Origin of the sequence: Klebsiella sp. CN_Kp066, from assembly GCF_040065135.1 — a bacterium.
Lineage (GTDB): Bacteria > Pseudomonadota > Gammaproteobacteria > Enterobacterales > Enterobacteriaceae > Klebsiella > Klebsiella oxytoca.
In genome coordinates, this window is the sequence record NZ_JBEAIU010000026.1 from 1 (window position 1) to 57671 (window position 57671).

The 57671-nt window shown below is 49.8% G+C and carries 44 protein-coding genes and 1 pseudogene (1 of these 45 running past the window's edge); 14 read left to right on the forward strand and 31 right to left on the reverse strand.

All coding sequences use genetic code 11. From position 1 onward, the window contains the following. The 20 genes and pseudogenes from rfbK to galF form a co-directional block, all read right to left on the reverse strand. Positions 1-622 (reverse strand): annotated as a pseudogene (rfbK, locus tag ABLV75_RS07570) (O9 family phosphomannomutase RfbK); the annotation flags it as partial. A 22-nt stretch (positions 623-644) separates the two neighbouring features. Then, a complete protein-coding gene (locus ABLV75_RS07575; protein ID WP_024274448.1) occupies positions 645-2060 on the reverse strand; it encodes a mannose-1-phosphate guanylyltransferase/mannose-6-phosphate isomerase in 1416 nt (471 codons plus the stop codon). A gap of 213 nt (positions 2061-2273) precedes the next feature. After that, positions 2274-3680 carry an NADP-dependent phosphogluconate dehydrogenase gene (gndA, locus tag ABLV75_RS07580; RefSeq protein ID WP_023321280.1) on the reverse strand — a complete coding sequence of 469 codons (1407 nt, stop codon included), beginning with the start codon at positions 3678-3680 and terminating at the stop codon, positions 2274-2276. 139 nt (positions 3681-3819) lie between these two features. Next, a complete protein-coding gene (locus ABLV75_RS07585) occupies positions 3820-4788 on the reverse strand; it encodes a polysaccharide pyruvyl transferase family protein (RefSeq protein WP_348854914.1) in 969 nt (322 codons plus the stop codon). A gap of 16 nt (positions 4789-4804) precedes the next feature. Further along, a complete protein-coding gene (locus tag ABLV75_RS07590) occupies positions 4805-6235 on the reverse strand; it encodes an oligosaccharide flippase family protein (protein ID WP_325911979.1) in 1431 nt (476 codons plus the stop codon). 100 nt (positions 6236-6335) lie between these two features. Then, complete coding sequence (locus ABLV75_RS07595; protein ID WP_325911978.1) at positions 6336-7160, reverse strand: glycosyltransferase family 25 protein; 825 nt, start codon at positions 7158-7160, stop codon at positions 6336-6338. A 60-nt stretch (positions 7161-7220) separates the two neighbouring features. Next, positions 7221-7922 carry a glycosyltransferase gene (locus tag ABLV75_RS07600; RefSeq protein WP_224227064.1) on the reverse strand — a complete coding sequence of 234 codons (702 nt, stop codon included), beginning with the start codon at positions 7920-7922 and terminating at the stop codon, positions 7221-7223. A gap of 122 nt (positions 7923-8044) precedes the next feature. Continuing rightward, entirely contained in the window at positions 8045-8974 is a 930-nt protein-coding gene (locus tag ABLV75_RS07605; RefSeq protein ID WP_224227065.1) for a glycosyltransferase family 2 protein, read from the reverse strand. A 61-nt stretch (positions 8975-9035) separates the two neighbouring features. Continuing rightward, positions 9036-10466, reverse strand: coding sequence for an undecaprenyl-phosphate galactose phosphotransferase WbaP (wbaP, locus tag ABLV75_RS07610; RefSeq protein ID WP_224227066.1), 1431 nt, complete (start codon positions 10464-10466; stop codon positions 9036-9038). Between the two features lie 139 nt (positions 10467-10605). Next, positions 10606-11757, reverse strand: a complete 1152-nt coding sequence (locus ABLV75_RS07615; RefSeq protein ID WP_224227067.1) for a glycosyltransferase family 4 protein — start codon at positions 11755-11757, stop codon at positions 10606-10608. Positions 11758-11846: 89 nt separating this feature from the next. Next, a complete protein-coding gene (locus ABLV75_RS07620) occupies positions 11847-12989 on the reverse strand; it encodes a glycosyltransferase family 4 protein (RefSeq protein ID WP_348854915.1) in 1143 nt (380 codons plus the stop codon). A gap of 46 nt (positions 12990-13035) precedes the next feature. Then, positions 13036-14229 carry a cellulase family glycosylhydrolase gene (locus tag ABLV75_RS07625; RefSeq protein ID WP_348854916.1) on the reverse strand — a complete coding sequence of 398 codons (1194 nt, stop codon included), beginning with the start codon at positions 14227-14229 and terminating at the stop codon, positions 13036-13038. A 22-nt stretch (positions 14230-14251) separates the two neighbouring features. Next, positions 14252-15238 carry a glycosyltransferase family 1 protein gene (locus ABLV75_RS07630; RefSeq protein ID WP_348854917.1) on the reverse strand — a complete coding sequence of 329 codons (987 nt, stop codon included), beginning with the start codon at positions 15236-15238 and terminating at the stop codon, positions 14252-14254. Beyond that, positions 15225-16445 (reverse strand): hypothetical protein, encoded by a 1221-nt coding sequence (locus ABLV75_RS07635; protein ID WP_348854918.1) that lies wholly within the window; start codon positions 16443-16445, stop codon positions 15225-15227. Before ABLV75_RS07635 ends, ABLV75_RS07630 begins: the two co-directional genes overlap by 14 nt. Positions 16446-16579: 134 nt before the next feature. Further along, the gene (locus ABLV75_RS07640; RefSeq protein WP_348854919.1) at positions 16580-18739 is read right to left on the reverse strand and encodes a polysaccharide biosynthesis tyrosine autokinase; all 2160 of its coding nucleotides are present in this window, start codon (positions 18737-18739) and stop codon (positions 16580-16582) included. A 19-nt stretch (positions 18740-18758) separates the two neighbouring features. After that, entirely contained in the window at positions 18759-19193 is a 435-nt protein-coding gene (locus ABLV75_RS07645) for a protein tyrosine phosphatase (RefSeq protein WP_142472513.1), read from the reverse strand. Beyond that, entirely contained in the window at positions 19193-20332 is a 1140-nt protein-coding gene (locus ABLV75_RS07650) for a polysaccharide export protein (RefSeq protein WP_196090630.1), read from the reverse strand. The genes ABLV75_RS07645 and ABLV75_RS07650 overlap by 1 nt, the downstream gene beginning before the upstream one ends. Before the next feature lie 73 nt (positions 20333-20405). Further along, complete coding sequence (locus ABLV75_RS07655) at positions 20406-21845, reverse strand: capsule assembly Wzi family protein (protein WP_196090631.1); 1440 nt, start codon at positions 21843-21845, stop codon at positions 20406-20408. A gap of 1004 nt (positions 21846-22849) precedes the next feature. Further along, complete coding sequence (locus ABLV75_RS07660; protein WP_024274461.1) at positions 22850-23479, reverse strand: phosphatase PAP2 family protein; 630 nt, start codon at positions 23477-23479, stop codon at positions 22850-22852. A gap of 460 nt (positions 23480-23939) precedes the next feature. Continuing rightward, entirely contained in the window at positions 23940-24836 is an 897-nt protein-coding gene (galF, locus tag ABLV75_RS07665; protein WP_016809217.1) for a UTP--glucose-1-phosphate uridylyltransferase GalF, read from the reverse strand. 986 nt (positions 24837-25822) lie between these two features. Between galF and ABLV75_RS07670 the strand changes: the two genes are divergently transcribed. Further along, positions 25823-27409, forward strand: coding sequence for a TerC family protein (locus ABLV75_RS07670; RefSeq protein ID WP_004103710.1), 1587 nt, complete (start codon positions 25823-25825; stop codon positions 27407-27409). Between the two features lie 307 nt (positions 27410-27716). Here ABLV75_RS07670 and asmA read toward each other — a convergent pair whose 3' ends face one another. The 4 genes from asmA to alkA form a co-directional block, all read right to left on the reverse strand. Further along, the gene (gene asmA / locus ABLV75_RS07675; protein ID WP_004103712.1) at positions 27717-29564 is read right to left on the reverse strand and encodes an outer membrane assembly protein AsmA; all 1848 of its coding nucleotides are present in this window, start codon (positions 29562-29564) and stop codon (positions 27717-27719) included. Positions 29565-29591: 27 nt separating this feature from the next. Continuing rightward, on the reverse strand, positions 29592-30173 hold the full coding sequence (gene dcd, locus ABLV75_RS07680) for a dCTP deaminase (protein WP_004103714.1): 582 nt from the start codon (positions 30171-30173) through the stop codon (positions 29592-29594). Between the two features lie 90 nt (positions 30174-30263). Continuing rightward, entirely contained in the window at positions 30264-30905 is a 642-nt protein-coding gene (udk, locus tag ABLV75_RS07685; protein WP_004103715.1) for a uridine kinase, read from the reverse strand. A gap of 114 nt (positions 30906-31019) precedes the next feature. Next, positions 31020-31868, reverse strand: a complete 849-nt coding sequence (gene alkA / locus ABLV75_RS07690; RefSeq protein ID WP_004113986.1) for a DNA-3-methyladenine glycosylase 2 — start codon at positions 31866-31868, stop codon at positions 31020-31022. A 135-nt stretch (positions 31869-32003) separates the two neighbouring features. On the opposite strand from alkA, the gene yegD reads away from it, so the two are divergent. Continuing rightward, positions 32004-33356, forward strand: a complete 1353-nt coding sequence (yegD, locus tag ABLV75_RS07695; protein WP_196090511.1) for a molecular chaperone — start codon at positions 32004-32006, stop codon at positions 33354-33356. A gap of 92 nt (positions 33357-33448) precedes the next feature. On the opposite strand, the gene ABLV75_RS07700 is transcribed toward yegD, so the two are convergent. Continuing rightward, on the reverse strand, positions 33449-34735 hold the full coding sequence (locus ABLV75_RS07700) for a citrate synthase (protein WP_004113987.1): 1287 nt from the start codon (positions 34733-34735) through the stop codon (positions 33449-33451). Positions 34736-35625: 890 nt separating this feature from the next. On the opposite strand from ABLV75_RS07700, the gene ABLV75_RS07705 reads away from it, so the two are divergent. From ABLV75_RS07705 to ABLV75_RS07720, 4 genes are all read left to right on the forward strand, one after another. Continuing rightward, the gene (locus ABLV75_RS07705) at positions 35626-37518 is read left to right on the forward strand and encodes a sensor histidine kinase (protein WP_224226976.1); all 1893 of its coding nucleotides are present in this window, start codon (positions 35626-35628) and stop codon (positions 37516-37518) included. Continuing rightward, positions 37515-38213 (forward strand): response regulator transcription factor, encoded by a 699-nt coding sequence (locus tag ABLV75_RS07710; protein ID WP_004103720.1) that lies wholly within the window; start codon positions 37515-37517, stop codon positions 38211-38213. The genes ABLV75_RS07705 and ABLV75_RS07710 overlap by 4 nt, the downstream gene beginning before the upstream one ends. A 356-nt stretch (positions 38214-38569) precedes the next feature. Beyond that, positions 38570-38710 carry a small membrane protein gene (locus ABLV75_RS07715; RefSeq protein WP_004200439.1) on the forward strand — a complete coding sequence of 47 codons (141 nt, stop codon included), beginning with the start codon at positions 38570-38572 and terminating at the stop codon, positions 38708-38710. A gap of 106 nt (positions 38711-38816) precedes the next feature. Continuing rightward, the gene (locus ABLV75_RS07720; RefSeq protein WP_049591789.1) at positions 38817-39434 is read left to right on the forward strand and encodes a transcriptional regulator; all 618 of its coding nucleotides are present in this window, start codon (positions 38817-38819) and stop codon (positions 39432-39434) included. A 298-nt stretch (positions 39435-39732) separates the two neighbouring features. Here the strand turns inward: ABLV75_RS07720 and ABLV75_RS07725 are convergent, their stop codons facing one another. After that, complete coding sequence (locus ABLV75_RS07725) at positions 39733-41007, reverse strand: dicarboxylate/amino acid:cation symporter (protein ID WP_004113990.1); 1275 nt, start codon at positions 41005-41007, stop codon at positions 39733-39735. A 226-nt stretch (positions 41008-41233) separates the two neighbouring features. Then, entirely contained in the window at positions 41234-42352 is a 1119-nt protein-coding gene (locus tag ABLV75_RS07730) for a succinylglutamate desuccinylase/aspartoacylase family protein (RefSeq protein ID WP_126489326.1), read from the reverse strand. A 14-nt stretch (positions 42353-42366) separates the two neighbouring features. Here ABLV75_RS07730 and ABLV75_RS07735 point away from each other — a divergent pair, with 14 nt between their 5' ends. Then, complete coding sequence (locus tag ABLV75_RS07735; RefSeq protein WP_004103726.1) at positions 42367-42822, forward strand: Lrp/AsnC family transcriptional regulator; 456 nt, start codon at positions 42367-42369, stop codon at positions 42820-42822. Here ABLV75_RS07735 and ABLV75_RS07740 read toward each other — a convergent pair whose 3' ends face one another. The 4 genes from ABLV75_RS07740 to ABLV75_RS07755 all read right to left on the reverse strand — a co-directional run bounded on the left by ABLV75_RS07740 (position 42823) and on the right by ABLV75_RS07755 (position 45865). Continuing rightward, positions 42823-43548 carry an ABC transporter permease subunit gene (locus ABLV75_RS07740; protein ID WP_016809225.1) on the reverse strand — a complete coding sequence of 242 codons (726 nt, stop codon included), beginning with the start codon at positions 43546-43548 and terminating at the stop codon, positions 42823-42825. Beyond that, complete coding sequence (locus ABLV75_RS07745) at positions 43545-44237, reverse strand: ABC transporter permease subunit (RefSeq protein ID WP_004103729.1); 693 nt, start codon at positions 44235-44237, stop codon at positions 43545-43547. Before ABLV75_RS07745 ends, ABLV75_RS07740 begins: the two co-directional genes overlap by 4 nt. Positions 44238-44301: 64 nt before the next feature. Continuing rightward, on the reverse strand, positions 44302-45075 hold the full coding sequence (locus ABLV75_RS07750) for an ABC transporter substrate-binding protein (protein ID WP_016809226.1): 774 nt from the start codon (positions 45073-45075) through the stop codon (positions 44302-44304). 28 nt (positions 45076-45103) lie between these two features. Beyond that, a complete protein-coding gene (locus tag ABLV75_RS07755) occupies positions 45104-45865 on the reverse strand; it encodes an amidinotransferase (protein WP_053065039.1) in 762 nt (253 codons plus the stop codon). Between the two features lie 383 nt (positions 45866-46248). Here ABLV75_RS07755 and ABLV75_RS07760 point away from each other — a divergent pair, with 383 nt between their 5' ends. From ABLV75_RS07760 to ABLV75_RS07790, 7 genes are all read left to right on the forward strand, one after another. Then, positions 46249-47502, forward strand: a complete 1254-nt coding sequence (locus ABLV75_RS07760; protein ID WP_196090134.1) for an MdtA/MuxA family multidrug efflux RND transporter periplasmic adaptor subunit — start codon at positions 46249-46251, stop codon at positions 47500-47502. Beyond that, a complete protein-coding gene (locus tag ABLV75_RS07765) occupies positions 47502-50624 on the forward strand; it encodes an MdtB/MuxB family multidrug efflux RND transporter permease subunit (protein ID WP_004103737.1) in 3123 nt (1040 codons plus the stop codon). Before ABLV75_RS07760 ends, ABLV75_RS07765 begins: the two co-directional genes overlap by 1 nt. Continuing rightward, a complete protein-coding gene (gene mdtC, locus ABLV75_RS07770; RefSeq protein ID WP_004103738.1) occupies positions 50625-53702 on the forward strand; it encodes a multidrug efflux RND transporter permease subunit MdtC in 3078 nt (1025 codons plus the stop codon). It abuts the gene before it with no gap. Position 53703: 1 nt separating this feature from the next. Then, the gene (locus tag ABLV75_RS07775) at positions 53704-55119 is read left to right on the forward strand and encodes an MFS transporter (RefSeq protein WP_004103740.1); all 1416 of its coding nucleotides are present in this window, start codon (positions 53704-53706) and stop codon (positions 55117-55119) included. Continuing rightward, positions 55116-56645 (forward strand): two-component system sensor histidine kinase BaeS, encoded by a 1530-nt coding sequence (gene baeS, locus ABLV75_RS07780; protein WP_004103742.1) that lies wholly within the window; start codon positions 55116-55118, stop codon positions 56643-56645. The genes ABLV75_RS07775 and baeS overlap by 4 nt, the downstream gene beginning before the upstream one ends. Beyond that, entirely contained in the window at positions 56642-57364 is a 723-nt protein-coding gene (gene baeR / locus ABLV75_RS07785; protein WP_004103744.1) for a two-component system response regulator BaeR, read from the forward strand. Before baeS ends, baeR begins: the two co-directional genes overlap by 4 nt. Positions 57365-57562: 198 nt before the next feature. Next, positions 57563-57671, forward strand: the 5' portion of a protein-coding gene (locus ABLV75_RS07790; protein WP_196090133.1) for a PcfJ domain-containing protein. 1091 nt of this gene lie beyond the right edge of the window; only the first 109 of its 1200 coding nucleotides appear in the window; the start codon lies at positions 57563-57565; its stop codon lies off the right edge, out of view.

Below are 57671 nucleotides of genomic sequence, written 5' to 3' on the forward strand. Positions count from 1 at the left end.
GATGCACCTTGATAAAGGTCACCGGCACGCCTGCCGCCACAAAACGTTTCTCCACCTCATCAATCACGTGACCGGCTGCGCCGTTGCCGGAGTTCACCACCAGCTTCAGCGGACGGGTGAAGCTGGCCAGGTTCACGTAGCCCATCAGGTGGTCCACGTACTCCTGCAGCACCGATATCTGACGCAGGGTGCCGCGACGGGACGCGTCCACCGGCGCAAACTGGTTCTCTTCCGCCAGGCGCTGGATATCGCGCAGCCCGGTGTCACCGCTGATGGGCTTCGCGTTTTCACGCACCAGCTTCATGCCGTTGTAGTTCATCGGGTTATGGCTGGCCGTCACTTCTATCCCGCCGTCCACGCCCAGGTGGAAGGTGGCGAAGTAAATCTCTTCGGTCCCGCTCAGACCAATATCCAGCACGTCCGTTCCCGCATCCATCAGGCCTCTGGCCAGCGCCAGCTTCAGCGACTCGCTGGTCAGACGCACATCGCCACCCACCACGATCGTTTTCGGCTTCAGAAATTCACCGTAGGCGCGTCCGATACGGTAGGCGATATCTTCGTTTAATTCTTCGCCCAGTTCACCGCGGATATCGTAAGCTTTAAAACAATTTAATTTTGCCATCTATTTAATCCTTAAATACAAATTAGCAACGACCATACTGGTCTTTAATACGGATAATGTCGTCTTCGCCCAGGTAGGAGCCGGACTGGATCTCCAGCACTTCCAGCGGGATACGTCCCGGATTCTCGAGGCAGTGCTCGGCACCAATGGGAATAAAGGTCGACTGATTTTCAGTCAGCAGGAACTGTTTGCCGTTGACCGTTATCTGCCCCGTCCCGGCGAGGATCACCCAGTGCTCGGCGCGGTGGTGGTGCATCTGCATGGAGAACGCCCCGCCCGGCTTGACGGTGATACGGTTAACGTTGAAGCGCGGCGTCTGGACCACCACATCGCTGCGGCCCCACGGACGGTAGATTTCGCGGTGTCGTTTGTATTCGCTGCGCTGGTTGGCCTTCAGGTACTCCACGACCTTTTTCACGTCCTGGGCGCGGTTTTTATTCATCACCAGCACCGCATCCTTGGTGCTGACGATCACCAGGTCCTCAACGCCGATAGCCGCCACCAGCTTTTCGTCGCTGTTGATGTAGCAGTTCTGGCTGTTGTGCACCCAGGCATCGCCGGTCAGTACGTTGCCCAGCTCATCTTTCGGGCTGACGTCCCACAGGGCTGACCATGAGCCGACGTCGCTCCAGTCTGCGTCCAGCCCTACCACCACCGCATCGGCGGTCTTTTCCATCACCGCATAGTCAACGGATTCGTCGGGACAGGTGCTGAACACCTCATGCGGGATGCTGATAAAGTCGCTGCCGCTGTCGGCGGCGCGGACCGCAGCCGTGCAGACTTCGAGAATATCCGGGCGGAATTTTGCCAGTTCGGAGAGATACTTTTTCGCCCGGAACATGAACATGCCGCTGTTCCAGTAATATTCTCCGGAGGCCAGATAGGCCTGCGCACGCTCCAGGTCCGGCTTCTCGACAAAGCGGGCGACCTGATAAGGCGTATGCTCCCCTTCCCCCAGCGCATCACCGCGCTGGATATAGCCGTAGCCGGTTTCGGGGGTGTTCGGAACGATACCGAAGGTGACCAGATGGTCAGCCTGCGCATACTGCTCCGCGACGCGAATGGCGTCGTGGAAGACCTGCTGATTATTGATGATATGGTCCGCTGCCAGGACAAGCATCAGCGGGTCATCGCCATTCTGCGTGGCCTGCAGCGCCGCGAGGGCGATGGCCGGAGCCGTGTTGCGGCCCACCGGCTCAAGGATGATATTTTTTGACAGTTTACCGAGCTGCCTCAGCTGTTCAGCCACCAGAAAGCGGTGCTCTTCATTGCAGATAACCATAGGCTCATGGGTATCCAGACCGGAGAGACGCGAGATGGTTTCCTGCAACATGGAGTTCTGCCCGTACAGTCGGAGAAACTGTTTTGGATAGAGTTCACGGGACATCGGCCACAGGCGGCTACCGGTGCCACCCGCCATAATCACAGGAAGTAACATGATAAAATCCTTAATAAAATGAAATATTAAATATGACGTTATGGAAGTAATGACTTCTTCTTTTGCAAATTTTGACAAAATTGCAAAAGAAGAAAGATTAAAAAAATTTCGGAGGGAATATAAATCTTATATTTTCTAATAAAAACTGAAATTAGATTCCGTGTTATCCCGTTAAAAAACAACCTGGCTCTTGCCAGGCTGTTTTATCACGAATTAATCAAGCCATTCAGTATGGAATACACCTTCTTTATCGGTACGCTTATATGTGTGCGCGCCGAAATAGTCACGCTGCGCCTGAATCAGGTTAGCGGGCAGAACAGCGGAACGATAGCTATCGTAGTAGGCAATAGCCGCAGAGAAGGTTGGAACCGGAATACCATTCTGCACTGCATATGCAACCACATCGCGCAGCGCTTGTTGATAATCATCGGCGATCTGCTTGAAGTAAGGCGCCAACAGCAGGTTGGCAATACCCGCATTCTGCTCATAGGCATCAGTGATCTTTTGCAGGAACTGAGCACGGATGATGCAGCCTGCACGGAAGATTTTTGCAATCTCGCCGTAGTTCAGATCCCAGTGGTATTCATCAGACGCAGCACGGAGCTGGGAGAAACCTTGAGCGTAAGAGACGATTTTGCCCAGATAGAGAGCGCGACGAACTTTCTCAATGAACTCTGCTTTATCACCAGCAGTCTTCGCTTGCGGCCCGGTAAGAACCTTAGAAGCAGCAACACGCTGGTCTTTCAGGGAGGAGATATAGCGAGCAAAGACTGACTCAGTGATAAGCGATAGCGGTTCGCCCAGATCCAGAGAACTCTGGCTGGTCCATTTACCGGTACCTTTGTTTGCTGCTTCATCAAGGATCACGTCAACCAGGTATTTACCCTCTTCATCCTTTTTGGTGAAGATGTCTTTGGTGATGTCAATCAGATAGCTGCTCAGCTCACCTTCATTCCACTCAGTGAAAGTTTGCGCAAGCTCTTCATTAGAAAGCGCCAGGCCACCTTTCAGTAAAGCGTAGGCTTCAGCGATCAGCTGCATATCGCCGTATTCGATACCGTTGTGAACCATTTTGACATAATGACCAGCACCATCCGCACCGATATAGGTTACGCACGGCTCACCGTCTTCTGCAACTGCGGCAATCTGCTTGAGAATTGGCGCAACCAGTTCATAAGCTTCTTTCTGACCACCAGGCATGATAGAAGGACCTTTAAGCGCGCCCTCTTCACCGCCGGACACACCGGTACCAATGAAGTTAAAGCCTTCTGCAGAAAGTTCGCGATTACGACGAATAGTATCCTGGAAGAAGGTGTTACCACCATCAATGATGATGTCACCCTTATCCAGGTAAGGCTTCAGAGAGTCGATGGCACTGTCAGTGCCTGCACCCGCCTTCACCATTAACAGGATACGGCGCGGAGTCTCGAGTGATTCAACAAACTCTTGCACTGTATAATGTGGGACCAGCTTCTTGCCGGGATTCTCGGCAATCACTTCTTCGGTCTTTTCACGGGAGCGGTTGAAAACGGAGACGGTATAACCACGGCTCTCGATGTTGAGCGCAAGGTTACGCCCCATCACTGCCATACCGACAACCCCGATCTGTTGCTTGGACATTACATACTCCTGTCAGGTGTGGTCACTGCGACTGTTCGCAGCTTAAATGTGATGATTATGTTAGCGCAAAGGAAGTATGACGCATAGAGCATTTCATAAGAATATGTAAGCGTACTAGACGTAAATTATAGAGAAAATTTTACTCTTCGTTTTTAAGCAATAAACAACTCAATTCGGTTGCTTTAGTCCATTCGTTAAAATAACCACTATTTTTTCCGTAAGAGTTATCAATAATTTTACTTTTGCGATTTACCAAACATGATAGAATGTGCCCATGCATTCGCGATGTAATTATAGTATTATATTTTGAGAAATAACGCGCACTCCGATTAACGACACGGGAAGAATGTTTATCCCATAAAAAATAAACAATATTTTTCAAAAAATTAGAATTGCACTTATAAGCAAAGCGAGAGATTTTTTTTAGTAAAGCTTCATATCGAAACTCATTTAACTTAATGAAATTTTCCCAATCCACGCTTTGAATATTGCTATTGTTCGCAAAAGATAATTGTAGATCGTTTTTTTCTTTATCTACACGGAGAAAATATAAAGGCTCTTTTATAGTTGGATTGGAAACTGGGAGATTGCCATATAATTGATGTGCCATATCGGGCATTAAATAAACCTTATCACTGAATTTCTGAAAAAGTTCGTAGGTCTTGGAATCTCTAGCAAATAGGATCACATCAGAATGCCCTCTAAATACATTTATGTCGTGATTCAATTTTATTGCATCTGAAAAATGAGCAGTTTGAGGAAAGATGATAATTCTATTATTTTTAAAGTTATTAATTAAACTTAAACGTAAGTTTTGATGAACATTATATAGATCACCAAAATTGCCGCCTCCATGACATATCAATGTAGTTTCAGAATTGATATTTTTCTTCAATTCATCAACACTATAATCAATAACAGATCTATAGAACTTTACGTGTATATCATTATCTTCAAAAAATTGCTGTGTACCTTGAAAAATTAATAAATCACCAACATTATGATGTAATGGATAGTCTAAGAAAACAACATTATTTTTATCTTTAATGTGCTTAACTATAGATGACAAATTATTTTTTAATATTAACATTTGTTTATTGAGCAACATCTAAAACTCCAAGGAATTAACGAAGAATTATTTTCTTAGTTTTAATTAAAAAAGCCATGGTAAAAGAATACGTAATTACACCCAATGCAATTTCTAAAGTTATCGAAATAATATTCGACAGGACGAACCTCTCTGATAATATCCTAAATGCTACCATTACGAATATCATTATGGCCGTAACAACAAAAGGTAAAATAATTGGCCGCAATTGTTCAAACGCGTTTATATGTAGTATTTTGTTTACAAGATAAATCCCAAGAGGAATTGTAATCAACACTCTCATGGAAGACCATGCAAGCATAGTCTCGTATAGTGAAAACTTTGCAGTAACTAAAGCTGCCGCAATAGCCACAAATGCTGAAGTAAATGATAAAAAGAGAAATCTCCTTGACTCTCCCACGGCCTTCATAAGTTGACTTACAAATATCCTTGAAAACATTATTGCATTCATAATGGCGATAATTTGGATTATTGGTATCGCCTCAACCCATTGTGTACCTAACACAACAGGAATCCAGTATTGGCAAGTAAAAGCCAAACCTACAAAAGCAGGCATTGATACTATATTAAATAACTTCGTAGCATTGAAAAAGAAACTTGCAAGTTTTTGACGGTCATCTTGAACTGACGAAAAAACGGGAAGCGCCATTCGACCAATAACAGTATTAAGGATATTTAGTACTGCATCCGTAAGTCTAGTTGAAATATTATAAATACCTAATTGAGTAGTGCCATGAAAATTTAATATAAGCAAACTAAAAACCCGTGTGAGAACGGTCCAAAGTAAGTTTTCCAACATTACAAAAAGACCAAATCTACAAAGTTCAATAAACTGTCTGAAATTAAAGTAGTAACCTCTTGGTATAATATTTCGGGATTGATAGAAAATCAAAATGAACGCTATTAAATATTGAAAAAGGTTTGCAAAAACAATGCTCCATAATCCATAGCCATATAGGGCCATAGGGATAGCAATAATAAAAAAAACAACTCGCGAAATTAGATTTCGCTTTGTTAAAACACTTACATCAAGATTTTTTAATAATAGCCCTGTTGGTAATATAACTAACAATTGAAGAGCAGCACCAATTCCTTCAAAAACCAATACTAAACCTACAACTTTACTCGAGCCGAAAAAATACAAATAGAAAGCGATAGATAAGCAAATGCATAGTACAATGAGCGCACTTGCACATGATCCCCAAAACACTGTTAATTGATGATTAATAGATAGATTTTTCTTTTGGATAACAGCCTCAGATAAACCCAAACTAAATATCAAAACAAGTAGTGCTGCAATTATTTGAGCTGCAGCAATTTGGCCATAATCTTCTGGCTTTAATATCCTGGCTAAAAATACAATTGATATTACACTTAAACCAGCAGAACTTATGGCTTCAAATGCAGACCAAAGTGCTGCACTCCTAATTTTATGTTTACTTATCAATTATCAAACCTTATATGATTAATAAACGGCTATAGCTTTTAAAGAATAAATTTCGAAATCTGACTCATTGCAATCCTATATTTTATAATTGCAAAGGTGATCAGAAGCGATACTTAGATAACGCAACTAAATAGTTACGAACATTCCAAAAAGCCATTGTTAAATGCTTTTTAATTTGAGTTGTATATTTATTCTTTAGAAGAAGCTTGATTTTTTTTAAAAATGAAATCTCTACATCAATTTTAGCATCGCTATATTTAACAATCCTTTCTTTTTCAATCCAACTATCACTTAAATCTAAAGGGTGGTGAATAAATGAAGCCAAAAAGATATCGTCAATAACACCTTTTCTTTTAAAATAAGCCCATTCATCAGCCAAGTAAAAAGACTCTTGAAATTCTGAAATCATTTTCTGTGCTGTCGTTCTATGTAACATGTAGCAACATGTTCTAAAAACATATTGTTCACCGGCCACAATTCGATAAAACTTTTGCTGGCCAATATATCTGTTACCTGATATCGCACGAACAACTTTGTGGCGATTGTTCAAACCATCTTGGCCGCCTAAAATATATAGAGTTCCAGGTTTAAGGCTGGAGTAATCCAACGACTGAATAAAATTTTTGAATTCTTTATCAATTATAGCATCATCTTCAAGTATACATATCCATTCATCAGATGATTGCAAAAAACTTTTATAGACATTTATATGACTGAACGTACAACCAATTTCACCGTCAGTTGGTTTCTTATCCTTACGCTTTAAAAATGACTCCAGAGGAAGACTTTCCTTTATTTCCTTAGGGATCTCTTTGCCATAGATAGCATCAGAAAAAGTAAACTCCAAGTCATTCGCAATGAAATCTTTTTCTATTTTGAAACGACGCTCTTTATCAAACGGCAAAGATATTACTTTAATTCTCATTTGACCCTCGTAAAATAAAACCAAGTAAACTGACTCAGAATTTTACTTATTAACCTAAATTTACTTATCCCTGGCCTCAAAAAAACTTTCAACGATATTTATAGCTTTATCATTGTTTGATAGCTGTTTTCCTAAGTAGCCAAAAATTTTATTCCTAACCTTAAGATACAGTTTCCCTAATAAAGCCCCAGAATACATTGTATTATTCGTCTGATTTAAAGCATTATTAGTATGTTCAATTTCTTGAACAAAACTTAATAAACCAGGATCACAATATACCTGAGAGTTTGACAACTCAATTATCTTGCTAATCCAAATATCATCAGTTCTAGGAATTAGATCACGAAAATCATCTAGCTCGAGAAACTCATCTTTTATATGTCTCCTCATTAAAATACAACCACCAACCCCAGTAACAATGAAGTTAGTAGCAAATAGTTTCTGCTCGGCACAAACATGGAACATGTTATAACTTTGTCTCTTACCGAAAAAGTTAAATACCTTAACTCTGACACGAGAAGCTACAACATATTTCCGTTCAAACTTTTCGAATGTCTGAACCAGACCTTCGAACCAAGTATTAGCATATATAACATCATCATCGACATAAACAATTACATCTTCATCAGTAGACGAACGTAATGCAGGGATAACCTTTCGATAAGGACCATTATTATCCACATAATGAACTCGAATAATATCATGAATATTATTAAGTTCATTAACCCAATTCGGTAATGACGAAATTCCTTTATCAGCCATGAACGGCTCATGAGAGATCCAAAGATTAATTCTTTCAGGTAATAAACTTTGATGTAAGAGGGACCATAAAGTAGCTGAACATAAATCTAATCGACTATGAGTTGTAGTTAGGTTAACGCTTATCATAAGATTCTCTGCATTTTTTTCTTGAGAAGAGCAATGATTAATCTAGTTAAATCCACTTTATATTCCCATAGTTTTCTATACGCCTTCGGCGTTACAAACCAAACACGTATAACTTTAAAGTTTTCAAAACAAAGGAACAAAAAAGAGTATAAAGACCACTCCAGATACATTTGAATAGAACGGCTATTAAATTTTCCGTGCATATCTAAAGTTGCTTCTTCAAAAGCATTAAATCGCTCTGCTATATATTCTAAATTTTTCTTCGAGTTAGTAAGAGAGCCAACCGTTCTTTTTTGGAAATACAAAACATCTTTTATAACGCATATTTTCTCAGCCCCGCCGACCAGTCTCAATGTAAATAGATGGTCCTCATGCGCAGCACGCTGTGTAAAAATAGCCTGAGAATGAATTGCTAATTCTCGGCGAAATACATATGTCCACACTGCTGAAGACCAATTTTCGGACGTAAACATATCGATTAGAAAAGCATCACGGTCCAAGTAATCAATATCATTAAGAAATGATAGTTTGGGGGCTATTTTCTCATAAGGGGGGGTTGATGATATTATTTCAGAACTGTAATACACCATATCTGGCTTATTAACTATAGCTGAAAATATTTTTTTTATGAAATCAGGACTAATAATATCATCAGCATCAAGAAAAAAAACATATTCGCCAGTAGCTTTTTCTAAGCCTCGTTGCCGGGCCTTTGCAGCACCAGAATTAGCGAAATCATATAAGAAGAAATTATTGAGTTTATGTAATTCAATCTTTTCTCTAATAACATTTGAAGTTCTGTCTATTGAGCCATCGTTAATGAAAACAACTTCAATATTTCGATGGTTTTGTGATACTAGTGAATTAATAATATTTACTATATTACTCTCGCAATTATAGCAAGGTATAACAATTGATAAATCCATTAGATTTCTCAAAAATAAATTAATAAAAATTTTTAAGTAACATTAGAAAAAAATTGCATTTTTAATAGGCACCATCTTTACGCAAGACAACACCTATAGTCTTAAACAAAATTGCTATATCGTTCCACATAGACCAGTTTTTAACATACCAAGCGTCGAGATAAACTCTAGTCTCGTAATCGACATCGCTACGACCACTTACTTGCCAAAGCCCCGTCATACCAGGTTTGCTTAGTAAATAATAGTCAACTTCATCAGAATAACGTTCCAGTTCAGCTGTAATAATAGGTCGTGGCCCAACCAAACTCATTTCACCTTTGAGTACATTAAAAAGTTGCGGTAGCTCATCTAAGCTAGTTTTACGCAAAAATTTTCCTATCTTTGTAATTCTCGGGTCGTCTTTTAATTTAAAAGTTGCCTCCCATTCCGCCTTAGCAATAGGATCAGAATTTAATAATTCTTCAAGTACTTCTTTAGAATTTACGACCATAGACCGGAACTTAAGACATTTGAATGGGTTACCGCCTTTTCCAATACGCTCGTGCCCATATATAGCAGGACCATTATCTTTTTTTACTTTCAATGCGATATAAATAAGCAGTGGTGAGCTAATAGCGATAATTGAGAGAGATCCAACAATATCAAATAATCTCTTTATAATTCTTGAAGACATTTTTGCAAGATTTTGATGTACCCTAAAAATCATGACTTCGTGGCTAAAAATAAATGACATGTCGGTGCTATCTAATGGCATACCACGTAACGTTGGTATTACTGAAACGTATCGATAGCCATTAATCATAAATACTCTAAGCCAATCATTTCGTAAATTACCTTCGTTAGATTCTAGCGCAACAATAAATTGCGTCCTCTTATCAAATTTCTGTACGAGTTCACTTGGTGTAACTTCTTCTATTGGAATTCCATTAATCGTTCTTTTAGAATCTAGTTTTGTTTCATTTGAAATAAAGCTTACTACATTAAAGCCCAAGTTAGTTTCACTATTAATGGCTTTACATGCTTCTGCGGCATTGACACCATCGCCGATTATGATTGTGTCACGTTTCCAAAGCCCCATGATATCTAGGAATTTTTTGGTCAACATTCTTAAGGAGGGAACCAATATAAGTACCATTATCCATGTCAGGCACCATACGTAACGGGAAAAATACCAATTAGCAAAAGACATTACTGCAATTTCAATTACTGCAAAGATCACTAATGTCCTAAGAATTTCTTTTAATTCAAACCAGAAAGTTTTACGGTAGAAATAATGACGTAATCTAATAGAATACCAACCAACACAACATATGGCCATACAGATATGGAAGGTGATCCAATCGTCTATATGACCGTTCTGAACTAAACTCCCTCCATTAAGAAGGAAAGTCTTAACAAAAGAAATAGCTATATAAATAGATACAGTAAATCCAATAAAATCAGATAATGCTAATAAAATGCTTGTCCAAAAATTTCTTGCTAGACGAGTCATATATCCTCACCAAACATAAACTCATACAATGAAGAGTATCCGCGCCTCAGATTAGAGGTATAACGAAATAACCTATGTATGTCTTAATTAGTATATTCTGTTAACGATAACTTTGCGATATCGGATTATTTCATTATGATTAATAAACGATCTTCTTATCATTTTGAAATTCATTCCATTTGCTTTCTATAAAAGCTGAGATTTCATTTTGAAACCGTTCAACAGAAAACCGCAACGCATTATCGCGACAATTATTAGGAATAAAAGCCTGAATATTTGATTCAAACACAGATATGGCATCAATTAAAGATTTAACTTCTTGTTTCTCGAAGAAAATCCCCGTAGGTTTATCTACACCATAAGGACGGACTGTTTCCAGAGATCCTCCCTTGCCGAAGGCTATTACAGGAGTTCCACAGGCTTGAGCCTCCACTGGGGTGATACCGAAATCTTCTTCTGCAGCAAAAACAAATGCTTTAGCTTTTTGCATATGCTCTTGCATAACTTTATTTGATTGATAGCCTAAAATTTTCACATTGGACGTGGCCTTTGATTTAATTTTATCCATTTCTGAGCCATCACCTATAACTATAAGCTGTTTCTCGGGCATCAAACTAAAAGCTTCAACAATAAGATCCATTCGTTTGTAGGGCACCATCCGGGAAGCAGTGAAATAGTAATCTTCTTTATCTTCACATAGTGAAAATCGATTAACATCAACTGGAGGATATATTACTGTAGAATTGCGACCATATACTTTTTTGATCCGTCTTGCTATAAAATGTGAGTTTGCAATAAAATGATCGACGCCATTAGCTGTCCGATAATCCCAAATTCGAATTTTATGTAAAAGCCATTTAGCTAGTAGCCCTTTCAATCCTTTATTTAAGCCTGCTTCTTTAAGATATTGATGCTGTAGATCCCACGCATAACGTATCGGTGAGTGCACATAGCAGATATGAAGCTGATCAGGCCCAGTAATAACTCCTTTGGAGACTGCATGGCAGCTTGAAAGAACAATATTATGTTTAGACACATCGAGTTGTTCAATGGCTAAAGGCATTAATGGTAAATATTTGTGGTATTTTGACTTTGCGGCAGGTAGTTTCTGGATAAAACTTGTGATTGCACTTTTTCCCTTGAAAAGAGACCGATCTTTACTAGATAAGAAATCAACAATCGAATATAAATCAGATTCAGGATAAACCTCAATAAACTCTTTGATTACTTTTTCTGATCCAGCATAAGTTACAAGCCAATCAGCAACAATCCCAACATTCATATCATGCATAGTATATCCTTCATCAAACTGATGATATTTTAAATAATGATAAGGTGGTGTGTAGCGACCTTTAGTTAAATATAAAACTAAGATTATTATTATTTATAATATGATCTATATTGTTCGGCAATGTACTTAGATTTAAATATATCAGCGTGACTAATTGCGTCTACAGGTTCTTTAATTCGAGATAATCCCTTTTCGAATCCTTCGAGTAAATTATCAGAGATAATAATGTTATCCATTATTTTAGAAAGTTCAGGCAGCGCACCAGATTTGGTTGTAATAACTACTTTGTTAGCCAAAGCGCATTCAACGACAGTCCTCCCAAACGGCTCATTCCATTTTATCGGAAGCACAACTAAATCAATAGCGTTTATAAATTCCTCAAGTATCATATAACCTTTAACTATAACCCCAGCTGAATTAGCAACGCTCGAAAGATTTTTTTCAGTTCCGTTATTTAAAAATCGTCCTGCGGCAATAAATTCATAATCCAAATTACTTTTATATTTCTCAGCTAACCTACAGTACTCATCGAATCCTTTTTCATATGTCAAACGCCCTAAAAAACCAATCCTGATTTTATTGTGTGAATATGTCTCACTTTTAATCGTATCAACTGCATTGTATATTACACCAGATTTTGCATTAGCAAAAAAACCATTTTTTTTATGTAATTCACATATAAAATTGCTAATTCCAATATATGTGTCTACGCGATGACTAATACTTTTTTTAATATATGACCAGAACGCAACCTCGAGACAATTTGTATTCATATTTTTATCATTTTTAAAAAGAGTACTATTAGGATGAAATAAATAATAATCTCGTGAAGTATGAACTAATTTAATGTTGAATTTTTTAACAGCATTCCACACACATACTGAGAAACCTGAAAGGTTATTTGTATGCACTACATCAGGTGCAAAATTACGAATTTCATTGATCACTTCTCGGCGCATGAATATATTGTAAATATCTAACACATGCCACAATAATTTCTTAAACGAAGATTTTTTTTGATCTGAATACGGCCAATAAACATTTCTTATCGGAAGGCTTATAACATTCACACCGTTGATAAACCTTTCCTCTCTTATTTTATTTTCACTTAATGTAATTACACAAACCTTTTCCCCTTGGCGTACTAATTCCTCGGCGAGCAACTGTACAGAAATTTCCGCGCCTCCTACCCTATAAGGGTAATAAAGGGCATTAAATATCATAATCTTCATTCTTCATCCTTAAATTAGTTAACAGCTTACAAATTAACCGATATTTTCAATGGCTGTAATTACTAATATTTGACAGGAATAGTTTATTATCAAGTGAAATAGTTTTTATACTTTTACCACAAACCAATTGTGCATGATTATAGTTTTTTATATCTTGAATCAAACACTGTTCTATTAAGGGTTTATTTTTCAGAAAGTACGTTGCGGCACTTTTTTCTTGAAATTCGTTCGTAAAAAAACCAAATCGATGCTCTTTATTTCTATCATCATTTCCATCGTCTTTCAGGTCATACCACCATATACCTTTAATATAATCTCGAGACTTTGCCATCAAAGTATATTTCAAAGCAAAAAGAGCCGCTATATCTTCAGTTACACCCCATCTACCCTTATAGGTAGGCACACCTATCTCCGTGATATATAATGGAATAACTTTTCCGTACCGTTCAATTAGTTTATTTTCGAAGGAATCAATCATAGCTAGATTTCCTTCAGCACTTTCTTTAACAACCGATCCTGTATTATAAGTATACGGATGAAGAGAAAGTCCATCAATGTAATCCATGAGCCCTCGATCCAACAAATCAATAATCCATTTTCTATCAGTTTCATTATTCGGATTAAATGAACCTGTGACTATTATTGCACTTGGATCAATTTTCCTTATAGCTTGAGAGGTTTCTTTAACAAGTTTAAAATATACATCGTCTGATGGTCTATATTTTTGAAGTCTTGGCTGAATACCAGTTCCTAAAAGCCATTCATTCCATATTTCATAATATTTGACCTTCCCTTTATATCTTTTTGCAACCCATGCTGCATATTGTGCAAAATGACTAATATCTGTATCGCTTTGTGGATATCCTCCCCCTGTATATTTGATATGCCCATAGTCTAGTATGAGCATAGAGGATATATTTCCATAATTTTGTGCAATACTGAACAGATCATCATTTTTTTTTCTATATTTTGGGATCGAGAATGTACCATCCCCGTTATCTACATTAGTCCAAGGTAATTCATCTCTTATGGAGGTAAAGCCATATTTTTTTGCTAGTTCAATATAATACTTACTATTTTCTGGGTAATAAGAAATATGAGTTCCTATTCCTATTTCAAATTGCTGGGCATAAGATATATTGATAGACAAACCAATCGCGAGAACCATAAAAAGCGCAATTTTCTTTATTATCTCAAAGATAATAAGCAATGAAGTTCTACCATGCATTTTATCGTTCATGCAATCTCCGTTACTGATGGTTTTATGGAAGAGTATTTAAAGAAGTTTCTATTTTTGCGATAGTTTTTTTCCACGTATATATTTTCGCTCTTTCTAATCCTTTTTTACTTAGAATAGCCCGTAACTCATTATTAAAATATAATTCTTCTATAGCTTTTGTAATACTTTGTTGATCTAATGGATCAACCAAGTAAGCGGCATTTCCAGCAACTTCACCTAAAGATGTGTTTTTAGAAGTGATAACTGGTGTTCCACATGCCATAGATTCAATTACTGGCAATCCAAACCCCTCGTATAGTGAAGGGAAAAGCAAAAATTCTGCACCTTTATAATATTCTGCAAGTTTTATGTTGGATAATCGCCCTGAAAAAATAACTTTATCTTCTATATTATGAGATTTTGCTAATTCAATAAGTTTATCAGAGGGGTCGCCGCTAAATACAATTTTGACCTCTTTATCTATTTGAGCTTGGATAAATCCCAAAAGAGCTCTTTCTTCATTTTTATGCTCTTTCCTGTTTCCAACAACAAAAATATATTTATATCCCGGAGAGTGCAAGTTGCAGTTTTGTGAGAATTCATCAGAAACCCCGTTGCCTACTACAATTATTTTCTCCGGATTAACACCAGACCATTCAATGATTCTTTTTTTTGAAAACTCAGAAACAGTAAAAATAAGGGCGCAGTGCTGACATGCTCTTTTTAATACCATTTCATAATAGACTCTTTTTAAAAAAGAAGAGTTGTATGATAAATCAATATGATTCAAATCATGAATAGTAATTATACATCTCTTTAAAAAGAAATATGGTGCATTATACCCCGGTGAAAAAAAGTAATTACGCTCCTTCAAAAGGAAGCCTGTCAATTTTAAGACATCAAATTTACCGGCAGGGTTTCCATTCAATGGCAAATCAACGAAATTAACGCTAGCTTTACGAATTTCATTTGCGAAGCGCCCAATACCATGTTCACCGCACCATCTAGAATCAAAATTAATTTTTTTCATTTAGAGCATCTATCCGTTGCATATGTTCGGTTTCTGTCGAACTATAAACTGAGACTAAATAAGAATAAATGAATATCAGTGGATATAAATAAAAGCCAATTAAACCTGCACTAGATATCACAAATAAGGATGCTATATAGAAAGAATGGCAGTAATAGGTCTTTACTTTAAAAGATTTAGGTAACTTCCCTAAAAATAATAATAGCGAGAATACAAAAAGAGCAAGACCAAACAAACCACAAAAACCATAGAACGCATAATATGTACTTTCAACTAAATACGCTTCATTGCCACCTTTACCAAAGAGTACATATAGAAAGTAACTTTCCATATCTTTTAATAGAATAGCAATTTGTGTTTGTCTTAAATCTATAGAGCTTGTATCCGCACCGAATATGAAACCATTAATTTTGTCGACAAATAAAATACCAAAGCGTCCCATGTACATCCATAGAGAATCATAGACAAGATATCCAATATAAATTGCTATAGCTCCTAAAAAGACAGGAATTGTTTTATATGTACCTTTTAACGACAGCATCATTAATCCACCCAATCCGGCCAACATTATGTAACCCGTTGCAGTGTTTTGCATGATGAGCACTACGATGAAAATGATGTTATAAATCGTTTTTTGCTTTTTGTTTCTAATAAAGAAAATCGTAAATATAATTGCAACGATTATTACGAAACTGTCCATGGTTGGATAGCCAATAGACAACCGACCAGCCCAGTTTCTGGAACTTAAATTAGCCGACAAACCAGTTAAAATGAAAAAAAGAGTAATAAGGCAATACATTATTGTGAAGTTAGCATAGCGTTTAGGAATTTTATAATATATATCAGGATACAAGAGACTTAAAAAATATAAAGAATTTATTAGACAGTAAAGCGCTAATAGTTTAATCCATACACTCCAACCGCCGAACCCTAACCCAGCTCTTATAATTGTAGTATCAGCATATTTAGTAGTGGCGAAACTAACAAATAATAAGAATAATAAAAAAATGTTAAACCCAATTATTATTCCTTTGCTTATTTTTATTTTTTTCCTTATTACTAACATAAGCAGCAATGAAAAAAGAGCAATTGCAGCTAACTCTTTAATATATGAGATTGGATTGTCAGGAAAAAAGGTATCCCTCAAGCCATCTAAAGTTGCAAATAGTAAAACTAATGTCACTAGAAAATGAATAATTTTTTTCATAATTAAACTTATTTATATAGATGTTTGTTTTATTAGGTAACCTTTCTATCGTTTTATTAATTTTTTCCCAAATTTCTCTTATGTCACACATATTGAATAAAGGGGCAATACTGCCCCTTATTTTTTAGAGAGTATTATTTTTGTTCATCCGTATATGAATACCCATAGTGGTTATACCCATACCCATAATAGCTACTCGCTTTTTTGACTACCCCATTAAGGATACATCCTTTAACCGAAACACCGCTTTGTTCAAAACGTTTAATACTAACATCAATTTCCTTAGCTGTGTTTTCCTCAAAACGTGCGACTAAAAGAGTTGTACCTACATAGCGACCGATAATTGCGGCATCCGTTACAGCCAACACCGGAGGTGTATCGATAATAACCAAATCATAATTAACACCAGCCCAATTAATTAATTCCGAAAAGTTTTTATGCATTAATAATTCAGCAGGGTTAGGAGGGACAATCCCTCTCGAAATAAAATCAAAACCAGCACTTTCTATACACTGTACAGAATCCTGAACTTCCGTTTTCCCGGATAAAACATCAGACAGGCCTTTATTATTATTTGCGTTAAATAGCTTATGTACATATCCTTTTCGCATATCGGCATCGATAAGTAGTATTTTTTTCCCCGCTTGGGCAATAATTGCTGAAAGGTTAGTGCTAATAAAAGTTTTACCCACGTTTGGGCTGGCACCAGAAATCATTAACACATTATTGCGAGCTTCCATCATTGCAAAATGTAGACTTGTCCGTAAACCACGTATAGCTTCTATCGCTAAATCAGCTGGGTTATCAAGCGCAAGCAATGATTTATCTTCATGCTGGAATTTTCTTCCCTTTGCTTTCATCTTAGCGAGTGACTCAGAAACTGGTACACTTGCATAAACATTTATACCAAGCTCTTCTAATTGCTCTGGTGATTCAATGCCCCTTCTTAAAAACACGCGTAAAATTACTATGCCAACTGAGGTTAGTATTCCTAAAAACAACCCAATTATCACTATTAAAGTTTTTTTAGGTTTTATGGGATTAGGATCTGTAACAGCATCATCTATTATTCGCACATAACCGATGGCACTTGATTTTGCGATACTAAGTTCCTGCTGTCGATTTAATAGTTGCATGTATACTGCACGACCAGACTCTACATCACGTCCCAGGCGCAAAACTTCTTGTTGTGTTGCAGGCATCGATGAAACACGTTTATTTAATTTAGCGCGTTCTTGCAATAGAGTACTTCTTTTCTCTGCAAGAGCTTTATAAGTAGGATGTTCTTTTGTATAGAGTTGAGATATCTCTGCTTCCCTAAACGTTAATCCGTTAAGTTGATTGTCAACATTTACAATCTGGTCAAGTACTGACTTCGCTTCCATTGTTAAATCAACGGAGTCTTTCTGTTGCCTGTATGCGTTGAGTTTGTCCTCAGCTTGATCCAATTCCATTCTTACTTGTGGTAATTGTTTATTAAGAAATTCTAAACTTTTCTCATCCTGTGCTGCCTGACGAGCTATATTTTGATTAAGATAATTTGCACTTATACTGCGAAGAAGATCAGTAGTACGAGACTGGTCCTCTCCGGTCAAGGTTAAATTCAGTATTCCTGAGCCCTTACCTTGATCGGTGACTGTAAATGTTTTTTGCAAATCAGAAATGGCATTTAGTCTTGTTAAGTATGTAATTGTGAAGCTGTCACCAGGTTTTGCTTCGATATTATCGACAAGTAAAGAAATGCCTTCATCATTTAGTAAAGTTCCAACTTTACCATTTATTACTGCGTTATTCCCTTCAATTTCAACCTTGAAATTTTTATTATCTACAACGGTTAAATTTAGTTTAGGCGTTTTCCCATTGACAGAATCAATATATAATCTACTAACATTAATCTTAGCTGGTTTTTCACCACTCAATCTGGCCCATCCCTGACCAAAGACCGGAAAAAAGTTCTGCTCAACTTTTGCTTGCAAATTTAAGTCATCAACTGTTTTACCTAATATCATTCTTGATTGTAAAAGAATAATTTCAGGTGCTGATTGTGGTTGACTATCCGGCAACATTTGACTTAGATCATTTAAAAGTACATTGCCTTGTTTCTGTTCAATCTGTATTAATGAATCAGCCTGATATACCGGAGTAGCAAACAATGCATATATAATTGCTACAGCTGTGAAAAATACAGATATAGTAATAATAAGCTTTCGGTGATCAATCAGTTCACCTATTATACGCCCCAGATCGATTTCATCGGAGTCTTGTGTATTCTTTTTATTCGCAATAGAAGACATTCGTAAAATTCCCGTTTATTTAGCTACTTAGCTTTTCAGCCCATTGCTGGCATGATTGCTCAATCAACTGATAAACAAATTCAAAGGCCTCTTTGCCTTGTCGATAAGGATCTGGTATATCCTTCTGCCCCATCCAGTGACCGAGTAACATCGTTTTCCCTCTTACTTCAGGAGAAACTCTACCAATATGCTCAAGATGGGTTCTTTCCATAACTAGTATGAGATCATACTCTCTTCCCATTGCCGCAGTGTATTGTCTTCCAAGATGGCCATCTAATGAAAGTTCATTCTGTGTTGCTATGGCTTGAGCACTTTTATCGGCAGGTTTATCAACTAAAGCTCCAGTTCCTGCTGAATCAATCTTCTTACCAGGCAATTTTTTCCGAAGTAGCCTCTCTCCGATTGGAGAGCGGCATATGTTTCCAGTACAAACAACTAAAATAGAATCAAACATTAGTTAGGCCATCTCTTGATGTAACGAATAGTTTCAGTCATATCATGCACTCCAGAAATAGTCGGAACCAATTGTGATATAACTCGGTTCCAGCGAACTAATGGAGCAGTTGTTACATAAACGATATCATAAGGCTGTAATTGAAATTCAGTGCCTAATACCATCGCAGAGGCATCTTGAGCGTTCAATTGATAGATATTAGCGATTTTACCTGCACTATCACCTTTTAACTGCCTTATTACAAATACACCCGTGGCATCGCTGGAGCCTTGCGACATGCCATCTGCGCTACCCAAGGCTTCGGCCAAGGTCATTCCACTTCGGTCCATCTTCAGTGTTGTTTGCTTCCCTACCTCTCCCATAACGAATACTTTTAAATCATCATTCCTGGGAACAAATAGTATATCGCCAGGATAAAGTAACTTATTCTGAGTTAGATCGCCTTTCTGCATCAATGCATACAATGATATTTTGGTATCTTTACCATTGTGCGTTAAAACAACATTACGCCAATCTGCATCTGCCGATAATCCGCCAGCAGCATTTATCGCATCCATAACTGTCAGCGGGATATTTGTAATCGCCTGCTGGCCAGATTTACTTACTTCCCCTGTAACATATGCTTTCTGAGAGCGAAAGGAAGCAACACTTACATCAACTTGCGGGCTTTCGATATATGTAGTTAATCTGTTTGATATTTCTTGTCGTACTTGAGATATTGTCTTTCCGGCGACTTGGACCTTACCGATATAAGGATAGAATATAGCCCCATCAGAATTTACCCAGTTACCAGTATCACTTGCGCTACGATATTGGCCTGCAGGAGTAGTTAATTCAGGGTGATCCCAAACCGTTACCATCAAGACGTCGCCAACACCGATTCGGTACTCATAACTTTTCAGTAAATTGTCTAACTGCGGATTTGGTCGCGCCATTACAGTTTCGGGACGAAGTTGATCCACTAAACCCGGAGTTAATGGATAAACATTCACCAGTTTATCCAAATCGTAGTCGCTATCCGGTAACTCAACTACGTTCTTACGCAGACTATTTAACCCCTGTCCCGGCAAAATGGTACAGCCTGATAAAAAGCCTATTGCTAATGCCAATGCCGAAAATCTAACAATTTTTTTCTTCATAATGTCACATCATCAGTAAACCAAAAGTTTCTAATCCCCGAACAACAGTCTATTTCCAGAAGCTGTGTTAAGGCTATAAATTAAAGGGAATTTCGATCCCGGCGCTTGCGCCTACATCATCGCTATCATTATGGTTCGCATCGGTATACCAGAGAGAAGTGTTCAGTCGTACCGATTTGTACACATCGCCACTCCAGCCCAGTTGCACACCTTTTAATGTATCTGAGTGAGGAAACGCCTTGTTGATTGACTGATTTTCTGGGTTAACCTTCGCATACGCTAAACGCGCGCTCCAGCGCTGATTATCCTCTGTCACCAGTTCAACTTTACCCGCAAAGAGTTGGCCATCACCTCCCATAGCATCACCGAGTGAGTAACCTTGCTGGTAGTAGCCATCTTTATAGATATGGTGCGTATAGCTATAGTTGGTGCGGCTCATGTTCGATCGGGTATCGTGAGCTTCCAGATACCAGTTGATGGCATCTTTACCCCAACCGTGGTGGCCTTCGACTCCACCAAGGAACATATTTGCTGAAGGTAAAAAGCCGGATTCATCTTCGCCAATCATTTGACCGTATAAGCTGACCGGCAGGCCCAGCGTAGGTTCCAATTTCAACTTAAAGTCAAAACCAGCAAGCTGGTTGCCTGGTTCATTGGGATCGTTTGCTTCGGTATTATCTTTACCCGTCAGGCCGTCCCAAAAATTACTAAACGACTCGGGTCTTCCCTCCCCTCCCCACTGCATAATGCGCGATGCGCCAAGCTCAAGTGACTGGAAGGGGGAAAAAGTCAGACGACCACCGATAATCTTGGTATGCGGTACGGCGGTATATTGATTCATCTGGCTGGCGGAGATCTGATACTGCCATGGGCCGATCCAGCGCAGCCACCAGGTTTCTGGCGCGGCCTGTTCAGCACGCTGCATCAAAAAGCCGGTCATCGGACGGGCAGCATCACCGCGAATCAGGCTGCCTTCGTAGCCTGGCCCCCACCACTGCGGCATCTGTCCAAAGGAAAGCCACTGGTTCCAGAACTTAACCGCCCCGTAGGCGCCGTTAGCATTAAAACGTGAACCATTGCTGATGCGTTCGTCGCCCTCAACGTTTCCCTGCAGGTGAACATCCCACCACTCGCCGCTGTTATTGAAGGCTAACGATAAAGAGCTGTCAGCAGGCTGATTCTGACCAAATCCCTGCGGGGTACCGGGCTTATCCGTTGAGGTATAGCCGCTGACCCGAAAATCTGCTTTCAAAGAATCGAGGCGCTGGTTGATTCGCGCCAGAACCACCTGTTCGGATGAATAAGAGGGCTTTGCTTTCTTTAGTGCCCGATTAATCTCTTCCTGACTTAACGGCCAGGTCGACAGGCTGAGATGAATAACGCCGCGGTCGGAGAGCCACGCCAGATCGTTGCGCAGTTCGTTGTCGTTCATTACCAAGCCGGAGGCATAGGCAAGTGAGCTGGCAGAAGTAAGCAGCCCTAGTGCGAGTGCGATTCGCGCGATTTTTATCATTGTACAAGATCCATTTTAAGCCCCGTTTCCGCAAGCTGGCGCGACAAGGGGAACACTGATAGATGCAGCGCCCTCTGACGCCAACCTTTGGTATGTTCGGTCTGCAGATTTTGACCGGAGAAAACGAAAGCATGTGTTATGGATCACATACCAACAGACGTTTTCATCATACGGCTCTATCTGCAGTACTCAATGTATGCGAAATTGTTATTGAAGGCCATTCCATCGCGCATCATACCCGCAGTTTCCTCTTGCCAGCCCTGCAGAACCTTCTCTGAGGTGGCGACAAACACGCAATTATATACAGGTTATGAAGATAATCACCTGGATGAAGGCCACTTTAGGAATTTCGGTCGCATGAAATGAGATGTGATATGCAGAAAATGCCAGCCCGCAGGTACGCTACCGCCCTTGGCTTAACAGCTACCAATGCACTGTACTTCTTTCCATATAATTTCAACCGCCGGATTCAGGTGAATCGGCGATTAATCCATCAAAGCAATCAATTTCGCGGCCATAAGTTTACGAGATTCTGCCCTCAATTGGGAGTCTAATCTCGAATTATTAGCGACGTCGCGAACGGCATGAACCATAACGACGATAACGTTATTGTTTGACACTAAACGTCTAAAACGGCGATCGGCGCCAAACAGCAACTTAATCTCAACATTATGATTTCATTAACTTTTTACCACAAAAACAGTGTTGGTTTAGTTTCGAATTAATTATGGTTAGTCAACTACAAAATTTAATAGTAAAAAGAATTATGCCAGTGTGTTGTTATCATTAATAAATTCGATATTTAGCCAGAAAACTTATTTAGGAAACATCCTGGCTGATTATCATTGTGCTAATTATTGCGCAGAATGCCGTATCACCAATTTATTTCATGAATATGAAATAGTGCTTATGAAGGCTTTTTCACCCCATCATTTCACACTGACTATATTGTGAACACATCACGCGCCTGTCTGAATTCATGACCTTTCCCGGTCGCCTCTGCGTCAGTAAAAGCGCTTGTGCAGATCGGCCCGGGTAAAAGGTTTATCCAGCGGGCCAAGCTTCACTGCGATCTCACCCAGAAGCGATTGCGTTGGCGCCTTAGCGCCGGTATTCAACAGCAGAGCCGGGATGATGACCACGCTTGCCAGCCCTCCCCATGATAACTGCGCTGTATGAGTGCCGCGGGTGCGCGACTGCAGCAGCAGAAACAATGCGCTGCCTGCGGTTCCCAGCAGTAAACCGGCAATCACTTCAGACGTTGAATGCGCGTGGATCACCAGGCGGGAATAGCCGACCAAACCGGCTAATGCATAACCAAATACGACAGAAGCAATACGAAGAGCTGGTGTAGCACGCGCGCACAGCAGCCATAAGAGAATTGGCCAGAAAGCTGAAGATAATGCGGTGTGCCCGCTAAAGCCGGTGAAGTCCAGCTCGCGAATCCCAATACCCCAACCCATAAATGCCAGTTTTGATGCGCAGACAATGGCGCCAGTGATGCCGAACAGCAGCGCCCAGTGCCAGGCGACCTGCTTTGAATCTTTGCGCAGAAAAAGAACGATAAACAACACGGCCGCGCTGGGTAACAGTACGGTGCTATCGCCAAAAAAAGTGACAACCTGCCAGTTCATTTACCTTTCATCCTTTGACGATCTCTCCAGTCCGTAACGTCATTTCCGCGACATTTATGTGGGCATACACAATCAGTCACTTCACATTTATATGCATGCATGACCGTTGTTTAATGCGCAAACATGATCTCAGTCAAGTTTTATTTTAGTCTGACAACTTGACTCAGGGCTATTTACATAAGAAAAATCTTAGTAAGTAATTATCAGCAAAGATGAAATTTTGCTAGTCCGACCATTTCACCATGCGACATGTTATTCGACTACCAGAAGTCTCCGAACCTTTACCGCACTTTTCAACGATACAATATAACAAAGCAAAATCTAACCCTTTGTTTTTCTACACAACGCCTCAAAGCGTGACGTATTGTATTAAAAAGAGTAAACGGTCCCGAATCCCTGAGTTCATCATCAGATCATGCGAACCGCTTACCCTCGTACGCTTAGGTTGCTGATGGCAAAATTACGCTAACAGCTTCTTAATGCTCTCGCGGAATTTTGCGCCTTCTTTATGGTTACGCAGACCATAATTAACAAAGGCCTGCATATAGCCCATTTTTTTCCCGCAGTCGTAGCTCTCGCCAGTCATCAACATCGCATCAACCGACTGCTTTTTCGCCAGTTCAGCAATGGCGTCGGTTAACTGAATACGGCCCCATGCGCCGGGTTCAGTACGCTCCAGCTCCGGCCAGATATCAGCAGAAAGCACATAGCGCCCTACTGCCATCAGGTCTGAATCCAGCGTTTGCGGTTCATCAGGTTTTTCGATGAACTCGACGATGCGCGCCACCTGACCCGCCGTTTCCAGCGCGTCTTTGGTCTGAATGACCGAGTACTCGGAAAGATCGCCTTCCATACGTTTTGCCAGAACCTGGCTACGACCTGTTTCATTGAAACGCGCGACCATAGCGGCAAGGTTATAGCGCAGCGGATCGGCGCTGGCATCATCAAGGATGATATCCGGCAGCACCACCACAAACGGGTTATCGCCAATCAGCGGGCGCGCGCAAAGAATGGAGTGACCTAAACCCAGCTGCTGACCCTGGCGCACGTTCATAATCGTTACGCCTGGCGGGCAAATAGCCTGTACCTCGGCCAGAAGCTGACGTTTGACGCGCTGCTCCAGCAGCGCTTCCAGTTCATAGGAGGTGTCGAAATGGTTTTCTACCGCATTCTTGGATGAATGGGTAACCAGCACAATTTCCTTGATGCCAGCAGCTACAATTTCATCAACAATGTACTGCACCATAGGCTTGTCGACGATCGGCAGCATCTCTTTCGGAATGGCCTTGGTGGCGGGCAACATGTGCATCCCTAGTCCTGCTACCGGTATAACTGCTTTCAAACTCACCATTTTCATATCCACCCGTATGGTTATTAATCTTTAGTTCCTGTCAGATTGTATGTATCACTGGCATTTATCCATGATGATACACGCTTGATACCTGCCATACTGTCCGTCAAATTCTGAAATTACACGCTGAATTTAAGAATACACGTAAAATCTACAGACCAATAGGTCGATTTAAGAAAATTCTCAAACGCAACTTTACAGACATTATTACTCATACTTACAAAGACTTATGTCAGCTATCTATTAGCTATTAACCATAAGACGGCGTAATGACATTCATCGCTGGTCCATCATTTCCCATTTGATACCTTGTTATCTTTCAACAAGAGTTGACACAGAACAAGTGACTGCAAAAAATCATAAAATTAGCCAAAATAATCGCTTATATTGAATATAAAATTATTTCGCACACAAAAACGGCTAAATTTCAGCGAAACAGGCCATATCCTTGACTTCAACCTCAGTGGCGGCCATCCCCATATAGATCCAGCCTATGCTGCAGGCGATTAATAGTCTTCACTATGGCTTTTTTTGTTCTGCATCACATATAACCCTCACAATATCGTCCAGCAAAAATTGATCTGCCGCAAGCCACGACATTAAGTAGTATAAAAATCTAAATTCCAGGAAAGCGCTGTTATATACATCAAATCTATTGATAGAGTTTTCCATTGCCCGTGTGCTCAATCCAGGTTTTCTGCGCCGATATTCTGCGCGGCCGCTTCGCTTACATCCATAAAACCTAGCTTTTCATCCGGCAGATGCTGGCGGTTGTTATTGATGAAAATTCGCACCAGAGCAAATAAGTAGAACCCTATAAGCTTATGGTTAAATAAGGTTATATTCTGAACAACTGATTATATTAATAGCAGGACTCATCGGCGCGCGGATTTTGACCGCGGGCAAATCGCCGCAGAAAATATTGCATTTTAACTATAGCTTATCCATGATCTGTACATGGCACTCTTAGGTTGTAAAGGTTTTAACTAAATATGGAATGGATTGCCGACCCCTCGATCTGGGCCGGGCTCATAACGCTTGTCGTTATTGAGCTGGTACTTGGTATTGATAATCTGGTCTTTATCGCCATTCTCGCGGAAAAACTTCCCCCCGCTCAGCGAGACCGCGCGCGCGTCACCGGCCTGCTGCTGGCAATGGTAATGCGTCTGCTGCTGCTGGCGTCAATCTCCTGGCTGGTAACGCTCACCAAACCGCTGATTACCTGGCACGATCTGAGCTTTAGCGCTCGCGATCTGATCATGCTGTTTGGCGGTTTATTCCTGCTTTTCAAAGCCACCGTTGAGCTTAATGAACGGCTGGAGGGGAAGGACAGCAATAATCCCACTCAGCGCAAAGGCGCGAAATTCTGGGGAGTGGTCGCGCAAATCGTGGTGCTGGACGCCATCTTCTCCCTCGACTCGGTTATTACCGCGGTCGGCATGGTTGACCATCTGGCGGTGATGATGGCGGCGGTAATTATTGCCATTAGCCTGATGCTGATGGCCAGTAAAGCCCTGACCCGCTTCGTTAACAGTCATCCAACCATCGTCATTCTCTGTCTCAGCTTCCTGTTGATGATTGGTTTTAGCCTGATTGCCGAAGGCTTCGGCTTTCCTATTCCGAAAGGCTACCTGTACGCAGCGATTGGCTTCTCGGTCATGATCGAGTCCTTTAATCAGCTGGCGATTTTTAACCGCCATCGTTTTCTTTCGGCCAACTTGACGCTGCGTCAGAGAACCACTGAAGCGGTAATGAGTCTGTTGAGCGGCCGCAAGGACAATAGCGAGCTGGATAGCGATACTGCCTCGCTGGTTGCCGACCGTGACGATAACCCGCTGTTTAATCCTCAGGAACGGCGGATGATTGAGCGGGTTCTGAATCTCAATCAGCGCACCGTCAGCAGCATAATGACCTCGCGCCATGATATTGAACATATTGACCTCAGCGCTCCGGAAGAAGAGATTCGCGCCTTACTCGACAAAAATCAGCATACCCGCCTGGTGGTAACCGGCGGCAATGATGACGAAGATATGCTCGGCGTCGTGCACGTGATCGATCTTCTGCAACAATCGCTGCGTAATGAACCGCTCGATCTGCAGGCCCTGATCCGTCAGCCGCTGGTGTTCCCGGAAACGCTGCCGCTGCTTCCTGCGCTAGAGCAGTTCCGTAAAGCCCGAACCCATTTTGCCTTTGTGGTCGATGAGTTCGGTTCCGTAGAGGGGATAGTAACGCTCAGCGACGTGATGGAGACCATCGCCGGTAATCTGCCAAATGAAGTGGAAGAGATAGACGCTCGCCATGATATTCACAAAAACAGTGACGATAGCTGGACGGTTAATGGACATATGCCGCTGGAAGATTTGGTCCAGTACGTGCCCCTGCCGCTGGATGACAAGCGGGAATACCATACCGTCGCCGGTCTGCTGATGGAGTATCTGCAGCATGTTCCGCAGGAAGGTGAAGAGGTGAATATTGACGGTTACGTTCTGCGCACGCTGCAGGTAGAGAGCCATCGCGTGCAAAAAGTACTGATTGTGCCGCCGGCGCAGGAAGAAGATGAACTGGACTATGAAGTGTAGCGCCTTCATATGTGAAGTTTAAAAAGCCGGGCGAAAGGTAACGTAACAAAACGGTGGCTGATAGTGCGCTGAAATTAAAGCCGGGTGGCGGCTGACGCTTAACCCGGCCGACAAAGAACCATCAGCTTTCGCAGGCTGGCGCACCGGAGTGTAGCCCGGCAATTTCATAATGCAGATGATGCTTTAATAAGGCGCCCCAGTTTATACCTTATGCCGGGCGGCGGCTGGCGCCTTACCCGGCCGACAAAGAGTGATACCTTCCCCAAACGTGACGCGAATCCTCAATACCCCGTGACCGCTGCCAGACTCAGAGCTTGTCGAGCAGCTTTTTCACATCCTTACCATCCTGGGTATCTTTATTGCGTTCGACCCATTCATTAAGCCGCTTTTTAGCTTCATCCTGCAGCTGCTTACGCAGTATCTGATCCACCTGCAGGCTGTAGCTCAGCGTCTGCCAGTTGCCATAAATACGCAGAGGGATCGCGGTCTGTTTGAGACGGTCAATGAGCTTGCTCTCACCCTTCCAGCCGCCCAGAACCCGAACGTTGAAGCGCATATCGCACTCTTCTTTCAGCAGGTTAAGCTCGCCCTGACCGGTCAATGCCATGAGTTCAGACTGCCCCTGCAGACCCTTTAAGGTAACCAGTCCGTTATTCAGCTGCAGCTCGGTACTGACGTCGTCGAGTCGGGTCGCGTTATCGTAATTTTCCTGGGCCTGAACGTTAGTACTGCGCTCGACGGCCTGCTGCACCAACTGCTGAAAGTTAAGTCCTTCCGTGCGCGTATCCTTCATCTGAATTTGCGCCTGCCCCTGCCAGCTGCGGCGGAATTCATCAGCATCAATCTTGTCGCCGGAAAATTCGCCGGTCAGCGAAAGCTTGCCGGTGAGGTTAATCGAGTAATCAAACGCCTGCAGAATCGTGCCTATCTCAACGTTGTCGAGCTGAGGCTTAAACGAGGCATGCGGCGTCTCGCCGCGAGCGTCCAGCGAGCCGGGAAGCGAAAGCTGTCCGCCGTCCAGGTTCCCCTGCATTTGGTTAATGGTCAGCAGCCCCTGCTGGTTGCTGATATCGCTTTTAACCTGAGTAAAATTCATGCCCCGCCACTGCAGCTGGTCCGCCGCCAGGGTCATCCGCGCGTTAAAACCGCGCAGTGAGCTGTAGTCCCGCTGAAAATCGTTATCGGCAATCACCGGGCGGAGCTGCCGGGTCTGGCTTTGGCCTTGCTGGTTGACGCCATTATTGCTGGCTGCAGCGCCACGCGAAAGCAGGTTATCAAGATTCAGCGTGCCCGCATGAAGGTTAAGCGTCCAGTCAGGCCGATCGCCCAGCACAACGCTGCCGCTGCCGGTAATCGTGCTGCCGTTTGCCGTTACGTTCAGGTTATCGAAGCTGAGCTTTTTGGCATCTTCCAGCCAGCTCGCCTGCAGGCTGGCCTGGCCGCTCATCCCTTCCGGCGGGAGTTCTGCCCCGCGAAGCTGCCAGTTGAGCTGTGAAAAATCAGCCTTCAAAGAGTGAGGATAGTCGCCGCCCTGCACCCGGGCGGAGAAGGAGAGCGCCAAATCCCGCTGGTCGCGGTTCACCCGACCAGAAAAATCGACCGTCGCGCGATGGCTGTCATCCTGCTCCATCTGCAGACGGATATCGCGCACCGTAACCTGTTCGCCGTCTTCATGCTGGAAGAAGAGCACGCTGTCGGCAATCTGCAGTTTTTCGACATCATACGACCAGCCGCGATCCTCCGGCACCTGAGGCAGCGTGTTGTCGTGCGGGACAACCGGCGCGCTCTGGCTACGTACGGCTTCGGTTTTTGAGGTCAGTTGGATCACCGCGCCTTTCAGCATCACCTGCTTGACCTGCAGCTGATGAGAAAGCAGCGGCAGCAGCCCGACGTCGAGGCGCATATTATCCGCGCGGATAACCGGCTCCTCCGCGCCCGGCGCGGTCAGCTTCATGCGGCCTGAAAGAATGCTGAGCTGCGGCCAGACGTGCCAGCGCAGCGGACCATCGAGTTCGAGCTGATAGCCGCTGCGATCCGCTACCTCTTTCACCATATAGGCGCGAAAATCGTTGGGGTTGACCAGCAATACCAGCGCGGTAAGACCGGCGACAACAACCGCCAGTAAGATCATCAGCGTGGTCAGAATTCGTCTCATGGCATCCTCAGCAAACCGCTAAAATTATCAATCCTTGTCGATTCGACTCGCTACCGCGCCCTGCTGATCGCGATATTTCGCGTCTTCGCGGCGGTTATAAGGACGTAGAGCCGGCCCGGATAAAGGCTCAAAGCTTAACGCCCCGATAAGCATCCCTGGACGCAGCGCCAGCGGCAGCTTACCTGAATTATAGAACTCAAGAACGATACAGCCGGACCAGCCCGGATCGATACGGTGTGCGGTCACGTGCACCATCAAGCCCAGACGCGCCAGCGAAGAGCGCCCGTCAAGCCAGCCGACCAGATCCGGCGGCAGAGTGACTGATTCATAGGTTACCGCCAGCGCCAGTTCGCCCGGATGCAAAAAGAACGCTTCGCCATCCGGCAGAACAATCTCTTCACTCATCACCCGGTCCAGCGCCGCGCTGACTTCCGCCTTGGGGCCGCTCAGGTCAATAAATCCCGCCGTGTGGCCGCGGAAAGTGCGAAACTTATTTCCCAGCCGAACATCGACCGTCGCGCCGTTAATGCGCTCAATGGGCGGGCGCGGATTAATGGCCAGCCGGCCCTCATCCAACCAGGCTTCTATATCTCGATCGCACAGACGCATGAACGTTCTCCTTTAAGGCATTGCGCCCCTACGCCTTCCGGGGATAAGGGCAAATTGGCTTCTCTTTGCACGTTACACAATTCGTTGGTGTTATTCAAAGAACTGACTGATTTTGGCCTTCAGTATGTCGATGGCGATACGGTTCTTACCGCCGCGAGGCACAATAATATCGGCATACTGTTTGGAAGGATCGATAAATTGCAGGAACATCGGGCGCACCGTTTTCTGGTACTGCGCCATCACCGAATCCATTGACCGCCCGCGCTCGTTAACGTCGCGCTTGATGCGGCGCATCAGGCAGATATCCAGCGGGGTATCGACGAATATGGAGAAGCTGAGTTCGTTGCGCAGGCGGGCATCGGTCAGCAGCAGAATCCCTTCCAGAATGATGACTTTCTTCGGTTCAATGTGAATGGTTTCCGGCATACGGGTATGCTCAACGTAGCTATACACCGGCAGCTCTATCGGCTGGCCGTTTCTTAACATCTGTAAATGCTGAAACAGCAGACTATGATCCATGGAGCTCGGATGGTCATAGTTGGTTTTTACCCGCTCTTCCATCGACAGATGACCTTGATCCTTGTAATAGCTGTCTTCCGGAATAACGCCGATATGTTCATCTCCGACCTGTTCACGTAATTCACGATAAAGCGTACTGGCGATAAGGCTTTTGCCCGAAGCCGATGCGCCGGCGATGCCTATAATGACGCACTGATGAGACGTATCAGTCATAAATTTTTGCGACCTGATTAACCTGGGAATGTAGGAAGGGTGGCGGTTGACCGCCAAACGCCGCAATTATAGGGATTTCAGCGCGTCGATACCAGTGCTAAGCGCCGCTCGGGTCTATTCCGGCTCCGGCGACCAGCCTTCCGTATACCATATATGGAGTAAAGCGTAAGAGCGCCAGGGGTGCCAGCGGCTGGCATAGCGCGCAATACGGGTCGGCGTCATACCAGGGAAACGCTGTTTAATCAGATAATCATCCGGCAGAAAGATATCCGGCGCCTGCCAGCCGCGCAGCGCGAAATAGTTGGCCGTCCAGCGGCCTATGCCGGGCAGCGTCTGCAGCTGCTTCATGCCGGCGTCGATATTATCCGGCGCCACCAGCGGGAGATCGCCGCTGATGGCCGCCCGCGCCAGGTGTACCAGCGCCTCCGCGCGCCGCAGGGGCATGCCCAGCGCCTTTAGCGCCAGCGGGTCGGCCTGTGCCAGCCGCTGCGCGCCGGGAAACAGGTAAAACCCCGGCGCGTCGGCCAGCGGTTCTCCGAAGGCGGCCACCACTTTCCCGGTGAGCTTTGCCGCCATCGCCACGCTGACCAGTTGACCCAGCACCGCGCGTACCGCTTGCTCAAACGGGTCGAGAGAGCCCGGCAAACGCAGCCCCGGCCTCGGCCGCGCGAGCGCCCCCAGCGTCAGGGCAACCTGCTGCGGGTCACAGGATAAGTCCAACAATCTCCCCACCCGCATCAGGCACTCGTCCGCCACCGGCTGCAGTCCGGCGGAAAGCGTCACCCGCATGCCCTGCGCGGCCTCATCCGGCATCACCGTAATCAGCCCGGCGCAGCCATTAAGGGCAAAGCTGCGGCGATAGCCATCGTCGCCGAAGGTTTCAATCCCCTGCACCGCACGAGCGCCAAGAAAGCTGAACATCCAATGCCAGTCGTAGGGGGGATTCCAGGGTAGCAGCGTCATCATTTCTCCTTTTTAGCGTTTCAATCATAGCGGCTCCGCGCCGGACGCGCCTTGCTTTTAAATTCCAGTTGTCGCAGTGCCGTCGATCCGCTAAAGTCGCCCCCCTTCTTCACCGGCATGGGGATTTTGCAGGCTATGTATATTGGTTTTGACTACGGTACCGCTAACTGTTCGGTCGCGGTGATGCGCGAAAATACACCGCAGCTGCTGACGCTGGAAAACGGCAGTTCACTGCTGCCGTCCATGCTTTGCGCGCCGACCCGCGAAGCGGTCAGCGAGTGGCTCTACCGCCATCATGACGTCCCGCCCAACGGTGATGAAAACCAGGCGCTGCTGCGCCGCGCGATAAGCTTCAATCGTGAGGAAGATATCGATGTACTCAGCAACAGCGTGCAGTTTGGCCTCGCTTCGCTGCATCAGTACGTTGACGATCCGGAAGAAGTTTACTTCGTGAAGTCGCCGAAATCGTTCCTCGGCGCCAGCGGGCTCAAGCCGCAGCAGGTTGCGCTGTTTGAAGATTTAGTCTGCGCCATGATGCTGCACATCAAACTCCAGGCGCAAACGCAGCTGCCGGACGCCATCGACCAGGCGGTTATCGGACGGCCGATTAACTTCCAGGGGCTGGGCGGCGATGACGCCAACGCCCAGGCGCAGGGAATTCTTGAGCGAGCGGCAAAGCGCGCGGGCTTTCGCGACGTCGTATTTCAGTTTGAGCCGGTCGCCGCCGGTCTGGATTTCGAAGCGACGCTGAGCGAAGAAAAACGCGTGCTGGTCGTCGATATCGGCGGCGGGACCACCGACTGTTCACTGCTGTTGATGGGGCCGCAGTGGCGGGAAAAAGCCGATCGCCAGCAAAGCCTGCTCGGCCATAGCGGCTGCCGCGTCGGCGGTAACGACCTGGATATCGCCCTGGCCTTTAAATGCCTGATGCCGCTGCTGGGGATGGGCGGCGATACGGAAAAAGGTATCGCGCTGCCGATTCTGCCGTGGTGGAATGCGATGGCGATTAACGACGTTCCGGCGCAGACCGATTTTTACAGCGCCGCCAATGGTCGTCTGCTTAACGATTTGCTGCGCAGCGCCCGCGATAGCGAGAAGGTCGCGCTGCTGCTGAAGGTGTGGCGTCAGCGTCTTAGCTACCGTCTGGTGCGTAGCGCGGAAGAGAGTAAAATCGCCCTTTCCGCGCAGCCGACCGTGACAACCGATCTGCCGTTTATCAGCGATGAGCTGGCCACGGCTATCAGCCAGCAGGGGCTGGAAGCCGCGCTGGATCAGCCGTTAACCCGCATTATGGAGCAGGTTCAGCTGGCGCTGGATAACAGCAATGAGCAGCCGGATGTGATTTACCTGACCGGCGGCAGCGCTCGCTCGCCGTTGATTAAAAAAGCGCTGGCAGCCCATCTGCCGGGTATTCCGGTTGCCGGCGGCGATGATTTTGGCTCGGTCACCGCCGGTCTGGCCCGCTGGGCGCAGGTGGTATTTCGTTAACCATCCGTTCGCGGACTACGGGACGCAGTGAGTTTGTTGCCCGGCTTAGCGCAGCGCGAGCCGGGTTCACTCCCCCCGATTGCCGCCTCCTCTCAGCGCCCTTCGCGCCGCGAAACGTAATCCCGCCTCTTTTCACCGGTATAAATCTGCCGCGGGCGATAAATATTCAGCGGCGCTTCGTGCATTTCGTTCCAGTGCGCCACCCAGCCGAGCGTTCTGCCAACGGCGGTGATCACCACAAACATGGATGAAGGCAGCCCCATCGCTTTGAGGATCACCGCTGTATAGAAATCAACGCTCGGCGACAGGCCATTTTCCACAAAGTACGGGTCGGTCAGCGCCACCTCTTCGAGGGCCATCGCTACCTGCAATGGCATATCGCACATCCCCAGTTCCTCCAGCACCCGGTGACAGGTTTCGCGCAAAATAGCGGCTCGCGGGTCGAGGTTACGGTAGCGAGAGTTACCGAATCCGAGACGACGTAACGCCTGCGGGTCGCGTTTCGCTTTGCTCAGGAACGCAGGGATTTGATCAACGGTTTTAATCTCCTCCAGCATCCGCATACTGGCTTCATTAGCCCCGCCGTGGGTAGGCCCCCACAGCGAAGCGAGCCCTGCGGCGATACAGGCAAACAGGTTCGCCCCGGAAGAGCCCGCCGCCCGAACGGTGGTGGTTGATGCGCACTGGCCGTGATCGGCGTGCAGCACCAGGATCTGATTCATCGCCTGTTCAATCACCGGATTCAGCTGGTACGGTTCCGCCGGGATGGCAAACAGCATATGCAGGAAATTGCCCGCATAAGAGAGATCGTTGCGTGGATACTGCGCCGGTTGCTCAATAGAGAACTTGTAGCTCATCGCCGCCAGCGTCGGCATTTTCGACAGCAAGCGGGTGGCGGCCAGAGCCCGGTGCTCCGGGTTTTCAACGTCCAGCACATCGTGATAAAACGCCGCCAGCGTGCCGACCAGGGCGCACATTAAGGCCATCGGATGCGAGTCGCGGCGGAAGCTGCCGCACATCCGGGCAATCTGCTCGTGCACCAGGCTATGGCGGGTAATCGTGTTTTTGAACACCTGATAGCTGGCTTCATCAGGTGCATCGCCCTGCAGCAGAATCCAGGCCACTTCTAGAAAGTCACACTGGCGAGCCAGCTGATCGACCGGATAGCCGCGGTGCAGCAGAACGCTGTTCTCGGTATCGATCCAGGAGATAGCCGACGTGCAGCCGGCGGTATTAGCAAAGCCGGGGTCGAAACTGCACAGGCCTGAAGACGCCAGCGGACGGATATCCATGCCGAGGTGGCCCAGCGTTCCCGCCACCGTACCCAAAGGAATAGACTGCTGTTCATCCAAAGAAAGCGTTAGCGATTTCGTCGTCATCCTGTAAGGTCCCCTTCCACAACGAGTCAATGATTAACCTGGTCATTTCTCCAGGCGGAATAACCAACATAACCACAGTCGACCGCTGATTCTTTGATATAAATAACCAAAAACATTGATAAACGACGGCTATTATTCATACTTAAGGAACGTCAGGGCGATTTTTCAACCGCATAAAATACGCATCTCTTGAAATTAGCTGCATCTAAATTCTGACATTCCGCCTGTGAATAATATTTTTACTTCATCAATGAGCAATATATAACCATATTTGTCTAATTTTTTGCGCCTGCAGGATTCGCGTCTCTAGACTTTGCGGCCCTGATTGCCTGAATGCGTTATTTATCACGGGTGCCCCGGCGGGCGTTGACGCCCCGGTGCGATCGCTGCCCCCTCGGCCCTGGCGACAGGTAGGGTTTATTACCATCATTTCTCCCGACATTCATTAAAGCTTAATATAAGCACCTGCTTTTATATGCGCTGATTAAATAATCTATTGCTAATGGTATATAACTCCATGCACCTTCACGGCAGCACATCATAAATCCCTATGCGCTGTTTGAATTTTCCACTTGCTTATTATGACCCGCCCTCATACGTTAACATTGATTGCGAATCTTCTTACGGCAGGTCTGGCCAGTTACCCGGCTTGCAGATAACGCTGGAATAATATCTGCGGCACCAGCAGAATGCTGCGTTGTCCAGCCCTGTATTTTATTTCCCGGATTCCGGAGAGTTGTCTGTGCCAGCCGCAGAGCCCCGGCGCGTTTATACCGTACGGATTGATTAGTCCATGCCGCAAGGGGGCGTAATTGAATCGTTTGTGCGCTTTTTTTGATGTTCTTCGCAGGCACCGTGGACCGCATTTCTGGGCATGGTGCAGCATCCTTATGGCCCTGCAGATGTGTACGCCGGCGCGCGCGGAAGTCCGTCAGCTGGGTATCGATATTCCCGTTGACTGGTACACCGACGCCAGCGGCCAGATGTCCCTCGACGCCTTTCTTGCGCTACCGCAAGAGGCGCTAAAAACGGCGTCGCTGATCCCGTCGTTTGGGTATTCAAAAAAAACTTTCTGGCTGCGCACGTCACTCCCGGCGGCTTATTTTTCCGGCGAGCAGCGCTGGCTGCAGCTTGGCCCACCGTTTATCGATCGTTTAACCGTCTATTATCGCCCCTACGGCAGCGATAGCCCGTGGAAACAAAAAGAGTTTGGCGACCATGCCCCAGCCCGCGATAGCGACCTCGACTACCGCGAAAGCGTGCTGATTTTAGCGCCCCCGCCCACGGCGGCAGGCTACGAGATGGTCTTCCGTCTGCAGAGCAGCAGCACCCTGATCCTGCTGGCGACGCTCTCATCGCCGCAGGAATTCGTTCGTTCGGCCACCCTCGATACCGCTTTCTGGAGTTTCTATTTCGGTCTGGCGGTCATTGCCAGCGGCATCGCCCTGTGGCTTGCCGTTGCGCTGCGCCGACGTCTGCTGTGGGGGATCTGCCTGTTTTCGCTGAACTATCCGCTCGTCGCGGCCCTGCATGGCTACCCGGAATGGTTATTCGGCGACACCCTTCTGCCGGTTCAGGATTACATGATTAGCTGCCTGTCGCTGGTAAGCTATGCCACCGCGCTGTGGCTGCATAGCGAGGTCTTCGATCTGAAGAAGAACATGCCGCGGCTGCATCAACTGCTGCTGGCGGCGATCGGCTTAAACATTGCGCTGCAAATCAGCATCCCGCTGGGATTTTACGGCCGGGCAATGCAAATTGAAGCGGGGATATTTTTTATCGCCTCCCCGGTGCTGTTGATCACCTCATGGATGCTGTGGCGGCGTAAAGCGGTTGATATGAATACGCTGTTGCTCGGGCTGCTGCCGCCGGTTTACGTGGTGTCAGCCGGGCTGGCCCTGCTCTCGGTACACGGCGTGATTCCGTTTCATACCAGGGTTTATTCCACCTGGCAGTATGCGCTGATCATCCATATCGTCACGGTCCTGATCATCGCCGTACTGCGGGTACGGGCGGAAAACCGTACCCTGATGCGCAAGCAGCAGCTGGCGAGAGAGTTACAAATTGAACGCGAGGCCAGCTTCCACCAGCGCCAGTTTATGGGGATGGTAGCGCATGAGTTCAGAACGCCGCTGGCCATCCTCGAGGCGGCGCTGGAAAATCTGCGCCTGTGCCCCACTGTGTCCATGCAGAGCGCGCGCCTCGATCGTATGCAGCGAGCGACCACCCGCCTGGTGCAGCTCACCGATAATTGCCTCGCCGATGCCCGGCTTTCCTCCAGAGACCTGCACGCCGACCGGCAGAATGCGGAGCTGCTGCCGGTTATCTATATCGCCGCCACGGTAGTGGATCTGTCGCTGAATCATTATTTACATGTCATCTGCGAAGGGCAAACTGTCGGGCCGCAATCGCCTTCGCCGGTGCTGTTTATTGATAGCGGGCTGCTGTGTATTGCGATCGCTAATCTGCTCGATAATTCAGTCAAATATTCGGCATCAGGTGAAATAAGAATCGAGATTTATCGCCTGCAAAAAGGGTTTGAAATACGCATTGGCGATCGCGGCCCCGGCATCGCGCCTGAACAGGTTGAACATATTTTTGAGCGCTATCGACGCGGCGAAACCCATACGACCACGCCAGCCGGCACCGGCCTGGGTCTGTACGTCGCCCGACAAATTATACAGGCCCACGGGGGGGAGCTGTGCCTGGCGAAAAATACCGCTGACGGGTGCGAATTTGCGCTCACACTGCCGCTGGATGGACAGCAGAAGGACAAATCATGACATTACGCGTCGCTATCGTTGAAGATAGCGCTGATTTACTCGACGAACTGCTGGCCTTTTTACGCCATCGCGGCTTCGATGCATGGGGCGTGCGCAGCGCTGAAGCCTTCTGGCGGCAGCTGCATCGCGATCCGGTTGATATCGTGCTCATCGACATCGGTTTACCGGGAGAAGACGGATTTAGCGTGCTGGATTATCTGCATGAAATTGGCCATTTCGGACTGGTCGTCATCACCGCCAGAGGCCATGAGCAGGATCGCCTGCAGGCGCTGAACGCCGGCGCCGACCTGTATCTCATCAAGCCGGTCAACTTTTCCGACCTCGCGGAGAGCATTCACGCGCTTGGCGCCCGTCTCCGCCAGCAATCCGCGCCCCAGCCCACCGCGCCGACGATATCAGCGGAACGGTCAGCCTCTTCCACCTGGATATTACAAAGCGAACAGTTAATTGCGCCATCGGGGCTGATCCTGCCGCTAACGCAGCAGGAGTACCGTCTGCTGGAACTGTTAATGCGCAACCGCAATGAAGTGTGCAGCAAAGTTGACCTGCACGCCTCTCTGTTCACCGATGAAGGCGAACCGGAACTGCACCGGATCGATGTCGTCGTCAGCCGCTTGCGCCACAAGGCCCGCCTTCAGGGCATGGCCCTGCCGATTCGCGCTATTTTTGGCAAAGGTCTGGCGTTTCTTTCCTGATATTTGCCGACCCGGCCTCACCAGGCATTGCATCTTTGTGGCGGCGTCATGGCGGATAGTTTTTCATTCCTCCGCCTCTTGATCACTTTTTTTCAGTTTTTGAGAGGAATGAGAGAAATGAGACTGACAGCATATTAAGAATTTTCTTACATTGACATGGCATCGGGAGCGTACCGATTCAAAGCGTCCTCAGGCTAACCGGCTGTGGCCAGATTCAGCACAGCCTGAACGCTGGCCGCCCGCTGTACGCTGTCCGTTCGCCTGTGCCGGCACGGTTTAAAGAAGAGAATAAAAATATTCTCGTGCCTGGGATGTACATTTTTAACACCTGAAAATTTAATTAAAGGATATCCATCATGGCCATGCAAACATGGTTAGCCTTATTACTGTGCATATTTTGCCTCTGCGTTTCGGTATATAGCCTTATTTCATATATCCGCGACAGGAGAAAACAGAAATTTCCGTTTTCAGCCAAGCACTCTTCGCGCAGAAAATAACTCAGGCGACACCAATAATAAATTATCTGCACAGTAACAATCACCGCATACGCCCGGAGGATTGATCGCTACATGGCGTTATGTTGATTTACAGGGAACTAGCGCCATGAAAAAAATAAATATCGCAATCAATACCAGCAACACTTTTCTGCGGCAATCGCTGGCTTCCATGGTCAATGAGCTCACCCGCCGCGACGGTCATCTGCACGTCAGCTTTTCGTATAAGAAAAATGATTTTTTTGATAAGGATATTATTATCGCCGAGGTTCTCCCCGGTGAAATCTACCTGTGTAATACCAGTCTAAAAAATCGCAAATCAGATAGCTCAGTTATTATACTGCACAGCTACGACCAGCTCCCGGAGCAGGAACTGATTGTTAACTGCCTGAAAGGGGTTATTTTCGTGTCGATAAAATTAGTTAATATTGACAGGATGTTGGCCATCCTTGCCCAGGAGCTAAGAAAGTGCGAAGGTCTGGTTCTGGCCCGGCGGGCCGACTCAGCGATAGTCTGCAGCAACTGCCCGCACCAAATGCTGTCAAAATCGCAGGTTGCCGTCGCCTCCGGAATTATTCATGGCTTTGATATCAGTAAAATCTCCGCCCTGCACAAAGTCACGCCCAAAACCATCACCTGGCACAAAAGTAAAATCATGGAAAAATATCGCCTCAATAACCATTATGACTTTTTCCAGTTTATTAATTTGTTAAAAGAGCGCTGGTAAACCCGCGAATATGCCGGAACTGAGTAACACTATCCGCGATAAAATTAGGAATTTGACGGCTTGTAAGGGTCGGGAATCCGAAAAAATATCAGTGAGATGAAAAATATCTACTCTGGTGTTACGCGCAGCAGTAACATGATCCGGTTCCTTGATATGAAAATACCGTAGCGTGTTTTTAGCCATAAGAAAAACGTCTTTATCGAGGAATCTGTTACTTCGTCACATTGCCCCTTGCGTGCCTGTTAGGGGCCTCTTTTTTATGACGAAGCGCGCCCCCGTCAGAGAGGGCGCACGACGATCAGGCCTCGACCTGCTGAGCCGCGGCTTCTTCTTCCGCGACCTCTTCCTGCAACAGACCTTCATTTTTTGACAGCATCGCCGTCGCGATCCCATTCCCCAGCACGTTAATCGCGGAACGCCCCATATCGAGAAAATGGTCAATACCCATCAGCAGCAAAATACCCGCCACCGGGATATTGAAGCTTGGGATGGTCGCGGCCAGCACCACCAGCGCCGAGCGCGGCACCCCGGCGATTCCCTTTGATGCCAGCATCAGGGTCAGCATCATCACGGTGATCTCGCTAAAGCTCAGATGAATATTGTAGGCCTGAGCGATAAACATCGCGGCAAACGAGCAGTACACCATCGAGCCGACGAGGTTAAAGGAGTAGCCGATGGGCAGCACGAACGACGCGATATTACGCGAGCAGCCGAACTCCACGAGGCGCTCAAGGGTCTTCGGATAGGCAGCTTCTGAGCTGCTGGTGGTAAACGCCACCAGTACCGGATCTTTCAGCATATTAAGCAGGCGAAAAACCTCTTTTTTCAGCACCATATATCCCACCGCCAGCAGCACCATGCTGGTCAGCAGCACTGCAACGTAGTAACCGCCGATGAACGAAGCATAGTTAAGCAGGATCCCCAGCCCCTGCGAGGCGATAACCGAAGAGATGGCGGCAAAAATCGCCAGCGGTGCCACGTACATCACGTACCCGGTGACCTTCAGCATAATATGGGAAACCACGTTCAGGGCCGCCACCAGCGGAGCGTTGAATTTTTCCCCCAGCGACGCTCCGGCAATGCCGAAGAACATTGAGAACACCACGATTTGCAGAATTTCGTTGTTGGCCATCGCTTCGGTAATGCTGGTCGGAATAGTGTGCGTCAGAAAGCCTTTCAGGCTCATCCCGCTCACCGCCAGGCCGGTATCGACCGACTCTTTCGGAATTGCCAGATTCAACCCGGCGCCGGGGTGCTCAAGGGTAACAATCACCAGCCCAACCAGAATGGAGAGAATCGAAGAGGTAACAAACCACACCATGGCTTTACCGCCGACCCGCCCAATGGTAGCCGTTTCGCCAAGCCGCATAATGCCGACGGTGAGCGTACTGAAGACTAATGGCGCAATCACCATTTTAATCAGGCGCAGGAATACGTCGGTCAGCAGCGTAATATTTTCAGACCATGCGGTTATGGTCGTTTGCGCGGCGTATGCGTGAATGGCCGCGCCGGAGAGGATCCCCAACAGCATAAAGATAACGATGAACAGCGTGAGTTTGTTTGCACTTGCCACAAAAATTAACCCCTGATTTATTTAACGTGTTGTTATCAATGTGCATATATTTTATTTATTGGAGCACACCAAACATTCATCACATAAATTGAATAAAAGCAGACGGGGTTACAACTCTTTTTTTAGTTTTTATAGTAAAAGTTGATGTGCTCGTTGACGTGCATCAAGCAAGTTCATTCCGCCACGGCCGACGGCGGGCAAAAATACGCTCAGGGATGCTGTCCGCTTACATCGCCAGCCCGCCGCCGCCGCTGAACGGCTGCTCGCCGGCGATTTTCATTATTTCCGCCCCCAGCGTGACAAACGGCGCCCGCCGGCTGGCATAAATCAGCCCGCCCGATGTCGGCCGCACCGCTTTGACCATATCGGTCAGCGGGTCGATGATTTCCGCGACGACATCGTCGGCGCTGACCCATTCGCCCGGCTGTTTTAGCGGCACCAGGATGCCGGTCGCCGGCGCGGTGACAATCTCCCCGGCAGCAAACGGCAGCATCACCGTTTCCTGCTGCGGCACCGCAGGCTTGTCGCCCGCCAGCACGCCGCGGTACTGCAGATAACGGTAAATACGTTCGGCGTCGTCGCAGGCGGTAGCGTGATTCACCTCGTGCTGGCCGCGCAGCTCCACGGTCACCGCCATACAGCCGGGCTGCTGCGGGCCCCACGCCGGGTTTAGCGCGCTCAAACTCTGCCACGGCAGGCCGCAGGCCTCATCAAACGAGTTGCCCCCGCTCTCCTGGGACAGCAGCACGGCGCCAATACCGAGAAAAGCCGCCAGTACGTTCGCCTCGCGTTGCCAGGCCGGATCGGCGTAAAGGTGCAAAATCGCCTGGTCATCGCAATGGAGATCGAGCACCAGATCGGCATCGCAGGCGAGGCTCAGCAGATGTTGACGCAGGGCCTGAACCTCGCTTGCCACGGGAAGCGCCGCCAGCGCCTTCTGCATGGCATCGCGCACCTGCTGGAGATATTCGGCGCGCGTAGCGGGCGATTCCGCGGGTAGCCAGGGCTGCGCCAGCGCCGCCAGATCGGGAAAGTCGCGGTTGAAATTGCGCCCGCTCGCCAGATCGAAACGGCCAATGCCGCTGTTAAGCAGCAGCTGAGCCAGCCCCGGCGGATTGGCTACCGGCACCATAATAATTTCACCGCGCAGCTCGCCCCGTCGTTCCGCCTGGCTGAGTAATCTTTTAAGATAATGCAGAACCAGCATGCCCGGAATTTCATCGGCGTGCAGCCCCGCCTGCAGATAGACTTTCTCGCCGGCGCCGGGCGCGCCGAAATGAAAATGGCTTAATTGCCGCTGCCCACCGAGCGCATGTTGAGGTAATGTATCGTGTTTAATTTTCATTGGACGTCCCATCTGTGGAAAAGAAAACCCGGCTTGACCGTATCGATCATAAGATCCTTGAAATCCTGCGCCGGGATGGCCGCATTTCTTATCAGAAGCTCTCGGAGCAGGTAAATCTCACCGCGCGTCCATGTCTGGAACGCGTGCGCGGCCTCGAGCGTGACGGCATCATTCGCGGCTACAGCGCCATTATCGAACTGCCCGAGCCGGAGCATGCGTTTGTGGTGCAGGCGCAAATCGCCCTGGCCGACCACGGCCGCTCGCAGCCGGTATTTGAACAGGAGATGCGCCAGACGCCCGAAGTGCTGGACTGCTGGCTGGTAAGCGGCAGCTTCGACTTTCTGGTACGCATCGGCTGTCGCAGCATGGCGCACTATTGCCAGCTGGCGGATAGCTGGCTGACCAGTAAAAAGTTTCACGTTGATAAAATCGTTACCCTGACCGAACTACAGGCGATTAAGCGCTCCTGATTAGCCGCGGCGGATAAACGCCAGCCAGCGCCGTTCGGCGCGGGAAAAGGCGAAAATCAGCAGAAAGGTGCACAGGAGATAGAGCGCCGCGGCCATCAGAAACGGAATAAACGGCGACCAGGTCATGGCGTAGAACGCGCGGGCCACGCCGGTAATATCCAGCAGGGTTACCGTGCTGGCCAGCGAGGTGGCGTGGAGCAAAAAGACCATTTCATTATTCAGCGCCGGGATCCCGCGTCTGAGCGTCGCGGGCAGCACCAGACGACGAATAATCTGCCATTTCCCCATCCCATAGGCTTCTCCGGCAACCCACTCCTGACGGGGAAAGGTCAGCATCATCCCCGCCAGCAGCTCCGCGACGTAAGCGGAGGTGTTCAGCACCAGCGCCAGCGTGGCGCAGAAGGTCGCATCGCGAAACAGCAGCCAGAACGGCTGCTCGTTCATCCAACCCGTCTGCACGATATCGAACTGCGACAGGCCGTAGTAAATCAGCATCAGTTGCAGATAGAGCGGCGTGCTGCGGAAAAAATACGTAAAACCACGGATGGGCAGCGCCAGCGCGCGCGGGCCGTACACCTGCCCCACCGCCATCGCAATCGCCAGCGCCATCCCGGGAACGATGGAGAGCAAAAACAGCTCCGCCGTTATCGCCAGCCCGCTGGCGGCGCCGTTGCCATCGCTCCAGATAAAGCTCGGGATCGCATCGAGAAAGGTTTGCAGATTCATAGCGCGGCCCCCGCCGTGGAAGAACGCAGCGCATAACGCTTCGCCAGGCGGCTAAACAACCAGCTGGAGAGCGCGGTAATGACCATATAAATCAGGGAAACCAGGAAATAGAAGAGGAACGGTTTTTGCGTAGCGCGCCCGGCCTGCTCGGCCAGCCATACCATGTCCTCCAGACCCAGGATCGACACCAGCGCCGACGCTTTCATCAGCCCCAGCCAGTTATTATTGATCCCGGGAATCGCGAAGCTTAGCATCTGCGGCAGCATCACCCGGCGAAATACCGTCCACGGGCGCATTCCGTAGGCCTGCGCGGCTTCGGTTTGCCCGCGATCGACGGTCAGAAATGCGCCGCGAAAGGTCTCGGTGTAATAGGCGCCGAACACAAAGCCAATCGCCAGCACGCCGGAAAAAAAGGTATTGAAGCGCACCGGCCCCAGCCCCACCGCTGCCAGCAGCAGGTTAACCAGCATCTCGCCGCCGAAAAACAGCAGTAGCATAATCACCAGCTCGGGAATACCGCGTACCAGGGTGGTGTAGGCGGTGGAAAACAGGCGCAGCCACGGCGGGCCAAAGAGTTTAACCAGCGAGTTGATCAGGCCCAGCAGCAGCGCGACCAGCAATGAGCAGAGCATCACGCACAGCGAAAGCGCCGCGCCGCGTAACAGTAAGGGTAAATAGTCTGCGACCATGTTCAGCCTTCCACGGGTGCCGTAAAGGGGCGCAAGCCAGCGCCTGCGCCCTCGCCTTCACGGCTTATTTGCCATAAATATCAATGCTAAAGTATTTTTTCTGGATAGCGTCGTAGGTGCCATCGGCGCGAATAGCCTTGATAGCGCCGTTTAGGGCATCCCGCAGCGCCGGATTATCTTTATTGACCGCAATCCCCACATCGGAGGAGATGCCGCCGTCCTGAATGACCGGACCGGCAAAAGCGAATTTCTGCCCGCGCGGGGTATCAATAAAGCCGGTCGCCGCCTGGATATTATCCTGCAAAGCGGCGTCAATACGTCCGGAGAGCAGGTCGAGGTAGACGTTATCCTGATTCGCGTAGCTGACGATCTTCACGCCGTGGTTGGCCCAGTTAGCCTTCGCAAACGCTTCATGGGTGGAACCGGTCTGGACGCCGACGGTCTTGCCTTTCAGGCTGGCGACCTCAGGCAGCAGCGGGCTACCTTTGCGCGCCACCAGCTGCGCTGCGCTGCGGTAGTAGCGGTCGGTGAAGTCCACTTCCTTTTTACGCGCATCGGTCATATTGAGCGAAGCGATAATGGCATCGAATTTATGCGCGTTGAGAGCGGCAATCATGCTTTCGAACGGCTGCTTAACGAAAACGCATTTGGCTTTTAGCTGGGTGCACAGCGCGTTGGCGATATCAATATCAAAACCGGTAATTTCACCGCTGGGGGCCAGTACGTCAAACGGCGGATAGCCGCCATCGACGCCAAAGCTAATGGTATCAAACTGCTGGGCGGCCAGCGGCGCGCTGAGCGCCATGCAGGCCAGTAGTGCGGCAAGGCGTAGTTTCATTTCGATCTCCCCGGTGTCGGCGCAAAAATTAAAAACGCAGTGAGAGGCAGGTCAGGCCGCCATCCATTTTCTTAAATTCGCTGGTGTCGAGCTGCACGACAGGCATTCCCAGCTTGCTGATTTCGCCCAGGGTACAGGGGTAGCCCTGCGGCGTAATTAAGGTATCGTTGATCCACAGCGTATTTCCGGCGTAGGCCTCTTCCTCCGGGATCACGATACGGTTGAAGCCGCTAAACGCCGGATGGTTAACGTAGCCTTCCGTCAGCAGCAGCGTATTGCGGCCCACATAGTTGACGATCGATTTCAGATGCAGACCGGCGCTCACTTCAATCGCCGTCACCGTGTAGCCGTGCGGCTCAACGGCGGCGGCAAATTCGCGGATCCCCTGCTCATCGGTACGCGCCGTCAGGCCGATAAAAAATCGTTTGCCCACCAGCAGCACGTCGCCGCCGTCCATATGTCCGCTTTCGCTCATCTGCACCAGTGGACGAAACCCCGCCAGCACCGGCGCAATGGTATCGACTTCGCCCTGACGGCTCGGCGCGCCCGGATGAGTAATCACCGCCAGTTCCGGCATGACCACCGCGGTATCTTCAACAAAGTGCGCATCGGGATATTCCGCCGCGGCAGGAAGCACGGTGACCTTCAGGCCGAGCTGCAGAAGGGTCTCTACATAGGCGAGAAACTGGCGCGTGGTGGCAGCGATATCCGGCGCGCCCAGTTGGGCGGTAGTTTGTCCTGCGCCGCAGGTGGCGGCCGGTAGACGGGCGATAGCTTGGGTAAAATGCATAAAGAACCCTCTGATAGTGGTCGCATTGCTTAAAGCAAAATCTTGAGTGAATTTGATTATTAAACAGATGCGCCTGCCAATCAGGCTGAATCACGCCCCGGGGCCGCTTATTCACGCTGTATATCAGCCTGGCTGCGACGCATTCCGCTGTGACCCTTAAGAAACAGCGAATGACCGGCGATAATTCACCGGGTTCCTCGCCCGGCTAAGCAAAATCGTTAAGCGAATTTTTCGCCTAACTATTCATCGTAACCGGCTCAAGGAAAAGCGTTTTTTCCAGACGTTTCTGGACAGTCTTTTCATAATTCCTCCATTTTTAAGCGGCGTTCGCTGACTAAACTAGTATCATTCCGTGAAACGTTTCAGGATGAGATAGCAAATTAATGAAAGGTAGCAATAAAAGCCGTTGGGCAGCCGTGCTGGTGGTAGCGATCGTCGCGGGCGCCGCGTACTGGTTCTGGCAGGGTCGCGAAGCGGCAAATAGCGGCGCGCCGACGGCGACAGGCGCGCGTCAGCAGGGCCCCGGAGGCGGACGGCCCGGTCGTTTTGGCGCCGCCCTCGCGCCGGTACAGGCGGCAACCGCAACCAGCGAAGCGGTGCCGCGCTACCTTTCCGGCCTCGGCACCGTGACGGCGGCGAATACCGTCACCGTGCGCAGCCGAGTCGACGGCCAGCTTCTGGCGATCCACTTTACCGAAGGCCAGCAGGTCAAAGCGGGCGATCTGCTCGCGGAAATCGATCCCAGCCAGTTTAAAGTCTCCCTCGCCCAGGCCGAGGGGCAACTGGCCAAAGATCGGGCGACCCTCGCCAACGCCCGCCGCGATCTGGCACGCTACCAGCAGCTGGTGAAAACCAATCTGGTGTCGCGCCAGGAGCTGGATACCCAGCAGTCGCTGGTCAGCGAAACCCAGGGCACGATTAAGGCGGACGAAGCCGCTGTCGCCAGCGCCCAGCTCCAGCTGAACTGGAGCCGCATCACCGCGCCGATTGACGGCCGGGTCGGCTTAAAACAGGTGGATATCGGCAACCAGATCTCCAGCGGCGACACCACCGGCATTGTGGTACTGACGCAAACCCACCCTATTGATGTGGTCTTTACGCTGCCGGAAAACCAAATTGCCACCGTCATACAGGCGCAAAAGGCGGGGAAAAAGCTGGCGGTCGAAGCCTGGGACCGCACCAATAAACAGAAAATCAGCGAAGGCTCGCTGCTGAGCCTCGATAACCAGATTGACGCCACCACCGGCACCATCAAGCTGAAAGCGCGCTTTACAAACCTTGATGACGCCCTGTTCCCCAATCAATTCGTCAACGCCCGTATGCTGGTCGATACCGAGCAAAACGCGGTAGTGATCCCAACCGCCGCGCTGCAAATGGGTAACGAAGGTCATTTCGTCTGGGTACTGAACGACGAGAATAAGGTCAGCAAGCACACCGTCACGCCGGGTATTCAGGACAGTCTTAAAGTGGTGATCAACGCCGGTCTCTCCGCCGGCGATCGCGTGGTCACTGACGGGATCGATCGTCTGACGGAAGGCGCAAAAGTTGAGGTCGTCGAAGCCCACGATGCGGCAACCGCCGCCGAGCCGGAAAAAGCCACCAGCCGCGAATACGGTAAAAAAGGAGCGCGCTCCTGATGCAAGTGTTACCGCCGAGCAGTACGGGCGGCCCTTCCCGTCTGTTTATCATGCGCCCGGTCGCCACGACGCTGTTAATGGTGGCCATCATGCTGGCCGGGATTATCGGCTATCGATTCTTACCGGTTTCGGCGCTGCCGGAAGTGGACTACCCGACGATTCAGGTGGTAACCCTCTATCCCGGCGCCAGCCCGGACGTGATGACCTCATCCGTGACGGCCCCGCTGGAGCGCCAGTTTGGCCAGATGTCCGGCCTCAAGCAGATGTCCTCCCAGAGCTCCGGCGGCGCGTCGGTGGTCACGCTCCAGTTCCAGCTCACGCTGCCGCTGGACGTCGCGGAACAGGAAGTACAGGCGGCCATCAACGCTGCCACCAACCTGCTGCCTTCTGACCTGCCTAACCCGCCGGTCTACAGCAAAGTTAACCCCGCCGATCCGCCGATTATGACCCTCGCGGTCACCTCTTCCGCCGTGCCGATGACCCAGGTCGAGGATATGGTCGAGACCCGCGTGGCGCAGAAGATCTCCCAGGTTTCCGGCGTCGGGCTGGTCACCCTCGCGGGCGGCCAGCGCCCGGCGGTACGCGTCAAGCTCAACGCCCAGGCCATCGCCGCGCTCGGGCTGACCAGCGAAACGGTGCGCACCGCGATAACCAGCGCCAACGTCAACTCGGCGAAAGGGAGCCTTGACGGCCCGGCGCGGGCGGTGACCCTCTCCGCCAACGATCAGATGCAGTCGGCAGAAGATTATCGCCGCCTGATTATCGCCTGGCAGAACGGCGCGCCGATTCGCCTCGGCGACGTCGCCACCGTGGAACAGGGCGCGGAAAACAGCTGGCTCGGGGCATGGGCGAACAATCAGCGGGCGATCGTCATGAACGTCCAGCGCCAGCCGGGGGCCAATATTATCTCTACCGCCGACAGCATCCGCCAGATGCTGCCGCAGTTGACCGAAAGCCTGCCGAAATCAGTCAAAGTACAGGTGCTTTCCGACCGCACTACCAACATCCGGGCGTCGGTTAGCGACACCCAGTTCGAGCTGATGCTGGCTATCGCCCTGGTGGTGATGATTATTTACGTCTTTCTGCGCAACGTCCCGGCGACGATTATTCCCGGCATCGCCGTGCCGCTATCGCTGGTCGGCACCTTTGCGGTAATGGTGTTTCTCGATTTCTCGATTAACAACCTGACGCTGATGGCCCTGACCATCGCCACCGGCTTTGTGGTCGATGACGCTATCGTGGTGATCGAAAACATCTCGCGCTATATCGAGAAAGGCGAAAAGCCGCTGGCCGCCGCCCTGAAAGGGGCCGGAGAGATTGGCTTTACCATTATCTCGTTGACCTTCTCGCTGATTGCGGTGCTGATCCCGCTGCTGTTTATGGGCGATATCGTTGGCCGCCTGTTCCGCGAGTTCGCCATTACCCTGGCGGTGGCGATCCTGATCTCCGCGGTGGTGTCGCTGACCCTGACGCCGATGATGTGCGCCCGCATGCTGAGCCACGAGTCGCTGCGCAAGCAGAACCGCTTCTCGCGCGCCAGCGAGCGTTTCTTTGAGCGGGTGATCGCCGTCTATGGCCGCTGGCTGAGCCGGGTATTGAATCATCCCTGGCTGACACTGAGCGTGGCCCTCGGTACCCTGGTGCTGTCGATTATGCTATGGGTGTTTATTCCGAAGGGCTTTTTCCCGATTCAGGACAACGGCATCATTCAGGGTACGCTGCAGGCGCCGCAGTCGGCGTCGTTCGCCAACATGGCCGAGCGCCAGCAGCAGGTGTCGGCGGCGATACTCAAAGATCCGGCGGTAGAAAGCCTGACCTCCTACGTCGGGGTTGACGGCACCAACCCGGCGCTCAACAGCGCCCGCCTGCAAATCAACCTTAAGCCGCTGGACGAGCGCGACGATCGCGTGCAGACGGTGATCGGCCGCCTGCAGAACGCGGTGAGCGGGATTCCCGGCATTGAGCTTTACCTTCAGCCCACGCAGGATCTGACCATTGACACCACCGTCAGCCGCACTCAGTACCAGTTCACCCTGCAGGCGAACTCGCTGGATGCGCTCAGCAACTGGGTCCCTCAGCTGCTGACCCGGCTGCAGGCGCTGCCGCAGCTCTCCGACGTCAGCAGCGACTGGCAGGACAAGGGCCTGGCGGCGTATATCAACGTTGACCGCGATAGCGCCAGCCGCCTCGGCATCAGCATGGCGGACGTCGATAATGCGCTGTATAACGCCTTCGGCCAGCGTTTAATCTCCACCATCTATACCCAGGCGAATCAGTACCGCGTGGTGCTGGAGCATGATACCCAGGCCACGCCGGGGCTGGCGGCGCTGGATAATATTCGCCTGACCAGCAGCGACGGCGGGATTGTGCCGCTGAAATCCATCGCCAGCGTCGAGGAGCGTTTTGCCCCGCTATCTATAAACCATCTCGATCAGTTCCCGGTCACCACCATCTCGTTTAACGTGCCGGATAACTATTCGCTGGGCGATGCGGTCGATGCCATCCTTGGCGCCGAACAGGCGCTGGAATTCCCGAGCGATATCCGCACCCAGTTCCAGGGCAGCTCTCTGGCTTTCCAGTCGGCGCTGGGCAGCACCGTCTGGCTGGTGGTCGCTGCGGTAGTGGCGATGTATATCGTCCTCGGGGTACTGTATGAAAGCTTTATTCACCCGATAACGATTCTCTCCACCCTGCCGACGGCGGGCGTGGGCGCGCTGCTGGCGCTGTGGCTGGCGGGGAGCGAACTGGACGTTATCGCGATTATCGGCATCATACTGCTGATCGGCATCGTCAAGAAAAACGCCATCATGATGATCGACTTCGCGCTGGCCGCCGAACGCGAACAGGGCATGCCGCCGCGCGAGGCTATCTACCAGGCCTGTCTGCTGCGCTTTCGTCCCATCCTGATGACCACCCTCGCCGCCCTGCTCGGCGCGCTGCCGCTGATGCTCAGCACCGGCGTCGGCGCGGAGCTGCGCCGTCCGCTGGGGATTGGCATGGTCGGCGGTCTGATGCTCAGCCAGGTGCTGACCCTGTTCACTACCCCGGTGATCTATCTGCTGTTCGACCGACTGTCGCTGTATATGAAGAGCCGATTCCCGCGGCGTGAAGAGGAGGCGTAGGTGAAGTTTTTCGCGCTCTTCATTTACCGTCCGGTGGCGACGATTCTGATTTCGCTCGCCATTACTCTCTGCGGCATCCTCGGTTTTCGCCTGCTGCCGGTAGCGCCGCTGCCGCAGGTGGACTTCCCGGTTATCATGGTCAGCGCCTCGCTGCCCGGCGCGTCGCCGGAGACTATGGCCTCTTCGGTGGCGACGCCGCTGGAGCGCTCTTTGGGGCGGATTGCCGGGGTCAATGAGATGACCTCCTCCAGCTCGCTCGGCAGTACGCGCATCATTCTTGAGTTCAACTTTGACCGCGATATCAACGGCGCGGCCCGCGACGTGCAGGCGGCGATTAACGCTGCGCAAAGCCTGCTGCCGAGCGGTATGCCGAGCCGTCCGACCTATCGCAAAGCCAACCCGTCAGACGCGCCGATCATGATCCTCACCCTCACCTCGGATACCTGGTCCCAGGGTGAGCTGTACGACTTCGCCTCAACCCAACTGGCGCAGACCATTGCCCAGATTGACGGCGTCGGCGACGTCGACGTCGGCGGCAGTTCGCTGCCCGCTGTGCGCGTCGACCTCAACCCGCAGGCGCTGTTTAACCAGGGCGTGTCGCTCGACGCGGTGCGCACCGCCATCAGCAACGCCAACGTGCGTAAACCGCAGGGGGCGCTGGAAGATGCCACCCACCGCTGGCAGGTGGCGACCAACGACGAGCTGAAAACCGCGGCCGAATACCAGCCGCTGATCGTGCACTACAACAACGGCGCGGCGGTGCGCCTCGGCGACGTCGCCAACGTCACCGATTCGGTGCAGGACGTGCGCAACGCCGGGATGACTAACGCCAAACCGGCGATTTTGCTGATGATCCGTAAGCTGCCGGAGGCCAATATCATTGAAACGGTGGACAGCATTCGCGCCCGTCTGCCGGAGCTACAGCGCACCATCCCGGCCTCTGTCGATCTGCAAATCGCCCAGGACCGTTCGCCGACCATCCGCGCCTCGCTGGAGGAAGTTGAGCAAACGCTGGTGATCTCGGTGGCGCTGGTGATCCTCGTGGTCTTCCTCTTCCTCCGCTCGGGGCGCGCGACGCTGATCCCGGCGGTGGCGGTTCCGGTTTCGCTGATCGGCACCTTCGCCGCCATGTACCTGTGCGGCTTCAGCCTTAACAACCTGTCGCTGATGGCGCTGACCATCGCTACCGGCTTCGTGGTTGATGACGCCATCGTGGTGCTGGAAAACATTTCCCGCCATCTCGAAGCGGGCATGAAGCCGCTGCAGGCGGCGCTGCAGGGGAGCCGGGAAGTCGGATTTACCGTTCTGTCGATGAGCCTGTCGCTGGTGGCGGTATTCCTGCCGCTGCTGCTGATGGGCGGCCTGCCGGGAAGGCTGCTGCGCGAATTCGCCGTTACTCTGTCGGTGGCGATCGGCATCTCGCTGGCGGTCTCCCTGACCCTGACGCCGATGATGTGCGGCTGGCTGCTGAAAAGCGGCAAGCCGCACGAGCCGACGCGCAAGCGCGGTGTTGGCCGCCTGCTGGTGGCGATTCAGGGCGGATACGGTAAGTCGCTGAAGTGGGTACTGAAGCATAGCCGCTTAACCGGCCTGGTGCTGCTTGGCACCATCGCGCTGAGCGTCTGGCTCTATATTTCGATTCCTAAAACCTTCTTCCCGGAGCAGGACACCGGGGTGCTGATGGGCGGGATCCAGGCCGATCAGAGCATCTCGTTCCAGGCGATGCGCGGCAAGCTGGAGGACTTTATGAAGATCATTCGTGAAGATCCGGCGGTGGACAACGTCACCGGTTTTACCGGCGGCTCGCGGGTCAACAGCGGGATGATGTTTATCACCCTGAAGTCGCGCGATGAGCGCCATGAAACGGCGCAGCAGATTATCGATCGGCTGCGGAAGAAGCTGGCCAAAGAGCCGGGGGCCAACCTGTTCCTGATGGCGGTACAGGATATCCGCGTCGGCGGCCGTCAGGCCAACGCCAGCTACCAGTACACGCTGCTGTCGGACGACCTTGCGGCGCTGCGGGAGTGGGAACCCAAAATCCGCAAAACGCTGGCGGCGCTGCCGGAGCTGGCGGATGTCAACTCCGACAGCCAGAATAACGGCGCCGAGATGGACCTGATCTACGACCGCGATACCATGTCGCGACTCGGCATCAGCGTGCAGGACGCCAATAATCTGCTAAATAACTCCTTCGGTCAGCGGCAGATCTCAACCATCTACCAGCCGCTGAACCAGTATAAAGTGGTGATGCAGGTCGACCCGGTCTACACCCAGGACGTCAGCGCCCTCGATAAAATGTTTGTGATCAACAGCGAAGACAAGCCGATCCCGCTATCCTATTTCGCCAAATGGCAGCCGGCCAACGCCCCGCTGTCGGTGAACCATCAGGGGCTGTCGGCGGCATCGACCGTGTCGTTTAACCTGCCTACCGGCAAATCGCTGTCAGAAGCCAGCGACGCCATTATCCGGGCGATGACCCAGCTTGGCGTACCGTCCAGCGTCCGCGGGTCGTTCGCCGGGACCGCGCAGGTGTTCCAGGAGACCATGAACTCGCAGGTGATCCTGATTCTGGCGGCTATCGCCACGGTCTATATCGTGCTGGGGATCCTCTATGAGAGCTACGTTCATCCGCTAACCATTCTGTCGACTATTCCGTCCGCGGGCGTCGGCGCGCTGCTGGCGCTGGAGCTTTTCGATGCCCCGTTCAGCCTAATCGCGCTTATCGGGATTATGCTATTAATTGGCATTGTGAAGAAAAACGCCATCATGATGGTCGACTTTGCCCTGGAAGCGCAGCGCAACGGCAACCTGCCGCCGGAAGAGGCAATCTTCCAGGCCTGTCTGCTGCGTTTCCGGCCGATAATGATGACCACCCTGGCGGCGCTGTTCGGCGCGCTGCCGCTGGTTATCTCTGGCGGCGATGGCGCCGAGCTGCGCCAGCCCTTGGGGATCACCATTGTCGGCGGTCTGGTAATGAGTCAGCTGTTGACCCTGTATACCACGCCGGTGGTCTATCTGTTCTTCGACCGTCTGCGGCTGCGTTTTTCGCGAAAAGTCCATCAACCGGTAAGCGAATAACATGACAGATCTTCCTTCCAGCGTACGCTGGCAGCTGTGGATAGTGGCCTTTGGCTTTTTTATGCAAGCGCTGGATACCACCATCGTTAACACCGCCCTCCCCTCAATGGCGCAAAGTCTTGGGGAGAGCCCGCTGCATATGCATATGGTTATCGTCTCCTACGTGCTGACGGTGGCGGTGATGCTGCCCGCCAGCGGCTGGCTGGCGGATCGTGTCGGAGTAAGAAATATCTTTTTTAGCGCCATCGTGCTGTTCACCGCCGGCTCCCTGTTCTGCGCGCAGGCCGCCACGCTCGATCAGCTGATTCTGGCCCGGGTGCTGCAGGGCGTCGGCGGCGCAATGATGGTTCCCGTAGGCCGCCTGACGGTAATGAAAATTGTCCCGCGCAGCCAATATATGGCGGCGATGACCTTCGTCACCCTGCCCGGCCAGGTGGGGCCGCTGCTCGGCCCGGCGCTCGGCGGGATGCTGGTGGAGTACGCCTCCTGGCACTGGATCTTTCTGATCAATATTCCGGTTGGCATCATCGGTGCCATCGCCACGCTGTGGCTGATGCCCAACTACACTCTGCAAACCCGGCGCTTTGATATCCTCGGCTTTATTTTGCTGGCCGCCGGCATGGCAACGCTCACCCTGGCGCTCGACGGCAAAAAGGGGCTCGGAATCTCCCCCCTGTGGCTGACGGCGCTGGTGGCCATCGGCGCGGCGTCAATTCTGTGCTATCTGTGGCACGCGCGCGGCAACCGGAACGCGCTGTTCAGCCTGAAGCTGTTCAACAACCGCACCTTTTCTCTCGGCCTTGGCGGCAGCTTCGCCGGGCGCATCGGCAGCGGCATGCTGCCGTTCATGACCCCGGTGTTTTTACAGATTGGCCTCGGCTTTTCGCCGTTCCACGCCGGGCTGATGATGATCCCTATGGTGCTTGGCAGCATGGGAATGAAGCGCATTGTGGTTCAGGTGGTCAACCGCTTCGGCTATCGCCGGGTGCTGGTGACTTCAACGATCGGCCTCGCGCTGGTCAGCCTGTTGTTTATGGCCGTCGCGCTCGCGGGCTGGTACTGGCTGCTGCCGGTGGTCCTGTTTCTGCAGGGAATGATTAACTCCAGCCGCTTCTCCTCAATGAATACCCTGACCCTGAAAGACCTGCCCGACGATCTGGCCAGCAGCGGCAACAGCATGCTATCGATGGTCATGCAGCTGTCGATGAGTATCGGCGTCACTATCGCCGGGATGCTACTCGGTCTCTACGGCCAGCAGCATATCGGCGTCGATGCGGCGACCGCTCATCAGGTGTTTCTTTATACCTACTTAAGCATGGCGGTGGTTATTGCGCTGCCGGCACTCATTTTTTCCCGCGTACCGGACGACACCACGATGAATACCGTGATTCGTCGCCGTAAAAGGAGTGAGTCTTGAAGTTCTGGCGTCCCGGCATTACCGGCAAGCTGTTTATCGCGATTCTTGCCACCTGCATCGTGCTGCTAATCAGCATGCACTGGGCGGTGCGTATCAGTTTTGAACGCGGCTTTATCGACTATATCAAGCGCGGCAACGAACAGCGCCTGACCATGCTCGGCGATGCCCTGAGCGAACAGTATGCCCAGCACGGCAGCTGGAAGTTCCTGCGCAACAACGACCGCTTTATTTTCCAGCTGCTGAAAACCTTTGAGCGCGACAATGACGATCGCTCGCCGCCGGGTCGCGGCATGGGTCCGATGGACGAACCGCGTCCGGGCCCCGGCCCCGGAGAGATGCCGCCGGATGCCGCGCCGGACCGCCCCCTTGAGGGCCCGCGCGGCGATCGTGGCGATCGCGGTCCCGGTCCTGATATGCCTCCGCACGGCTGGCGCACGATGTTCTGGGTGGTCGATCAGAAAGGGCGCGTACTGGTGGGCCCGCGCGAGCGCGTCCCGACAGACGGCACCCGGCGCAGCATTATGGTTAACGGCGTCGAGGTTGGCGCGGTCATTGCCTCGCCGGTTGAGCGCCTGACGCGCAACACCGATATCAACTTCGACCGTCAGCAGAAACGCACCAGCTGGCTGATTGTCGCCCTCGCTACGCTGCTGGCGGCGCTGGCCACCTTCCCGCTGGCGCGCGGTCTGCTCGCCCCGGTTAAACGGCTGGTTGAGGGGACTCATCGTCTGGCGGCCGGCGATTTCTCCACCCGGGTCACCGCCACCAGCAGCGATGAACTGGGGCGCCTGGCGAAAGATTTCAACCAGCTAGCCAGTACCCTTGAACGCAATCAGCAAATGCGCCGCGACCTGATGGCCGATATTTCTCATGAACTGCGCACGCCGCTGGCGGTGCTGCGCGGCGAGCTGGAGGCGATTCAGGATGGCATCAGGAAATTTACCCCGGATTCCATCGCCTCCCTACAGGCGGAGGTCGCCACCCTCACCAAACTGGTCGAGGATTTGCACCAGCTTTCCATGTCCGATGAAGGCGCCCTCACCTACCAGAAAAGCTCGGTGGATATTATTAATCTGCTGGAGGTCGCCGCCGGCGCGTTTCGCGAGCGCTTCGCCAGCCGTGGACTGTCGATTGGCGTTTCGCTGCCGGAAAGCGCGACGATTTTCGGCGACCGGGATCGCCTGATGCAGCTGTTCAACAACCTGCTGGAAAACAGCCTGCGCTATACCGATAGCGGCGGCGGCCTGCAGATTAGCGCCAGCCAGAGCGGCCAGATGCTGATTCTCGACTTTGCCGATAGCGCGCCCGGCGTCACCGACGAACAGCTGGAGCGGCTGGTTGAGCGCTTTTATCGTACCGAAGGGTCGCGTAATCGTGCCAGCGGCGGCTCTGGTCTGGGGCTGGCGATTTGCCTTAACATCGTGGCTGCCCACGGCGGCACTTTACGTGCCGGCCATTCGCCTTTGGGCGGGGTTAGCATTAAAGTAGAGTTACCTCTGGAACGTAATTTATCGAGAGACGTATGACTGAATTACCTGTTGATGAAAACACGCCGCGCATTCTTATCGTGGAAGATGAGCCCAAACTGGGCCAATTGCTGATCGATTATCTTCAGGCGGCGGGTTATGCGCCGACGCTGATCAATCACGGCGATCGGGTTCTACCGTACGTTCGCCAGACGCCGCCGCATCTGATCCTGCTGGATCTGATGCTGCCCGGTACCGACGGACTCACTCTGTGCCGGGAAATCCGCCGTTTCTCTGAAGTTCCGGTGGTGATGGTAACCGCCAAAATCGAGGAGATCGACCGCCTGCTGGGGTTAGAAATCGGCGCCGATGACTATATCTGTAAGCCCTATAGCCCGCGTGAAGTGGTGGCCCGCGTGAAGACCATTCTTCGCCGCTGCAAGCCGCAGCGCGATCTGCAGGCGCTGGATGCCGAAAGCCCGCTGATTGTCGACGAGGGCCGCTTCCAGGCTTCCTGGCGCAACAAGCTGCTGGACCTCACGCCCGCCGAGTTCCGGCTGCTGAAGACCCTCTCTCAGGAGCCGGGTAAAGTCTTCTCCCGTGAACAGCTGCTCAATCATCTGTACGACGATTACCGCGTGGTCACCGATCGCACCATTGACAGCCATATCAAAAACCTGCGCCGCAAGCTGGAATCGCTGGACGCCGAGCAGTCGTTTATCCGCGCCGTTTACGGCGTTGGATATCGCTGGGAAGCCGACGCCTGCCGCCTGGCGTAACCGCCCAGCTCCGGCTCAGCGCCGGGGCTGGCATTTTCTGTTATCCGCTCCCCCAAATAAGCCCCTCAGCGGCGCTTCAGGAAAAAACTGCGCCCTTCGGGTCATAATCTGAGAATACCGGCAATAATAAGAAATACGTCACCGGCATGATATATTGCAGGCGGATATTCTCTAATATTCAACTGCGCAAGGAATGCCATGAGTAATATTCATAGAAAATATAATCCACGAAATATAATTAACGCTCCTGATGTAAAATCGGCCATTATTTCTCGCAGCGAACAGCGCGACGACGGTAGTAGTATTC

What these genes read in the sequence shown, in the direction of transcription:
- ABLV75_RS07575 (WP_024274448.1), bottom strand. Translation starts at nt 2,060, where the DNA reads ATGTTACTTCCTGTGATTATGGCGGGTGGCACCGGTAGCCGCCTGTGG.
- gndA (WP_023321280.1), bottom strand. Translation starts at nt 3,680, where the DNA reads ATGTCCAAGCAACAGATCGGGGTTGTCGGTATGGCAGTGATGGGGCGT.
- ABLV75_RS07585 (WP_348854914.1), bottom strand. Translation starts at nt 4,788, where the DNA reads ATGTTGCTCAATAAACAAATGTTAATATTAAAAAATAATTTGTCATCT.
- ABLV75_RS07595 (WP_325911978.1), bottom strand. Translation starts at nt 7,160, where the DNA reads ATGAGAATTAAAGTAATATCTTTGCCGTTTGATAAAGAGCGTCGTTTC.
- ABLV75_RS07600 (WP_224227064.1), bottom strand. Translation starts at nt 7,922, where the DNA reads ATGGCTGATAAAGGAATTTCGTCATTACCGAATTGGGTTAATGAACTT.
- ABLV75_RS07605 (WP_224227065.1), bottom strand. Translation starts at nt 8,974, where the DNA reads ATGGATTTATCAATTGTTATACCTTGCTATAATTGCGAGAGTAATATA.
- wbaP (WP_224227066.1), bottom strand. Translation starts at nt 10,466, where the DNA reads ATGACTCGTCTAGCAAGAAATTTTTGGACAAGCATTTTATTAGCATTA.
- ABLV75_RS07615 (WP_224227067.1), bottom strand. Translation starts at nt 11,757, where the DNA reads ATGCATGATATGAATGTTGGGATTGTTGCTGATTGGCTTGTAACTTAT.
- ABLV75_RS07620 (WP_348854915.1), bottom strand. Translation starts at nt 12,989, where the DNA reads ATGAAGATTATGATATTTAATGCCCTTTATTACCCTTATAGGGTAGGA.
- ABLV75_RS07625 (WP_348854916.1), bottom strand. Translation starts at nt 14,229, where the DNA reads ATGAACGATAAAATGCATGGTAGAACTTCATTGCTTATTATCTTTGAG.
- ABLV75_RS07630 (WP_348854917.1), bottom strand. Translation starts at nt 15,238, where the DNA reads ATGAAAAAAATTAATTTTGATTCTAGATGGTGCGGTGAACATGGTATT.
- ABLV75_RS07635 (WP_348854918.1), bottom strand. Translation starts at nt 16,445, where the DNA reads ATGAAAAAAATTATTCATTTTCTAGTGACATTAGTTTTACTATTTGCA.
- ABLV75_RS07640 (WP_348854919.1), bottom strand. Translation starts at nt 18,739, where the DNA reads ATGTCTTCTATTGCGAATAAAAAGAATACACAAGACTCCGATGAAATC.
- ABLV75_RS07645 (WP_142472513.1), bottom strand. Translation starts at nt 19,193, where the DNA reads ATGTTTGATTCTATTTTAGTTGTTTGTACTGGAAACATATGCCGCTCT.
- ABLV75_RS07650 (WP_196090630.1), bottom strand. Translation starts at nt 20,332, where the DNA reads ATGAAGAAAAAAATTGTTAGATTTTCGGCATTGGCATTAGCAATAGGC.
- ABLV75_RS07655 (WP_196090631.1), bottom strand. Translation starts at nt 21,845, where the DNA reads ATGATAAAAATCGCGCGAATCGCACTCGCACTAGGGCTGCTTACTTCT.
- ABLV75_RS07660 (WP_024274461.1), bottom strand. Translation starts at nt 23,479, where the DNA reads ATGAACTGGCAGGTTGTCACTTTTTTTGGCGATAGCACCGTACTGTTA.
- galF (WP_016809217.1), bottom strand. Translation starts at nt 24,836, where the DNA reads ATGAAAATGGTGAGTTTGAAAGCAGTTATACCGGTAGCAGGACTAGGG.
- ABLV75_RS07670 (WP_004103710.1), top strand. Translation starts at nt 25,823, where the DNA reads ATGGAATGGATTGCCGACCCCTCGATCTGGGCCGGGCTCATAACGCTT.
- asmA (WP_004103712.1), bottom strand. Translation starts at nt 29,564, where the DNA reads ATGAGACGAATTCTGACCACGCTGATGATCTTACTGGCGGTTGTTGTC.
- dcd (WP_004103714.1), bottom strand. Translation starts at nt 30,173, where the DNA reads ATGCGTCTGTGCGATCGAGATATAGAAGCCTGGTTGGATGAGGGCCGG.
- udk (WP_004103715.1), bottom strand. Translation starts at nt 30,905, where the DNA reads ATGACTGATACGTCTCATCAGTGCGTCATTATAGGCATCGCCGGCGCA.
- alkA (WP_004113986.1), bottom strand. Translation starts at nt 31,868, where the DNA reads ATGACGCTGCTACCCTGGAATCCCCCCTACGACTGGCATTGGATGTTC.
- yegD (WP_196090511.1), top strand. Translation starts at nt 32,004, where the DNA reads ATGTATATTGGTTTTGACTACGGTACCGCTAACTGTTCGGTCGCGGTG.
- ABLV75_RS07700 (WP_004113987.1), bottom strand. Translation starts at nt 34,735, where the DNA reads ATGACGACGAAATCGCTAACGCTTTCTTTGGATGAACAGCAGTCTATT.
- ABLV75_RS07705 (WP_224226976.1), top strand. Translation starts at nt 35,626, where the DNA reads ATGGCCCTGCAGATGTGTACGCCGGCGCGCGCGGAAGTCCGTCAGCTG.
- ABLV75_RS07710 (WP_004103720.1), top strand. Translation starts at nt 37,515, where the DNA reads ATGACATTACGCGTCGCTATCGTTGAAGATAGCGCTGATTTACTCGAC.
- ABLV75_RS07715 (WP_004200439.1), top strand. Translation starts at nt 38,570, where the DNA reads ATGGCCATGCAAACATGGTTAGCCTTATTACTGTGCATATTTTGCCTC.
- ABLV75_RS07720 (WP_049591789.1), top strand. Translation starts at nt 38,817, where the DNA reads ATGAAAAAAATAAATATCGCAATCAATACCAGCAACACTTTTCTGCGG.
- ABLV75_RS07730 (WP_126489326.1), bottom strand. Translation starts at nt 42,352, where the DNA reads ATGAAAATTAAACACGATACATTACCTCAACATGCGCTCGGTGGGCAG.
- ABLV75_RS07740 (WP_016809225.1), bottom strand. Translation starts at nt 43,548, where the DNA reads ATGAATCTGCAAACCTTTCTCGATGCGATCCCGAGCTTTATCTGGAGC.
- ABLV75_RS07745 (WP_004103729.1), bottom strand. Translation starts at nt 44,237, where the DNA reads ATGGTCGCAGACTATTTACCCTTACTGTTACGCGGCGCGGCGCTTTCG.
- ABLV75_RS07750 (WP_016809226.1), bottom strand. Translation starts at nt 45,075, where the DNA reads ATGAAACTACGCCTTGCCGCACTACTGGCCTGCATGGCGCTCAGCGCG.
- ABLV75_RS07755 (WP_053065039.1), bottom strand. Translation starts at nt 45,865, where the DNA reads ATGCATTTTACCCAAGCTATCGCCCGTCTACCGGCCGCCACCTGCGGC.
- ABLV75_RS07760 (WP_196090134.1), top strand. Translation starts at nt 46,249, where the DNA reads ATGAAAGGTAGCAATAAAAGCCGTTGGGCAGCCGTGCTGGTGGTAGCG.
- ABLV75_RS07765 (WP_004103737.1), top strand. Translation starts at nt 47,502, where the DNA reads ATGCAAGTGTTACCGCCGAGCAGTACGGGCGGCCCTTCCCGTCTGTTT.
- ABLV75_RS07775 (WP_004103740.1), top strand. Translation starts at nt 53,704, where the DNA reads ATGACAGATCTTCCTTCCAGCGTACGCTGGCAGCTGTGGATAGTGGCC.
- baeR (WP_004103744.1), top strand. Translation starts at nt 56,642, where the DNA reads ATGACTGAATTACCTGTTGATGAAAACACGCCGCGCATTCTTATCGTG.